General features: G+C 71.1%; 42 protein-coding genes and 15 tRNA genes (2 of these 57 running past the window's edge). 33 read left to right on the top strand and 24 right to left on the bottom strand.

What is annotated here, in order from left to right; all coding sequences use genetic code 11:
• The 6 genes from WMF14_RS31315 to WMF14_RS31290 form a co-directional block, all read right to left on the bottom strand.
• Positions 1–1,396, bottom strand: the 5' portion of a protein-coding gene (locus tag WMF14_RS31315) for an MBL fold metallo-hydrolase (protein ID WP_437792146.1). The gene continues 14 nt to the left of window position 1, outside the view; only the first 1,396 of its 1,410 coding nucleotides appear in the window; it begins with the start codon at positions 1,394–1,396; its stop codon lies beyond the left edge, outside the window.
• Positions 1,397–1,733: 337 nt separating this feature from the next.
• Positions 1,734–3,800, bottom strand: a complete 2,067-nt coding sequence (locus tag WMF14_RS31310) for a toxin-antitoxin system YwqK family antitoxin (RefSeq protein ID WP_437792143.1) — start codon at positions 3,798–3,800, stop codon at positions 1,734–1,736.
• 187 nt (positions 3,801–3,987) lie between these two features.
• Positions 3,988–6,357, bottom strand: a complete 2,370-nt coding sequence (locus WMF14_RS31305) for a hypothetical protein (protein WP_437792140.1) — start codon at positions 6,355–6,357, stop codon at positions 3,988–3,990.
• Between the two features lie 445 nt (positions 6,358–6,802).
• A complete protein-coding gene (locus tag WMF14_RS31300; RefSeq protein WP_437792138.1) occupies positions 6,803–6,979 on the bottom strand; it encodes a hypothetical protein in 177 nt (58 codons plus the stop codon).
• A gap of 40 nt (positions 6,980–7,019) precedes the next feature.
• Positions 7,020–7,286: a hypothetical protein gene (locus WMF14_RS31295; protein ID WP_272094565.1), complete on the bottom strand. Its 267-nt coding sequence runs from the start codon at positions 7,284–7,286 to the stop codon at positions 7,020–7,022.
• A complete protein-coding gene (locus WMF14_RS31290; protein ID WP_437792135.1) occupies positions 7,283–7,903 on the bottom strand; it encodes a hypothetical protein in 621 nt (206 codons plus the stop codon). Before WMF14_RS31290 ends, WMF14_RS31295 begins: the two co-directional genes overlap by 4 nt.
• 50 nt (positions 7,904–7,953) lie before the next feature.
• Between WMF14_RS31290 and WMF14_RS31285 the strand changes: the two genes are divergently transcribed.
• The 3 genes from WMF14_RS31285 (at position 7,954) to WMF14_RS31275 (ending at position 11,875) form a co-directional block, all read left to right on the top strand.
• Entirely contained in the window at positions 7,954–9,615 is a 1,662-nt protein-coding gene (locus WMF14_RS31285) for a Ppx/GppA phosphatase family protein (RefSeq protein ID WP_437792132.1), read from the top strand.
• A 214-nt stretch (positions 9,616–9,829) separates the two neighbouring features.
• On the top strand, positions 9,830–11,308 hold the full coding sequence (locus WMF14_RS31280; protein WP_437792130.1) for a hypothetical protein: 1,479 nt from the start codon (positions 9,830–9,832) through the stop codon (positions 11,306–11,308).
• A 153-nt stretch (positions 11,309–11,461) separates the two neighbouring features.
• Complete coding sequence (locus WMF14_RS31275) at positions 11,462–11,875, top strand: hypothetical protein (protein WP_272094562.1); 414 nt, start codon at positions 11,462–11,464, stop codon at positions 11,873–11,875.
• Between the two features lie 55 nt (positions 11,876–11,930).
• Here the strand turns inward: WMF14_RS31275 and WMF14_RS31270 are convergent, their stop codons facing one another.
• A complete protein-coding gene (locus tag WMF14_RS31270) occupies positions 11,931–13,649 on the bottom strand; it encodes an NAD-dependent malic enzyme (protein ID WP_437804335.1) in 1,719 nt (572 codons plus the stop codon).
• A gap of 205 nt (positions 13,650–13,854) precedes the next feature.
• Here WMF14_RS31270 and WMF14_RS31265 point away from each other — a divergent pair, with 205 nt between their 5' ends.
• From WMF14_RS31265 to WMF14_RS31165, 21 genes are all read left to right on the top strand, one after another.
• On the top strand, positions 13,855–14,922 hold the full coding sequence (locus WMF14_RS31265; RefSeq protein WP_437792126.1) for a protoporphyrinogen/coproporphyrinogen oxidase: 1,068 nt from the start codon (positions 13,855–13,857) through the stop codon (positions 14,920–14,922).
• A 92-nt stretch (positions 14,923–15,014) separates the two neighbouring features.
• The gene (locus tag WMF14_RS31260) at positions 15,015–16,253 is read left to right on the top strand and encodes a hypothetical protein (protein ID WP_437792124.1); all 1,239 of its coding nucleotides are present in this window, start codon (positions 15,015–15,017) and stop codon (positions 16,251–16,253) included.
• 313 nt (positions 16,254–16,566) lie between these two features.
• Positions 16,567–16,749 (top strand): hypothetical protein, encoded by a 183-nt coding sequence (locus WMF14_RS31255; protein WP_437792122.1) that lies wholly within the window; start codon positions 16,567–16,569, stop codon positions 16,747–16,749.
• 404 nt (positions 16,750–17,153) lie between these two features.
• A tRNA-Lys gene (locus WMF14_RS31250) sits at positions 17,154–17,227 on the top strand.
• 95 nt (positions 17,228–17,322) lie between these two features.
• Positions 17,323–17,394 (top strand) — tRNA-Asn (locus tag WMF14_RS31245).
• Between the two features lie 99 nt (positions 17,395–17,493).
• Positions 17,494–17,566, top strand: a tRNA-Pro gene (locus tag WMF14_RS31240).
• 12 nt (positions 17,567–17,578) lie between these two features.
• Positions 17,579–17,653: transfer RNA gene (locus WMF14_RS31235), tRNA-His, on the top strand.
• 99 nt (positions 17,654–17,752) lie between these two features.
• Positions 17,753–19,432, top strand: coding sequence for a TROVE domain-containing protein (locus tag WMF14_RS31230; RefSeq protein ID WP_437792119.1), 1,680 nt, complete (start codon positions 17,753–17,755; stop codon positions 19,430–19,432).
• Positions 19,433–19,615: 183 nt separating this feature from the next.
• Positions 19,616–19,687 (top strand) — tRNA-Arg (locus tag WMF14_RS31225).
• A gap of 75 nt (positions 19,688–19,762) precedes the next feature.
• Positions 19,763–19,887, top strand: a tRNA-OTHER gene (locus WMF14_RS31220).
• Positions 19,888–19,894: 7 nt separating this feature from the next.
• Positions 19,895–19,966: transfer RNA gene (locus WMF14_RS31215), tRNA-Asp, on the top strand.
• 4 nt (positions 19,967–19,970) lie between these two features.
• A tRNA-Trp gene (locus WMF14_RS31210) sits at positions 19,971–20,040 on the top strand.
• A gap of 133 nt (positions 20,041–20,173) precedes the next feature.
• Positions 20,174–20,245 (top strand) — tRNA-Ala (locus tag WMF14_RS31205).
• Between the two features lie 178 nt (positions 20,246–20,423).
• A tRNA-Gly gene (locus WMF14_RS31200) sits at positions 20,424–20,494 on the top strand.
• A gap of 98 nt (positions 20,495–20,592) precedes the next feature.
• A tRNA-Glu gene (locus WMF14_RS31195) sits at positions 20,593–20,666 on the top strand.
• Positions 20,667–20,752: 86 nt separating this feature from the next.
• A tRNA-Pro gene (locus WMF14_RS31190) sits at positions 20,753–20,826 on the top strand.
• Between the two features lie 45 nt (positions 20,827–20,871).
• A tRNA-Pro gene (locus WMF14_RS31185) sits at positions 20,872–20,945 on the top strand.
• 15 nt (positions 20,946–20,960) lie between these two features.
• Positions 20,961–21,042 (top strand) — tRNA-Leu (locus WMF14_RS31180).
• 4 nt (positions 21,043–21,046) lie between these two features.
• Positions 21,047–21,119 (top strand) — tRNA-Leu (locus WMF14_RS31175).
• Positions 21,120–21,179: 60 nt separating this feature from the next.
• Entirely contained in the window at positions 21,180–21,698 is a 519-nt protein-coding gene (locus WMF14_RS31170; protein WP_272094556.1) for an HNH endonuclease, read from the top strand.
• Positions 21,699–21,811: 113 nt separating this feature from the next.
• Positions 21,812–24,028: a protein kinase domain-containing protein gene (locus WMF14_RS31165; RefSeq protein ID WP_437792116.1), complete on the top strand. Its 2,217-nt coding sequence runs from the start codon at positions 21,812–21,814 to the stop codon at positions 24,026–24,028.
• 74 nt (positions 24,029–24,102) lie between these two features.
• On the opposite strand, the gene WMF14_RS31160 is transcribed toward WMF14_RS31165, so the two are convergent.
• The 4 genes from WMF14_RS31160 to WMF14_RS31145 all read right to left on the bottom strand — a co-directional run bounded on the left by WMF14_RS31160 (position 24,103) and on the right by WMF14_RS31145 (position 28,471).
• Positions 24,103–24,678, bottom strand: a complete 576-nt coding sequence (locus WMF14_RS31160) for an HPF/RaiA family ribosome-associated protein (protein ID WP_437792114.1) — start codon at positions 24,676–24,678, stop codon at positions 24,103–24,105.
• 34 nt (positions 24,679–24,712) lie between these two features.
• Positions 24,713–24,976 carry a hypothetical protein gene (locus WMF14_RS31155; RefSeq protein WP_437792112.1) on the bottom strand — a complete coding sequence of 88 codons (264 nt, stop codon included), beginning with the start codon at positions 24,974–24,976 and terminating at the stop codon, positions 24,713–24,715.
• A 774-nt stretch (positions 24,977–25,750) separates the two neighbouring features.
• The gene (locus WMF14_RS31150) at positions 25,751–26,806 is read right to left on the bottom strand and encodes a hypothetical protein (RefSeq protein WP_437792110.1); all 1,056 of its coding nucleotides are present in this window, start codon (positions 26,804–26,806) and stop codon (positions 25,751–25,753) included.
• Between the two features lie 54 nt (positions 26,807–26,860).
• A complete protein-coding gene (locus WMF14_RS31145) occupies positions 26,861–28,471 on the bottom strand; it encodes a DUF4215 domain-containing protein (protein ID WP_437792108.1) in 1,611 nt (536 codons plus the stop codon).
• A gap of 229 nt (positions 28,472–28,700) precedes the next feature.
• Here WMF14_RS31145 and WMF14_RS31140 point away from each other — a divergent pair, with 229 nt between their 5' ends.
• A complete protein-coding gene (locus WMF14_RS31140; protein ID WP_437804333.1) occupies positions 28,701–29,099 on the top strand; it encodes a hypothetical protein in 399 nt (132 codons plus the stop codon).
• A 9-nt stretch (positions 29,100–29,108) separates the two neighbouring features.
• Here the strand turns inward: WMF14_RS31140 and WMF14_RS31135 are convergent, their stop codons facing one another.
• From WMF14_RS31135 to WMF14_RS31115, 5 genes are all read right to left on the bottom strand, one after another.
• On the bottom strand, positions 29,109–30,329 hold the full coding sequence (locus tag WMF14_RS31135; RefSeq protein WP_437792106.1) for a formylglycine-generating enzyme family protein: 1,221 nt from the start codon (positions 30,327–30,329) through the stop codon (positions 29,109–29,111).
• Between the two features lie 382 nt (positions 30,330–30,711).
• Positions 30,712–31,776, bottom strand: coding sequence for a hypothetical protein (locus WMF14_RS31130; protein ID WP_437792103.1), 1,065 nt, complete (start codon positions 31,774–31,776; stop codon positions 30,712–30,714).
• Between the two features lie 272 nt (positions 31,777–32,048).
• Positions 32,049–33,644 (bottom strand): protein kinase domain-containing protein, encoded by a 1,596-nt coding sequence (locus WMF14_RS31125; RefSeq protein WP_437792100.1) that lies wholly within the window; start codon positions 33,642–33,644, stop codon positions 32,049–32,051.
• A gap of 322 nt (positions 33,645–33,966) precedes the next feature.
• On the bottom strand, positions 33,967–34,236 hold the full coding sequence (locus WMF14_RS31120; protein WP_437792097.1) for a hypothetical protein: 270 nt from the start codon (positions 34,234–34,236) through the stop codon (positions 33,967–33,969).
• A gap of 363 nt (positions 34,237–34,599) precedes the next feature.
• Complete coding sequence (locus tag WMF14_RS31115; RefSeq protein ID WP_437792094.1) at positions 34,600–35,910, bottom strand: formylglycine-generating enzyme family protein; 1,311 nt, start codon at positions 35,908–35,910, stop codon at positions 34,600–34,602.
• Between the two features lie 111 nt (positions 35,911–36,021).
• On the opposite strand from WMF14_RS31115, the gene WMF14_RS31110 reads away from it, so the two are divergent.
• Positions 36,022–36,189 (top strand): hypothetical protein, encoded by a 168-nt coding sequence (locus WMF14_RS31110; protein ID WP_272094546.1) that lies wholly within the window; start codon positions 36,022–36,024, stop codon positions 36,187–36,189.
• A gap of 458 nt (positions 36,190–36,647) precedes the next feature.
• Here WMF14_RS31110 and urtE read toward each other — a convergent pair whose 3' ends face one another.
• From urtE to urtA, 5 genes are all read right to left on the bottom strand, one after another.
• A complete protein-coding gene (gene urtE, locus WMF14_RS31105; RefSeq protein WP_437792090.1) occupies positions 36,648–37,349 on the bottom strand; it encodes an urea ABC transporter ATP-binding subunit UrtE in 702 nt (233 codons plus the stop codon).
• A 5-nt stretch (positions 37,350–37,354) separates the two neighbouring features.
• Positions 37,355–38,182, bottom strand: coding sequence for an urea ABC transporter ATP-binding protein UrtD (gene urtD / locus WMF14_RS31100; RefSeq protein ID WP_437804331.1), 828 nt, complete (start codon positions 38,180–38,182; stop codon positions 37,355–37,357).
• A 69-nt stretch (positions 38,183–38,251) separates the two neighbouring features.
• The gene (gene urtC / locus WMF14_RS31095) at positions 38,252–39,385 is read right to left on the bottom strand and encodes an urea ABC transporter permease subunit UrtC (RefSeq protein ID WP_437792087.1); all 1,134 of its coding nucleotides are present in this window, start codon (positions 39,383–39,385) and stop codon (positions 38,252–38,254) included.
• Positions 39,386–39,399: 14 nt separating this feature from the next.
• A complete protein-coding gene (gene urtB, locus WMF14_RS31090) occupies positions 39,400–40,296 on the bottom strand; it encodes an urea ABC transporter permease subunit UrtB (protein WP_272094542.1) in 897 nt (298 codons plus the stop codon).
• 134 nt (positions 40,297–40,430) lie between these two features.
• A complete protein-coding gene (gene urtA / locus WMF14_RS31085; protein ID WP_437792083.1) occupies positions 40,431–41,732 on the bottom strand; it encodes an urea ABC transporter substrate-binding protein in 1,302 nt (433 codons plus the stop codon).
• A 706-nt stretch (positions 41,733–42,438) separates the two neighbouring features.
• On the opposite strand from urtA, the gene WMF14_RS31080 reads away from it, so the two are divergent.
• Together WMF14_RS31080 and WMF14_RS31075 are read left to right on the top strand one after the other, a co-directional pair.
• On the top strand, positions 42,439–43,212 hold the full coding sequence (locus WMF14_RS31080; RefSeq protein ID WP_437792080.1) for a hypothetical protein: 774 nt from the start codon (positions 42,439–42,441) through the stop codon (positions 43,210–43,212).
• A gap of 491 nt (positions 43,213–43,703) precedes the next feature.
• Positions 43,704–44,237: a hypothetical protein gene (locus WMF14_RS31075; protein ID WP_437792079.1), complete on the top strand. Its 534-nt coding sequence runs from the start codon at positions 43,704–43,706 to the stop codon at positions 44,235–44,237.
• Positions 44,238–44,445: 208 nt separating this feature from the next.
• Here the strand turns inward: WMF14_RS31075 and WMF14_RS31070 are convergent, their stop codons facing one another.
• The 3 genes from WMF14_RS31070 to WMF14_RS31060 are packed head-to-tail and all read right to left on the bottom strand — an operon-like array spanning position 44,446 to position 49,035.
• Complete coding sequence (locus WMF14_RS31070; RefSeq protein ID WP_437792077.1) at positions 44,446–46,257, bottom strand: hypothetical protein; 1,812 nt, start codon at positions 46,255–46,257, stop codon at positions 44,446–44,448.
• A 1-nt stretch (position 46,258) separates the two neighbouring features.
• The gene (locus WMF14_RS31065; RefSeq protein ID WP_437792075.1) at positions 46,259–47,383 is read right to left on the bottom strand and encodes a tetratricopeptide repeat protein; all 1,125 of its coding nucleotides are present in this window, start codon (positions 47,381–47,383) and stop codon (positions 46,259–46,261) included.
• 5 nt (positions 47,384–47,388) lie between these two features.
• Positions 47,389–49,035: a protein kinase domain-containing protein gene (locus WMF14_RS31060; RefSeq protein WP_437792072.1), complete on the bottom strand. Its 1,647-nt coding sequence runs from the start codon at positions 49,033–49,035 to the stop codon at positions 47,389–47,391.
• 353 nt (positions 49,036–49,388) lie between these two features.
• Between WMF14_RS31060 and WMF14_RS31055 the strand changes: the two genes are divergently transcribed.
• The 5 genes from WMF14_RS31055 to WMF14_RS31035 all read left to right on the top strand — a co-directional run.
• Positions 49,389–50,324 (top strand): ABC transporter ATP-binding protein, encoded by a 936-nt coding sequence (locus tag WMF14_RS31055; RefSeq protein ID WP_272094536.1) that lies wholly within the window; start codon positions 49,389–49,391, stop codon positions 50,322–50,324.
• On the top strand, positions 50,324–51,382 hold the full coding sequence (locus WMF14_RS31050) for an ABC transporter permease (protein WP_272094535.1): 1,059 nt from the start codon (positions 50,324–50,326) through the stop codon (positions 51,380–51,382). Before WMF14_RS31055 ends, WMF14_RS31050 begins: the two co-directional genes overlap by 1 nt.
• Before the next feature lie 218 nt (positions 51,383–51,600).
• Positions 51,601–54,468 (top strand): ATP-binding protein, encoded by a 2,868-nt coding sequence (locus WMF14_RS31045; RefSeq protein WP_437792069.1) that lies wholly within the window; start codon positions 51,601–51,603, stop codon positions 54,466–54,468.
• Positions 54,469–54,556: 88 nt separating this feature from the next.
• Positions 54,557–56,128 carry a response regulator gene (locus tag WMF14_RS31040; protein ID WP_437792067.1) on the top strand — a complete coding sequence of 524 codons (1,572 nt, stop codon included), beginning with the start codon at positions 54,557–54,559 and terminating at the stop codon, positions 56,126–56,128.
• A gap of 237 nt (positions 56,129–56,365) precedes the next feature.
• Positions 56,366–57,671 carry the start of a beta-propeller fold lactonase family protein gene (locus WMF14_RS31035; RefSeq protein ID WP_437792066.1) on the top strand. The gene runs 1,448 nt beyond the window's last position, so only the first 1,306 of its 2,754 coding nucleotides appear in the window; it begins with the start codon at positions 56,366–56,368; the stop codon falls past the right edge of the window.

Raw genomic sequence — 57,671 nt, 5'->3', positions numbered from 1 at the left:
CTTCGATATCCACGGTGGTCACCGTGCGTTCGGGGCCCTGCCTCCTCGGCAACCCGAGCTTCTCCCACGCCGTCATCCCGCCGAGGACATTGGTGACCTCGGTGAAGCCGCGGCGCCGGAGGATGCTCGTCGCGAGGCCAGCGCGGTGCCCGACGCTGCAGACGAGCGCGATGCGGCCATGACGCGGCAGCGCGGGCTGGATCTTCTCGAAGTGCTCATCGAGATATCCCACGTACATGTGCCGCGCGCCTTCGATGTGCCCCTCCGACTCGAACTCCTGATCATCGCGGACGTCGAGCACGGTGAACGCGTCGCTCGCGTCGTGGAGCTCGCGCGGGGTCATCGTGCCCGTCCTCTCGATGGGCATGCCCGCGTCTCGCCATGCGTCGAACCCCCCGGCGAGCACGCCGGAGACGCGATCGACGCCGACGCGCGCGAGATGCAGGAACGCCGCCTCCACGTCCGTGGCGCGCGGGAGGACGAGGTAGACCCGCGTCGTCTCGTCCGCGATCCACCCGCCGAACACCGGGAGCCCAGCGAGCCAGAGGTTGAACGAGCCGGGCAGGTGCCCCGACGCGAACGCCTCGGGGTCGCGCGCGTCGAGCACCAGCCCCTGCTTCGAGTCTGACGCGAACTTCTTCGGCGGCAGGGAAGGGACGTCGCCGGGCTTCGCGGCGAGCGGCTTGCCCCCTTCGAGGTTCAGCTTCTCCATCAAGCTGAAATAGGGTGGGCGCGGGATGCGCTCCGCGACCTTGGCACGGACGAAGTCGTCGACCGACCTCACGAAGACGGGATTGTAGGCCCGCTCGAGGCCGAGCGTGGAGTCATCGCGCTCCGCGATGTTCCCCCCGCAGGCCGAGCCGGAGCCGTGGGCGGGCCAGAGGAGGGCCTGATCGCCGAGCGGGAGGAGCTTCTCGTGCACCGACGCGAAGAGGAGGCGCGCGTTGTCGCTGGTCTTCTCGCGGTCGGGCAGGTCGGTCCGGCCAGTCTCCCCGATGAACAGCGTATCGCCGGTGAAGACGCCAAAGGCGCGCCCAGGCGCGTCCGGGAGGAACACGGCGTAACAGGTGCTCTCCGGCGTGTGCCCCGGCGTATGAAGCGCTCGGACGCGCAGCCCGATCAGGTCGAGCTCCTCGCCGTCCCGCATCCGGATGTCGCTCTGTCCGAAGAGCGGATGATCTCCGCTCACGATCTTCGCGCCCGTCGCCTTCGCGAGGGCGCCAGACCCGATGACGAAGTCCTCGTGGCGGTGCGTCTCGAGGATGAACTTGATCACGAGGTCCTTCTCTCTCGCCGCCGCGAGGACCTCGTCGATGTCCCTCCGCGGGTCGACCACGATCGCCTCGCCCTTGTTGCCGAGCAGGTAGGCGATGTGAGCGAGACCTGGAGTCTTCATCCGGTGTAGATGCATGCGCGGGAGCGGATGCAAGCGAGGCGCCAGACCAACGGCTGCGGCCGATCGGCTGGACGCGCGAGCTCAAGGGGTCACCCGTCGCGCGCAGGACCGCCACACCTCGATCTGTCCCCTGTGGCGAGATGGTGCGCCACGAGGAGCTTGGTCGACTACCCGTCCCGTTTCCTCCTCCAGGGGCCCATGCTTCGTCGTGCAGAGGATCTGCTCGGAGCGGGCGTCGCCGTGATCATCGACTTTGGCTCGTGGTCCCGCGCGGAGCGCAAAGCCATCAGGCAGATCGCCTTGCGAGCCGGGGGCGTCGACCGCCCTGAGTCGGCGCTCACGCAGCGCGGATGTCGCTCTGGAACGGGGAGACGTTCTCCGGAAACATGAGCCACACGAAGAGACAGCGCATCTCGAAGTATTCGTCGGCGGCGATGGCCGCGAGCGTGGGGTCGAGCTCGCCGATGTCGTGCCCTTCCCAGGCGAAGCCCGGCACGCCGCGCGCCCGGCTGACGAGCCCGCCGCTCTGCAGCTGATCGCGCGCGCGGAACCAGCGGGTGAGCGACATGTTGACCGCCGCGGTGAAGTCGGGCCGTTGCGCGATGCGATCCGGCAATGCGACCTGGTCGAGGCCGGCCGACCAGCAAAGCCAGCAGAGGGCGGCCCACTCGGCTCGGGCCCTCCGCATCAGGAGAGAGACCGGCAGGGCTCCTGGGTCGAGCGTCTCGTCCACGGTGAGCTCGACGGTCTCGACGCCATTCTCGGTCTCCTCGGTCAAGGTCGCCTCCGTCCGCGCGAGCTCCACCGGCCCGTCCGGCAAGAGGTGCGACAGGTCGGGCGGGAGCCACGGACGGGGCTCCGTGCCCGGCAGGCTGCGCTGCACGGCCTCGCGCAGGCGCAGCAAGCGGGTGGCGTAGAGCTGGATCTTCTGCCGAACCTGCTCGATCGGCTGGTCGAGCTCGACAGTGACCGACGCGTCGCCGGGCACCGGATCGATGGCCTGGCGCGCCGGCCAGAAAGTAAACTCGGGGTACAGCAGCCGCACGAAGGTCCTGAGGTGCTCGGCCACCGCGGGGGCCTCGGCCTCGATGCGGTCGGCGTCCTCGAGCACCCCGCGCGTGTCGCCGAGCTCGAGCCGCAGGAGCGCGCGCGTGATGCAGGTCGAGCGGCGGTCGGGCACGAGCAGCAGCGCCGCCTCGACGAGCGAGAGCGCCACGCGGCGCGAGCCCCGGAAGACGGCGGCGAGCGTGCGGTAAGCCGCGCTCGGCTCGGCGCCGAGCAAGAGCTCGTCCAGGACGCCGAGCGCGGTCGCGTCGGACGCCTCGAGCAGCGCTCGCCCGCGTTGCTCCACGACCTCGGGTTTCGGCTGCAGCGTCGCGGCGCGCAGGAACTCGACGAGCCTCTCTCGCTCGCCCCCGCAGGCCGCCGCGCGGGCCGCGGCGCAGCAGGCTTCGCGCGCGCGGCCATCCTGCAAGAGCTCTCGCGCGAGGGCCCAGACGCGCTCGGCGTCCCACGCCGCGAGGTCTTCGGCGAGCGCGGGCGACGCGCCGAGGCTCGCCTCGTCGAGCGCCGCGCCGAGCTCGCGTCGCACCACCAGCGCCCCGTCCGCGTCGAGCGCGGTGAACGCACCGACCGGGTGACCGTGCGTGTACTGGCCGCGCTCCTCGCGCACGCGCCGGTCGAGGTAAGGGCTCGTGTCCGGATCGGGAAACCAGCGGACGGACGGGCCGTGGAAGCGTCCCTGCGGATCGAGGTGCCGCTCCTCGGAAGGGCGGCCCAGCGCGTCGTACCGGAGCTCGCGATAACGCGCGCCAGCGCGGATCTCGATCTCCTGAGAGGGCTTGCCCTCGCACGTGAAGTAACGGTCGATGAGCGACGCCGAGGCTTCGTCCTCCTCGCGGACCAGCCATCGTTGCGAGCCGTGGTCGTAGTCGGCCTCTCCGGCGACGCCGGCGGGTCTGTCGGGCCAGCGGGAGCCGTCCGCGGAGATCGGGTGCCCGTCGCGGTCGTGAAAGACCTGGCGTACGATGCTCCCTTGCCGGTAGCGCGTTCGCAGCTCCCAGGCGCCAGGCGGCACACAGCACGGTCGTAGCCTGAGCTCCGTTGGAGCGTCGCTGCCGTACACAACCACCTCGCCGTCGAGCTCGCCGCCCCGGTAGCGCCCGCGCTGCGCGGGTTGACCGTTCGGGTGGAACAAGGTGAACGGCCCCTCCTTCACTCCGCCCGCGTAGCAGCAGCGCGAGAGCAACGAGCCGTCGCTCGCGCGGTACACGTGGCACTCGCCCGAACGACGGCCGTCGGCGTCGGTCACCACGAGCTCGAACGTGCCGTGCTCGGGGTCGTACCTGGCTGAAGGCGGGACCGACGGAGGCCGCTCCGCGCCGTGGTGTGAGGTGGAGTCCACGCATCGCAGTCTATCGGCTTTCGCGCCGAGAAGGCGGCCCTTCACGCTGATTGCAAAGATCCACGAAGCGCAGGTTGGGGACGAGCGGCGCCTGCCCCTGCGCCGCTCCGAAGGACCGAAGCTCGACCACCTCAAATGCCGCGTCCAGCGCAGCGGAGCGGAGCGGAGCGCTAGAGCGTGCGCCGCGCTACTGGTTGGCGGTGTCGCCGGAGCAGATGACGAACTGCGTCGCGCCATCCAGGGCTTCGCCGTCGCCGGTGAACCGGATCTGGCGGCGCTCCGTGGACGGGCACTTGGCGACGACCTCTTCTTGGCCGAGGCCGAGCCGCGGGTCGACATAACACCACCCGTGCACCTTCTCGCCGCCGACCTCGACCGGCGCCGGAGGCACCGTGTTCTGGCAAGCCGCGAGCTCGTCCGGCGTTTCCAGCTGCTCGACCTCGCAGACGCAGTTCCAGCCGTTCACCGCCGCCACCGGATCCGCGAGCACCCTCTGCTTCGCGGCGAGGTTCTCGTGGAGCACCTCCCGCCGCGCCGTGAGCCCGTCGCAGCCGCACTTCCCCTCGGCCGTGCTCCGCGCCTCGAGGACGAGGCAGCTGACCTGTCCGCTCTCGTTCGGCTGGAGCGCGCGGGGCAGGCACTGCCCGCCGAGCTTCGTCTTCAGGCGATCGACGATCGCGCCGATCGCCGGCCGATAGCCGAAGTCGAGCCGGCCCTCTTCCGGGGACTCGAGCTGCGCCGGGCACACGGAGCCGACGATGCCCTGCTCCCCCAGGTTCCGGATGAGCTCGAGCTGCCGCAGGCCCGGATAGGCCTTCGCGCTGACCTGGAGGTTGCTGTCGGTGCCGTCGGGGTTGTCCTTGCACAGGGGGCTGTCTCGGTCTTCATTGCCCTTGCAGTCATCGCCCATCACGGGCTGGAGCAACGGGAACGTGCAAGCGTACTGGAGGTCGCCGAAACCCGGGTTGGGGTTCCATTCATGGCCGTTGATGGTGTTGGCGCCGTCCGGCGAGTCCGGGCTGGCGATGCGCGTCCCGGTGATCGGGTTCTCGCCCTCGCGGGGGATCGGCGACTCGATCATGTGGGGATCGCCGGGGCTCCGGCGCGACTTCGGATCTCCGAGGATGATGTCCCAGGTGCTCGCGAATCCCGCGTTCGGAGCGCTCAGCTCCTTGGCGCTCTTGAAGCCGCCGACGAGGTTGCCGTCCTGGTCCCTGCCTTCCCGGAGATCGGGCTGACCCGCGTCGTCCTGGCGCGCGATGTCCTGCCACGGGACGCCCACGAGGCCCGCGAAGAACACGTACTCCGGCGGACGGACCGCGCTGTTCTCGTCGTCCGGGTCGAGATCCGAGAAGATCGGGTTGTCGACGACGTTGCCCTGGTGATCCTGGATCCGCGCCTGCGTGAGCGCGTCCGTGTAGCGGTCGATCGGGTAGAGCAGATCGATGCCGAACCGGCGCTTCTGGTCGAAGCAGCGCAGGTTGTGCGGGTCCTCGTTCGGGAGGAGCGTCTTGGGCTGTCCATCCGGGCCGCAGGTCTCCTCGTCCAGCGGGCATTCGCCCCTGGGCGCCCCGCAGGACTTGCAGCACGGGTCATCCAGGCCCTTCTCCGCGCACTCCCTGCGCGGCGCGAACATCCGAAAAAGGTTGTCGTTTTCGTCCTTCTGCCTCGCGACCCAGAAGGCGTTCCCTCCCTCCTTGATGGAACAGTCGTTCTCGTCCGACAGCATGACGATCGCGAGGAGCGAGTCCGGCCGCAGGAACGCCTTGCGCTGATCCAGGAGCTTCTTGTCCAGGCCGCGCCGCTCCGCCTTGCCGTTCACCACCTCGAGGGTCTCGTAGGGCGCGGGGTCCACGAGGAAGCGGTACCAGCTCTCCAGCTGCGACTCGAAGCCGCAGCCGTTGTCGGCCACCCCTCGGACCATGTTCGTCAGCGTCGGTACGAGGCCGCGCCCCGCGCTGTCGTCGAGGATCGACTCGCCCGCGGGGCTGAGCTTCTGCTCTGGATCCCAGGCGAGGAATCCCATGTTCTGGTAGGTCGGCGGGTCGTTGTCTGCGTCATTGTGGTCGTCCCTGTCGCTCCGGGCGATGAGGTGTCCCTTGTCGTTGTTGAAGACCAGCGGCCCGTCGGGGCACGAGTCCGCGCCATGGCTGCCGAGGCTCGTGCTGAGGATGCCGATGTGAATGTCGACGACGGGCTCGAACTCGCGCTCCTTGCCGCTCGGGCAGCTGCCGTCCTCCCGCGGCGGGGACGAATCCAGGGGGTTCAGCGGATCGATGCACCGGGGGTCGACCAGGCGCCTCACGAGGTCGGGAACGGCCAGCGCGAGGATGTCCTGCTTGTCCTTCATCGACGACGAGTTGTCGATGGTCAGGAGGAGATCGATCTTGTCGACGCGCCGCGGGAGCCGCTCGACGACGGTGCCAGTCGTGCGCGTGTCCTGATGGGCTATCGGGCGGCTCAGGCACCCCGGGAGGAGCGATGTGCCGCCGACGACGAGGGAGCACAAAAGCGACGCTGCCGCGCGGGCAGCACGGGACGGAGGACGAGCGGGCATGGATCCTTCCTTGCGCGAGAGATGGAGTGGGCCCTTTCGCGCGCCATGCGCGCGGAGCCGGCGAGCCCGTCTCGCGCGGAGTGGATGACAGGCTGCCTGGCGATCGCGTATCAGACGCCGAGAGGGGGCGTTCTCTTGGCTACGTGGCGAGATGAGCGCGACACCATCACGAAAATCCACGAACCATGGAGAGAGCGCGGCGCTGCGGGGGCGTCACACAGTGGCGGCACAGCCGCCGTCGCGGCATGGGCGGCATACCGGCCATCGAGGGCGGAGGCGCCGCCGTCACGACACGGGCAGCGCAGCCTCCATCGCGGGCGGAGGCGCCGCCGCCTCGTCGGATGCGGAGGCGGCGTGCTCTGATGTGCGATGTTATCGCAAAATTACGTGTAGGAAGGAATCGTGAAGGCCGGGCGCCAGGGCGTCCTCGGCCGGCGGCGGGAGCTCAGCTCTCGGCGGAGGCGGTCGTCTCGGCGCCAGCGACGAGCGGCGCGTACTGGGTGAGGAACTTGCCCCAGCGCTTGTGCTTGCGGCCGGGCTTCCGGGAGCTCTGGGCGCTCCTCTCTTGCTTCTGGGTGACCTTGAGGGTGAGGTGCTGGTGCTGGCGCGTAGGGCGATGCATGGCGGCGGATGCTGCTCGAACGCGCCGCGCTCTGCAAGCCTCAACGCGACGGAGCCCGCGCCTGCTCGCTCTGCCCGTCCCGCTCCGTCCCCAGCCGGCCGAAGCTGTGGATCCCGTAGATGAGCACCACGAGCGCGAGCACCGTGAGCGCCATGCCCGCGTCCGACGGCCCGACGCCGACCAGCGCGAGCCCGGCCACGAGGAGCAACCCCCCGCCGCCGAGCGCGCGTCGCGCGCGCTCCTCGGCGTCTCGCTCTCTCCGGCGCCCCCGACTTCGCGCCGCCCCGCCCTCCTCGAGCTCGCTCACTGGAACTTCTGCGTCCGCGCGTAGGTGATGAAGTCCTGCACGTCGCGCGTCAGCTCGCGCTCGGCGGTGATCGTCGTGCGCTCGTGCGACTCGCCGACGAGGTCGTCGTAGAGGTAGTTCTGCTGATAGAGGAGCACGAGCCGGATGGCCCCGTCCGCCCCGCCGCGGACGATGCGCAGCTTCTCGTCCCGGCCGTTCGGCGGCGGGATCGCGGCGCCGAGCGCCTGGGCGTCCTCCTCGGTCACGTAGACGACGCCGTACGAGCGGCTCTGCACGCCGACATCGACGCGCACCTTCTGCCCGCTGGTCAGCTCGACCTCGCGCCCGCGCGCCGGCTGCGCGCCCTCGTGCGCCATCGCCCGGCGGATCACCTCGATCGCTCTGCGCTCGTCGAGGGCGCGCATCGGGTTCGGCGCGCGCGCCTCGCCGCCGCTGCACGCCCCCAGCGCGAGCGCCGCGGTCGCGATCCCCAGCGCGAGGCGCGCCGCCCCTCGCGCGCCGCCGAGGAGACGGCGCGCGTCCCGAGCCTGCCCGGGCGCGAGCTCGCGCGCTGAAGGCCGATGCTGAAGGGGGCCGAGATGGCGAGCCCCCGAGCCTTGATGAAGCTTCCTCGACATGAGCGGCATGAGAGTAGCCAACCGCCCGGAGCTTCGCTACTTCTCCCGACATGGCGCGGCTCGCTGCGATCGACATCGGATCCAACGCCATCCGACTTCGCATCGTCGACGTCGATCCTCCGGCGCTCGGGGCGTTCGGGGCCGGCTGGGATCCGGCGCTCGCCGGGTCCGCGACCGGCGCACCCGACGCGCCGCGCTTCCACCCGTTCCGCGATGTCCATGCGGATCGGGCGTCGGTGCGTCTCGGGCACGACGTGTTCACGAAGGGCCGGCTCGAGTCGGGGGTCATCGGCGCCGCCTGCGAGGCGCTCCGGCGCTTCCGCACGGCGATGGATGCGGCCAAGGTCGACCGCTACCGCGCGGTGGCGACGAGCGCCGCGCGCGAGGCCCAGAACGGCGACCTCTTCGTCGAGCGCGCCGCGCGCGAGGCCGGCGTCCATATCGAGGTCATCGAGGGGGTCGAGGAGGCGCGCCTGGTCCAGCTCGCCGTCCGTGAGCGCGTCGCGCTCGGCGAGCGGACCGCGCTCCTCGTCGACATCGGCGGCGGCTCCACCGAGCTCACGCTGCTCCGCGGCCGCGGAGCCGTCTTCTCGCGCTCGCTCCCCGTGGGGACGGTGCGGATGGTCGAGGCCTTCCTCGAGGATCGCCGCCCGGTCGACGCGGGGCACCGGCGGCTCGTCGAGGAGTACGTCGATCGCGTCATGGTCGAGGCCACGCGCGAGATCGTGGAGCTGCTCGGCGAGGGGTCGGGCTCGGGGATCGATCTGCTCGTCGGCACGGGCGGCAACATCGAGACGCTCGCGGATCTCTGCCCCGCGCCGGGCGCGCCCCCGGAGGGGCGGGCGATCGACGTGCCCGCGATGTCCCGCCTGCTCGACGAGATGGCATCCAAGACGCCCGAGGAACGCGCGCAGATCTACGGCCTGCGCCCGGACCGCGCCGACACCATCGTCCCCGCGGCGACGATCCTGGGCCGAATCGCCCGGGCGTTCGCGCAGCGGGTCATCGTCGCTCCCGGGGTCGGGCTCAAGGAGGGCGTGCTCGTCGATCTCGCCCACGCCCATTTCCACGGGCCCGACTTCCGCGGCGAGGCCGCCGCGGTCAGCGACGCCTGCGTCCGGCTCGGCCGCCGCTACCATTTCGACGAGAAGCACGGCGCGCTCGTGGCCCGCTTCGCCGAGCGGCTGTTCGACGACCTAGCGCCGCGCCACCGCCTCGGCCAGCGCGACCGGATCCTCCTGCGCGCGGCGGCCCTGCTCCACGACATCGGCGACTTCGTCCGCTACGAGGGGCACCACAAGCACAGCTATTACGTCATCGTCCACAGCGACCTCATGGGCCTGACCCCGGAGGAGCGCGCGATCGTCGCGAACATCGCGCGCTACCACAGGAAGTCGCCGCCCAGCATGGATCACGACAACTTCCGCGCGCTCTCGCGGGACGCGCGCGCCAAGGTGAAGTCGATGGCGTCGATCCTCCGCATCGCCGACGCGCTCGATCGCGAGCACCGGGCCAAGGTCGCGGAGGTGACCGGCCGCATCGAGGGCGACACGCTGGTGATCGAGGTGCAGGGCGCGGAGGACCGGGCGCTCGAGGAGTGGACGGTCGTCGCGAAGGCGGGGATGCTGCGCGACGCGCTCGGCCTGGAGGTCCGGATGGTCGACGCCACGCCGAGATCGCGCCCGCCTTCGGCCGCGAACGCGGGAGGCTGATGCGAGGCACCGCCGCGCTCGCGACGGCTGACGCGAGGCGCCGCTGCGAGCGCGGGCGGGGTCGACGCCCCAAAAAGTCGCCGTGGCCTTTGCGTGGAGCCCGGCGGGCCACCATGAACCTCGGCACGGGGGAGGTTCTGCCCCCGTGGACGAGCGCGGCGATGCCGTACCGACGGGCGCGGCTGCGCCGCCGTAGAACAAGGGCGAGCGACCGTTGACGCTGAAATCTCCGAAGCTGATGGAGGCCCGCCGCGCCGCCGGCATCCTGAGGTCCGCCCTGCGCGGGCACACGGGCGATCTGACGCTCGCCGACGCGTCGGCGAAGAGCGGCCTGCCGCTGCGCGACGCGGAGAGCGGCCTGCACCTGCTCGTCAGCGAGCACCGCGGGCACCTCAAGGCGACGTCCGAAGGGGAGCTGCTCTTCCGCTTCCCGTACGGCTTCACCAAGCCGTGGGAGACCCGCACGCGCCTCACGCGCGCGCTCCAGGCCGTCCTCCGGGCCGCCGCCGGCGTGGCCCGCTTCGTCGTGCGGGCGTGGATCGCGATCGTGCTGATCGCGTACGTCGCGATCTTCGTCGGGATCCTGATCGCCCGGCTGTTCGCCCGCTCGAACAGCGACTCGCGCGACCACGACGACTTCTCCGGATCGTTCGCGGGCTACTTCCTCTTTCGTCTGGTCCTCGACGCGATCTTCTGGACGTTTCACCCGTTCTCGCCGTTCGTGTGGACGGCCGAGCCGGCGTGGTCCTCGTCGTATGGACGCCGCGGGGCGTTCGGGCAGCGGCGCGACGAGACGCCCTTCTACGAGAAGGTGAACCGGTTCTTCTTCGGCCCGACGCCGGCGCCGCGCGATCCGCTCGAGGCCGAGAAGCTCATCCTGGCCGAGATCCGCGCGCAGCGGGGCCGGATCGGGCTCGCCGACGTGATGCGCGTGACGGGGCTCTCGCGCGACGAGGCGGATCCGCTGATGGCGCGGCTGATGCTCGACTACGACGGCGCGGTCGATGTGTCGGAGGAGGGGGGCATCGTCTACCGGTTCGAGGCGATCCGGCGGACGGCGGCGGAGGCGCCCGTGAGGGCGCCCGCGCCGGTCTGGGCGAAGCGCGAGGAGCTGCCTCCGCTGACCGGGAACGGGCCGGGGATGAACGCGCTCATCGTGGCGCTCAACGGGTTCAACCTGCTGATGAGCCTCTACGCGCTCGGGGCCCACCTTACTTTGGACAACCTCGGGCTCCTGGCGCGGGGCGTCCCGATGGCGGAGCTGCCCGCCACGGGGACGGCGGTCGCGCTCGGGGTGGTGCCGCTCGTCTTCTCGCTCGCGCTCTTCGCGCTGCCGCTCGGCCGGGCGCTCCTGCGCCCGCTGAAGCAGCGGAGGCTCGCCCGGCGGAACGGCCGGCGGGCCCTGTTACGTGCGATCCTTACCCGCGTCGGCGCGCAGCACGGCCGGGAGCCGATCACGGAGGCGGTGCTCCAGCGGGCGTGGCAGGAGGCGGCGGGGGAGCCACCGCGGTCAGAGGAGATCACCCGCGAGGTGGTCGCCCTCGGGGGCGACGTCGACCTCGAGGCAGGCGAAGGGATCCGGTACCGCTTTCCCGATCTGGAGACCGAGGCCAAGGCCCTCGAAGCCGAGCGGGAGGCGGCCTCCGAGGAAGAGGCGCGCGCCGGGAAGGTGATCTTCTCGTCCGACGCATGAGCGCCGTCGCAGACGGTTTTTTCTGTGGTGCTTGATGAGGGCGCTGACAAAAACCGTCGATGGCGTGTGCGCGCGTACGGCGCCGTGCCGCGCGGAATCGCCGTTCATTGACGCGCTCTGGTCTGGACGTCTACGGTAGGGTGAATTTCGCGCATGTACTCCGTTGACAACAGGGCCGGTCGTCTCATCGAGGTGAGGCTCGCATCACCGCTCCCGACTGGCGAGGTCGACGCGTGCATCGCCCGGATCCAGGGCATCGTGACCCAGAACCGGCACGGCGCTGTCGTCTGCATCGAGCTGCTCCAGGTCGACGTGCTCGCGCCCGAGAGCGCGGAGAAGTTCCTGGAGATGATGCGCGTCCAGAACGCCACGGTGCACCGGACGGCCTACCTGCTGCCGGTGTCGAACGCGATCCTGGGGCTCCAGGTCGAGCGGCTCATCCGGGACGCGCACAACTCGAGCCGAAAGGCGTTTCGCGACACGACCTCGCTCGAGGCCTGGCTCGTCCCAGTGATGACGATGGTGGAGGCGCAGCAGCTCCGGAAGTTCCTGTCGCAGCTCGGCTGAAGCGGAGCGCAGCGCCCGCGCCGCGCGGGGGCGCGGGCGCGCTCCGGGGCAGGCCCTAGCCGCGGACGAACGGCAGGTACTTCGGCTGCCAGAACCGCGCCTTCACATAGGCCTCGACGTTCCCGGGGTCGACCTTCTTGCTCCTCGCGACGCCGTCCTCGAACGCCGCCCGGATGACCGCGACGGCGACGCGCGTGGAGACCTCCTGGAGCTCCTCCACGGGTGGGTAGATGAGCCCCATATCGAGGTGCTTCTCCGCCGTGTAGTCGACGAGCGCGTAGGCCGCCGCGAGCACCATGCCGTCCGTGATCTCGCGCGCGTCGGACAGGATGGATCCGAACCCGAGCCCCGGGAAGATGAAGGCGTTGTTGCCCTGGCCGATGGGGATGGTCTTGCCGTCGAGCTCCACGGGCGGGAACGGGCTGCCGGTCGCGACGAGCGCGCGGCCCTCGGTCAGGGCGAGGATCTCCTCGGGGAGCGCCTCGCAGGCGCTCGTCGGGTTGGAGAGGGCGAAGATGACCGGCCGCGGGGTGTTGGCGGCCATCGCCTTGATCACGGGCTCGCTGAATGAGCGCGGCTGCCCGGACAGCCCGAGGAGCACGGTCGCGCGCGTGTTCTCGAGGGTCTCGAGCAGCGTCGGCACGGCCCCGGCCTTCTTCCACGCCGCGATCTTCCCCGGATCCTGCGCGAACTTGCGCTTGTACTCCTCCATCGGGCGGTCCTTCGCGAGGAGGCCCTTGGAGTCGAGGACGAAGATGCGGGCGAGCGCCTCGTCCTCGGTGAGCCCCTCGCGGAGCATCCCCTGGCAGATGGCCCAGGCGACGCCGACGCCGCCAGCGCCCGCGCCGTGGATCACCACCGATTGATCCCTGAGCCGCTCGCCGCGAAGCCTGCACGCGGCGACCACGCCCGCGAGCGTGACCGCCCCTGTCCCCTGGATATCGTCGTTGAAGGAGGGGATCACCTTCCGGTACCGATCCAGCACGGAGAAGGCGGCCTCCTTGGAGAGGTCCTCCCACTGGATGACGGCGCGGGGGCAGCTGCTCTTCACGGCGTCGACGAACCTGTCGAAGAAGTCGAAGTACGCGTCGCCGCGCAGGCGGCGCTGGCGAACACCGAGGTAGAACGGGTCCTCAATGAGATCGGCCCGGTCGGTCCCCACGTCGAGGACCACGGGCATCGTGTGGAACGGGCTCACGCCGCCGCCCGCGGTGTAGAGCGCGAGCTTGCCGATCGGGATGGCGAGCCCGCCATAACCCTGGTCGCCGATGCCGAGGATCGCGGAGGAGTCGGTCGCCACGATCATGCGCACGTCCTCCCACGGGAAGCTCGCGAGCACGCGCTGGGCGCGATCGATGTTCGCGGGAGAGAACGAGACGCCGCGCGCGCTCTGATAGAGGAAGTTGAACTGCTGCACGGCCTCGCCCACGGTCGGCGTGTAGACGATGGGCAGCATCTCGCCGAGGTGGCGATTGAGCAGCGCATAGTAGAGGATCTCGTTGCGCTCCTGGAGCGCTCGCAGATACTGATACTTGGCGATCGGCGTCGGCTCGCGGCGAAACCCGCCATAGACGCGGGCGAGCTGCTGATCCATGGTGTTGACCTGCGGCGGGAGCAGCCCGTCGAGCCCGAGGTTCACGCGCTCTTCCGGCGTGAAGGCCGTCCCCTTGTTGGTCATGACGAGCCTGAGGAGGGCGATTCCATCGAAGTATACCTCCATGTACTCGCGGCCATAGGCGTCTTTCTTGACGTCGAAATACTTTGAGATCCTCACCATGGGAGGCATCCTAGACCGATGGGCGCGCGCCGGCGAGCCTTCCTTGAGCGCTCGAGCGCGCAAGCGGGCGAACTCGGGTGGTTCCCGCTCGGTGAATGGAGTGTTTCTGACAGTGTTATCGCCGGCGGGCGAGCCCGGGCGGATCCTGCTCGCCGGATGCAGTATTTCTCACATTGCTATCGCCTCGTGGTATAGAGGCGCGATGCGACGCATTGCCGTCATTGGAGGCGGTCTGGCCGGGTGTATCGTTGCGTTCCGGCGAGCTATGGCAGGCGACCAGGTGACGCTCGTCGAGGCGGCTCCGCGGATCGGCGGGCAGCTCTGGACGGAGCGGGCCTCTGGCTTCGTCATCGAGCTCGGCGCCGAGGGGTTCATCGCGCGGAGCGAGGCCGTCCCTGGGCTGGCGAGCGCGCTCGGCATCGCCGGCGATCTCGTCGGCCAGGAGACGCACCGGTCGTTCGGCTTCGACGGCGCCGCGCTGCGGGAGCTCGCGCCGGGCGAGGCGGCGGAGTTCCTCGGCTTCCAGGTGCCGCGCGACGAGCTCGGCAAGGGGATCCGGACCTTCCGCCTCGGGATGGCGCAGGTGACCGAGACGCTCGCGCTCGCGATCGCCGGGCGCGTCGACGTGCGCACCTCCGCGGCGGTCGCCTCGCTCGCGCCGGTGGCCGGCGGCTTCCGCGTCGCGCTCGCCGGAGGGGCCGAGATCGACGCCGACGCGGTCGTCCTCGCCACCCACGCCGCCGGCGCGGCCGCGCTGCTCGGCGAGGCGGGGCGGGCGCTCCGCGACGCAGAGACGCTCTCCAGCGTGACCGTATCGCTGGCGTACCCGCGCGCCGCGATCGATCACCCGCTCGACGGCACCGGCTTCGTCGTCGCCGCGGGGCACCAGGCGCACGGCTTCCGCGCGTGCACGTTCACGACCTCGAAGTTCGCCGAGCGCGCCCCCGCCGGCCACGTCACGCTTCGCCTCTTCTTCCGCCCCGATCCGGCGGACCTCGAGCAAATGAGCGACGAGGCCTGGACGGCGCGCGCCGAGGCCTCGCTCGCGCGCGTGCTGCGCGTGCGCGGGCCCTCGGAGCGCGCGTGGGTCTCGCGCTGGTCGCGCGCCCTCCCGGTCTCCACTCCCGCGCACGCGGCGCGGGTCCGGGAGGCCGAGCAGGCGCTCGCGGGCAGCGGCGTGCTCCTCGCCGGTTCGGCGTTCCACGGCTCCGGGATCGACGCCGCCGTGCGCTCCGCCGAGGCGGCCGCGGAGCGCGTCGGGGCCCTGTAGCGCGCCGTCGCGCTCTGGCGCTGCGAGCAGCGCGGCCTGCCGGCATCGATCTGCGGTGACAGGCTCGACCCGGACGGGCGAGGATGCGCACCATGACCACGGAAATCACCAGCCATCGCTGCGCGCTCGACGTCGGGGGGCGCTTTGCGCTCGGCTTCATCGTGGCGTGCGTCGCCGGGGGCTGCCGTGACCAGCCGCCGCGGCCGACCGCCGAGAGCGCGCCGCCCGTCGCGGCGAGCTCACCTGCCGCCGTCGCGTCGACGAGCAGCGCTGCGCCGCCGGCGCCGTCGGCGTTGCCCGCGTCACCGGCCCCGCCCACGCCGAGCGCGCGCGCGCTCACCGAAAAGGAGAAGCAGGCCCTCGCCACGTACAAGGCCGCGCTGGCGAGAGGCCGGCTCGCGACCAAGAAGCAGGACTTCAAGGCGGCCATCCAGGCGTTCTCCGAGGCGATCGCCGCGGACCCGAGCGACGCGCGGGCGCTTGCGGAGCGAGGCTTCGCGCACCTGACCGCGGGCGACAGCGACGCGGCGGATGACGATTTCGACGCGGCGCTCGCGGGGGCGGGCGATCCCGAGCTGCGCTCCCAGATCTGGTTCAACCTCGGGCTCCTGCGCGACAGGGCGGGCGACGCCGAGGCGGCCCGGGTCGCTTATGCCAACGCGCACCTGCTCAAGCCCTCGGCGGCGACGCGCGGCAAGCTCGCCGGCAGATCGACGTGCACCGTGGAGGTCCGCAAGGCCGACCTCGAGGGCGCCGAGCCCGTGAAGGCGTGGACCGATCTCCTCGCGCGGATCGGCACCGCCGAGGAGGCGCCCGGCGAGGCGACGAGCGAGGCCGCGGCGCGAGAGCGCCTGTGCAGGCCCGACTCGAGGTGGGCGGACAGCCCGTGCGCCGGCGATCCGCCGTGGGTCTTCCCTCGCGACTACATGATGTACGTGCACCACAGCAACCATGTGGTCTTTCCCCGCAAGCCGGACGGGTTCCTGGTCGTGAACGGCGGTCATTCGGGGGGCTGGCCCGCGCACTGCCATGGGATCCGCAGCGTGAGCGGCTCGGTCGAGGGGGGGCTGCTCGTGGTCGAGAGCACCTTTCACGGCGCGGGCGCGGTCTACGACGGAGAGGTCGATGGCGAGATGCGCTGTCGGGACGGCGCGAGCTACCGCGAGCGGACGTTCTATGACGCGCGCACCGGCCGGGCGATCGTGGCGCTGCGCTGGCCGGCTGGGAGCGAGGCCGACGTGAAGGTGCAGGGCGGTGAGCTGGTCGTCTCTGGCGGCGGCTGCGACGAGCGAGTTCGGCTCGGCGCCAACACCAACGCCAGCACGAAATAGGCCACGAGGTGCGCTGCGCGCGGTCGCCTGTTGCTGGCGCTCCCGGCTCAGGGGGCCTGAGCGCCGTCGTGGGTCGTGCGTGACGCCCTCGGCATACCCAGGTCCAGGGCGGGCGCCTGGAAACAGACAATGGCGTGGCACTTCGATTGCACCCATTGCACCGACTGCAGCGACGCGCTCGGACCGGCGATCGCCGAGGGAGCGCCAGTATTGAAGGCGTTGAAGGCGACGAAAAAAAAGAATCGACTCGAGGAACTTTTCTGTTGCGCAGCCCGTCCAAGGGGAGTACTTAATCCGAACACGAGGATTCGCCATGTTTAGCCGCCACGACAACCTGCAGCTCGTCACCATCCTGTCCAAATCGGGAACGCCCGATGCGGCCATGGCATGGGATCGCCTGCTGGGCGGTGGCGATGAACATTTGGCGCATAATCCAGGTTACCCTTGCAGCCTCCGTTCGTCGCGGAAGCTCGGTAACCCGGAGAATAGCGCCTAGAGGCAGCTAAGCACGCGTCGAACGACGACGTTCGCGAAGGCCGCCTCGGGAAACCCAGGCGGCCTTCGGCGTTCTGGGGGCTTGTAGGCTGTCGGCTCGTTGCGGCTATCGGCCCGCTTGTGGGCTGGAGATCTGCTGTGGGCTGTCGGCCTGCTGTGGATCGCCGGCTGCTGGCGAGTCGAGGAGATGCGTTGTCTTGCGCGCAGCGCGCGACGTCGTCGCGTGCCGTGGTGGGGGAGTTGCGCCCGGAGAAAGGAGGCGCGGCAGAGAGTGCGTTGGGAGCATTCGATTCGAGAATGAGCGCCGCGGCGCCCGTTCACGGCGCCGGGTAATGCGTTCGCGGAATGGTCGACGTGTATTGGCTTGCTGACACAGCAGGCCATGCGGAGGTGTGCCCTCCGCGCGGACCCGTAGCTCAGCTGGATAGAGCAGCCGCCTCTTAAGCGGACGGTTGGAGGTTCGATTCCTCTCGGGTCCACCTGTCCTCGCCGGCGCAGCCGCGCCGGCGGTGGGGGACACCTGATCTGTGACAATCCAGGATGATGTAGATGGAGGCGCGCTGCGCCTCCATGTTCCGGTGTAGCTCAATGGTAGAGCGCCCGCCTGTTAAGCGGGTAGTTGGAGGTTCGATTCCTCCCGCCGGAGCCGCGCCCCCATCGCGGGAGGCAGGCCCGTTTCGCTCACGCGAGGCGCCGGCTCGCCGCCGGCCGGGGGCGCGTCGGCGCCTCGTTCGAGCAGGCGCTGCGGGATGTAGCCTAGTGGAAAGGCGCCTCATCTGGGGTGAGGAGATCCGCCGGTTCGATTCCGGCCATCCCGACGATGATTTGCGTGGGTGTTTCTCTTCTGGTGAAGAGGGCAGGTTGTGACCCTGCGGAGGCGGGTTCGATCCCCGTACGCCCACCCAGGACGGGTCGAACGTGCTCGGTTATCTTTGGGAGATCAACCCGAGCGTGCTCTTTTATCCGTCCTCTTTTGCCCGGAGGCCCGGGCCGGAGGTGGTGTGATGGCCGATTATCTGAAGCACTTCGCCGCGCTGGTCACCCCGCAGCGGCAGAAGGCCCGCGCCGATCAGGCGAAGAACAGCGCCGGCGGCTTCGCCTTCGCCCTCGACGAGTGGGCGAGGCTCGACCGCTGGCTGATCCTCGGCGCCGAGGGGGGAACCTACTACGCGACCGAGCGGAAGCTCACGGTAGAGAACGCCCGCGCCGTCGAGGCGTGCCTCGCCGCGGACGGGCCCCGCGCCGTGCAGCGCATCGTCGACATCAGCGGCTCGGGGCGAGCGCCGAAGAACGCGCCCGCGATCTTCGCGCTCGCGATCGCCGCCGCCGACGCGAAGCTCGAGACCCGGCAGGCCGCCCTCGCGGCCTTGCCCGAGGTGTGCCGCACGGGGACGGATCTCTTCCACTTCGCCCGCGATGTGCAGGGGTTCCGCAAGTGGGGGCGCGGGCTCCGGTCCGCCGTCGCCGCCTGGTACAATGGCAAGCCCGTCGACAGGCTCGCGTACCAGGCGATGAAGTACCAGCAGCGCGACGGCTTCAGCCACCGCGATCTCCTGCGGCTGGCGCACCCGGTGGCGCCGACCCCGCAGCACGACGCCCTTTACCGCTGGATCGTCGGCGGCATCGAGGCGCTCGGCAAGGAGTCGGCGCGCGGCAAGGCGCTGCCCATGACCGATCTTCCGGACGCGGTGCGCGCGTTCGAGTCGCTCCGCGCGGCGACGAACCGCAAGCAGGTCACCGCGCTGATCAGGCAGCATCGCTTCACGCACGAGATGCTCCTGACCGAGTGGAAGAACGACCCCGCGGTCTGGGAGGCGCTGCTCGAGCACATGCCTCAGACAGCGCTGCTCCGGAACCTGGGGAAGATGACCGCGATAGGCCTGCTCTCGCCGATGAGCGACGCGTCCCGCAGGGTGGCGCAACAGCTCACCGACGCCGGGCGGCTGCGCGCGGCCCGGGTCCACCCCATCGCCGTGCTCTCGGCCCTCAAGGTCTATGAGCAGGGCCACGGTGAGCGCGCTCGCCGGCGCGCCAACGCGCTCTCATGGACCCCGGTCCGCGAGGTCGTCGACGCGCTGAACGAGGCGTTCTACCTCGCGTTCCGGGCGGTCGAGCCGACGGGGAAGAAGCACCTCCTGGCGCTCGATATCTCCGGGTCCATGACCAGCGGATCCATCGCCGGCGTCCCTGGGTTGACGCCGCGCGTGGCGAGCGCGGCCATGGCCATGGCGACGGCGAGGATCGAGCGTGAGTACGGCGTGCTCGGCTTCTCGGCGGCGTCGGGCGGGTACGGCGGCAAGTGGGGCGGGGGCGTCTCCGGCCTCATGCCGCTGTCGATATCGCCGGAGCAGCGCCTTGACGACGTGCTGCGCGCGGTGAATGGCCTGCCCTTCGGCGGCACCGACTGCGCGTTGCCGATGGTCTGGGCGAAGCGGAACCGGGTAGAGGTCGACTCGTTCGTCATCTACACGGACAACGAGACCTGGGCGGGCGGCGTTCACCCGTTCCAGGCGCTCAGGGAATACCGGCAGGCAATGGGCCGACCGGCCCGGCTGATCGTCGTCGGAATGACGTCGACCGGCTTCTCCATCGCCGATCCGACGGACCCCGGCATGCTCGATGTCGTGGGGTTCGACGGGGCGGCCCCCCAGGTGATGGCGGATTTCACCCGGGGTGTCTCGTGACAGACAGCGTGACGGACGGGCTCCGCCGGCCCGTCCGTCCGACGAGGGCGCTCACAAGCACCCTCTTTTTGCGGGACGCCGCCATGATGGATGGCACCTGTCCTTCACCCTTTGCCTTGGATTTCCCGGGCCGCGGAGGGACAGTTCTCGTGGTTCGACTCCAGCGTCCCGCTCTCAGCAAAAGCCCCCGAGCCCGAATGGATAGGGGCCGGCCTACGAAGCCGGTCGATGCGGGTTCGAGTCCCGCCGGGGGCGCCGGGATCCCCTCTCCGTCGCCCGCTCTCTCGCCCGATCCGGGCCGAAGGACGACGGTTCTCGGATCCCGACCTTGCCGCCGTAGCTCAGCCTGGTAGAGCACCTGACATTCCGCTCTCCACCCGTTTGCCCGATCCGGGCCGAAGGAGGACGGTTATCCGTTAATCTGGATGACGCGGGTTCGAATCCCGTCGGCGGCGCTGGTTTGCCCTCGTATGCATCTGGTGAGGCAGCCTGATTGTCGATCAGGTGAGGGGAGTTCGATCCTCCTCGGGGGCGCCTCGGGGTGTGCGTCATGGAGACGGCGGAGCCTCCAAAACTCCTGCGAGAAGGTTCGATTCCTTCACACCCCGCCGCAAAAAAAGGAGCGTGATGGACCCAATGGGAACGATGGATGATCGTCCAACGGACAAGGAGGTAAAGGATGTGGGGAGACAAGGAGATGAATGTTCGATGATGAAGATCTGACGCCAGGACCGCTGGCTCGGGGTGATAGTTCAACCGGGAGAACACTGCCTTCGCACGGCAGGGATCGAGGTTCGACCCCTCGTCGCTCCACCGGACGGGCCAATGCTCGTGGGTTACCATGCCGCTTGGCAGTTCCCCCTTGGGGCCTCCCCACGGCGCCCTTTGCCCGTTCGTTCGTCTCGTTGCCGAGGCGGGCCGCCGTCCGGCGGCCGCACACGATGTGCGGCGCGCGGCGCCCGGCGGCCCGCCTCTTTTTTTCGATGAACCCGCGGTGGTAGCTCAACGGTAGAGTGCGAGCGTGCCAGGCTCGCGACGGGAGTTCGATTCTCCTCCACCGCTCCCTTCAGGGGCCGCGCCTCGCGGCGCTCTGCGCCAGCGACGTCGCGGCGCCGGGCCGCAGGTCGGCTCTCCTGATCATGTGCTTATCATGTGTCCTTGTCCCCATCTCGCTAGAGGCTCAGGCGGCCGGGTTTTCGCTCCGGAGGCGCGGGTTCGAATCCCGCTGGGGACACTGGGCCGCTCCGCTCGCCAGCGTGCACCTTTGGGCGCCCGCGCCCGAGCGGGCGAGCCTGCCAATTCCATCTTGAGGATAGATTTCTGGGTGTGGCTCAACCTGGTAGAGCACCGGCTTCGGGAGCCGGGGACTGGGGGTTCGAATCCCCCCACCCAGACCGCGGAGGAGCGACAGCTCCGCCGCGACGCGCGACGAAGACCCTCTGGGTGTGGCTCAACCTGGTAGAGCACCGGCTCGGGGAGCCGGGGGCTGGAGGTTCGAATCCTCCCACTCAGACCGCGTCGCGCAGACGTCACCGTGACGGAACGGCATACGTGGCAGGCTGAGATCCTGCGCCCTTCGGGGTATGTGGGTTCGAGTCCCACCGGTGACACCCTGCCCGGGTGGCGAAGCGGCAAACGCTGCTGGCTTAGACCCAGCCATCTGGGGGTTCGACTCCCTCCCCGGGCACCGATTGCGTCTAACCTGGAGTGACGTCATGAAGAGAAAGAGACGATAGAGAGGTGGGCCATGATCGCGCAGACGCTGCTTTTGACGCCATGGATGGTGCCCCATAAGGTCATCCCCTGGCAGACCGCCGTCACGATGAGCTTCCTGGGCAAGGTGGAGGTCATCGAGGTGTACGACGACGTCATCCGGTCGCCGTCGCTCTCCATCAAGGCGCCTGCGGTGGTGCGGCTGAAGCGGCCGACGCTGGGGATGAAGCGCGGCGTGAAGTTCTCGAGGCTCAACGTCCTCCTGCGCGACGGCTTCCGCTGCCAGTACTGCGGCGAAAAGAAGGTGGCCCGTGAGCTCAACTACGATCACGTCATCCCGCGTGTGCAGGGTGGCAAGACCGTCTGGGACAACATCGTCGCTTCCTGCTACGCGTGCAACTCGGCGAAGCGGGGGCGTACGCCGGAGCAGGCCGGCATGAAGCTGCTCCGCGCCCCGGTGAAGCCGAAGTGGCTGCCGCCTGCGCCCGTCATGGGCCTGAGCGAGCGGCGCATCCCGGAGGTGTGGGCAGGCTACTGCGCGAGCTCGGGGTGAGCTGGGCCCCTCGCGCCGGCGCGCCCGCGGCCCGTCATGCAGACGGCGGGTCGGGCGCGCCGGCGCGCGTCGGGGCTTCCGCCGGCGGCCGCGCGGGTGCAGGATGGGCAGGCATGGAGACGCGTCAGGCCGAAGGCCGCGCGGAGGACGAGGACGCGCCGTTCCCCGCGATCCTGCGGGGCTGGCTCATCGAGGGGGAGCTCGGCCGCGGCGGGATGGGGCGCGTCTTCCGGGCGCGGCACCCGAAGACGCGGGCGCGGGCGGCGATCAAGGTGCTGCTCGGCGACTACGCCCGCCGGCCGGACGTCGTGGCTCGCTTCCGGCAGGAGGCGATCGCCGTCAACATCATCAACCACCCCGGCATCGTCCGTGTCTTCGACTCCGGCGAGCTCGAGGACGGCTCGCCCTACATCGTGATGGAGTACCTGGACGGGCGGGGGCTGCGTGACTGGGTGCAGGCCGTGCCGGCCGCGGATCGGCCGCGGCAGGTCGTGCGGCTCGGCTACCAGATCGCGTCGGCCATGGCCGCGGCCCACGCGTCCAAGGTGGTCCACCGCGATCTGAAGCCGGAGAACATCATGGTGATCGACGACGAGCTCGCCCCCGGGGGCAGCCGCGTCAAGATCCTCGATTTCGGCATCGCGAAGGTCCTCTGGGGCGGCCTCCCCGAGGTGCTGGAGCTGGACGCGAGGGGCTCCCTCGCGCCTGCGTCCGGGCCCACGCTCCGCACCGAGCTCTCGGCGCCGACGGCGCCGACGGTGGGGATGGCGCCCGACCCCGAGAGCGCCGTCGGCTGGGCGAGGATCGCGAGCGGTCCCGCGCGCGACGCGCGCTCGACAGCGGAGAGCGAAGGGGGCTCGCCAGAGGAGAGCGACCCGCGCGAGGACGACGCGCTCCGGAGCCTTCCTCGCGTGAGCCTCGAGAGGCCTGCGATCCAGGTCCTCCCCGCGCCGGTCGAGATCCCGCCCGGGGTCATCTCCTCTGCAGCAGGGCGCGTGTCCGTCGAGCCTGCCGGGCCCGCGTCGAGCGGCGGGGGCGCGGGACAGCCCACGATGCCGTTCACGCAGGAAGGCGCGTGGGGCCTCGGGACGAGGAGCTACATGGCGCCGGAGCAGGAGCGCCACTCCGGGAGCGTCGACGTCAAGGCGGACGTCTACTCCCTCGGCGTCATCCTCTACGAGCTGCTCGAGGGGCAGACGCCCGACGCGCCGCGCGGAGCGTGGCCGCCCCCGATGAGCGCCGCCACGCCGCCCGATCTCGTCGCCCTCGTCCACCGGGTGCTGTCGTTCGACCCCGATGCGCGGCCGCGCATGGCGGAGGTGGCGACGGCGCTGCACCGGCTCGGCCGGGCGAAGAAGGAGCTCGACGAGGCGCTCTCGAGGTGGGTCGCGAGCGGCAGGGCCCCGAGGCTCCTGCCGCGCGGCAAGGTGCTGCACGAGCTGTCCGCGTGGGCCCGGGACATCGACGACCTCTCGGGCCTGGAGCGCGGCTTCCTCGACGCGGCCCTGGGCGCGGAGGCGCGACGCGAGCGGCTCACGAGGGTGCTCCTTGCGCTCGGCGTGGTCTTCCTGATGGGCATGGTCGCGACGACCTCGGTGTTCTGGGTGCATGCGACGCGGGCGCGGGCGACGGCCGAGGCCGCCGAGCGCGCCGCGCGGGAGCACAGCCGCCTCGAGGCGGCCGCGAACGCCTCCGCGCAGGAGGCCCTCGCGAAGATGACCGAGGCGCAGCGCGCCACCGAGGAGGCGCTCGCGCTCGCGATGAAGGCGAGCGACGACGCGAAGAGCGCCAACTCCGCCAGGGAGTCGATGACCGAGGCGAAGCGCCTGGCCGAGAGCGCCGAGCTCCGCGCGAGGCGCGCGGCTCAGGCCGCGGCCGCCGCGAAGGCGGAGGCCGACGAGCGCTACGAGCAGTCGAGGAGCGCCATGGAGCGCGAGATCGCCGGGCTCGAGGGCGACCGCGAGCGCCTGTCGGCGCGGCTCGGACAGGCCGAGGACGAGCGCGAGAGGGGGAGGGCCGCCCTCCGATCGAGAGAGCAAGAGCTCAGGGCGGTCCTGTCGGAGCTGAGGCGCGAGTCCACGCGCGTGGGCTTGCTCGAGCGCAGGCTCGACGAGGCCTCCGCGCAGATCGACGCGCTGGAGAGGCAGAACGAGGAGTGCGCCCTGCGGCAGCCCAGGGCGCAGCCGCAGCCAGAGCCTCCTCCGGACGGGGACATGGCCCCTTCGAAGGAAGAGAGAGAGGAGATCGCGACGCCGCCGGCCGAGCCCCCGATGGACGCGAGGCCTCGGCCGGCGCCCCGGTGGCGGTGGCGACGCGATACGACGATATAGCCGCAACCTCGGCGGACAGCGGGGAAGCGGGGCTCACGCCGCGCGTCCGAGCCCCGCGAGCCTGCGCATTCCAGTTAGCTGAGCGTAGGTATCTCCTCGCGGCCACGGTTGCCGCCGCGCGCGTCCACGACGCGCACGCTGCTCGCCTGGGGCCCCTCGTCGCCGTCCTCCTCGGTGTAGGCGACGCCCATGCCGACCCTCAGATCGGAGAATGGAGCCGACACGATGCTTCGCTCGTGGAAATAGATCTCCCGACCATCGATCGTCGTGATGAACCCGTAGTCGTTGAACAGCTTCGCGATGACGCCGGCCGTGTCCTGCGCCGGGTGTGCCTTCACCTCGCTTCGCTGCTCGTCCGAGAGCTTCTTGAGCTGGCGACCGGCGCGCTGGAACACGTCGCGCACCGCCGCCGGCAGCAGGTTCCTCGCGGCCCGCTCCTCGCTCACGACCTCGTGCTTTCCGGCCACGTGGAGGTCGACGCGCACGCGGTATTCTCCGCCCGTGCCCATGCTCGCGTGGTCGCGCTCGACCACCACCGCGCAGCTGTTGATGTGGTCGTTGAAGCGCTCGATCTTGTTCGCTTGCTCCCGGATCAGCTCCTCGAGCGAGGGGCTTTTGCCGATGTGTCGGAAGGTGAGCTCCACTTGCATGCTCTCTCCTCTCATCCTGCGTCGCTGGGACGCGTCACTTCAGTCGCTGTGGGTCGCTGATCCGCATCAGCCGATTCCAGCACATGGTTTGGAGTTCCGGTCCAGGCGCCGGGCGCCGCCCCCGCCTCGTGGCTCTCTGCGCCGTCGTTCGGAACGCGCGCCGCTCCAGGGCTGCCAGATCGATGGCGTGGTGCGGCAGCCGGGCCTCCTCAGGCAAGACCGGGATCTCCCGGAGATCGGCCGAAGCGAAGCGCTGCAGCCGGCGCGTCGGCTCCTCGATGTCCGGCGCGCGCTTCACGCCGGGATCCGGGGGGGAGGGCCCGCCCCCGATGTCCTGCCCGCCCACGTGGCTCGGCTTCAAATCACGCTGTAGCATCGTCGGCATGCGTCTGCTTCGCCGGAGGCGCAGGCTCCGAGGGATTGGCCCTGGGACCGTGAACACTTCGCGTGTGCTCAGCGTGATCAGGTAGCAAGTTCGCTGCCACGGCCGCTCAGCCGCGCAACGGCCGTGCAGCGCGCTCCTTCACGGTCGAGCGCGCCAGGCGCGTGCGCGGAGGCGCAGGCTCTGCGCGGAGGGAGCCACTTCTTGCGTCCCTCGTGGATCTCCAGGCTGGCGCGGTGGTGTGGCACGAAGCGACGGGGCGTCCTTTCCTGGGGCAATTTGCGACGTAAGGCGCGCGTCACGTCGTTCCATCGTGTCTCGTCGGCGCTCCACGCGTGTCGGGTCCGGGAGCGATGCCGCCCGCTCCTGACGAGCTCTGCCATCAGGGGTCGCCGCGAGGGGCCGCGGCCACGACGGCCCCTCCCGCAGCGCGGAGCGACGTGAAGGCCCGCCCGCCGTGCCGATCGGGAGCACGTGCGCGCGGTGCGTCGTTGTGTCGTCGTGCGGCACAGGAGCAGCGACAGGACGGCGAGCACGAGGGCGAGCGCTCGCGCCGCGAACGTCGCCGCGCCGCCGGCGCGCGCTCCTCCGCTCGGCTCGCCCTGCGCCGTGCGCCGTGCGCCCGAGCTCGCCCTCGTGCTCGCCGTGGCCTTGTCTCGAGCTCGCTCCTCGGCGCCTCGGGGCGCCGCTTCAGCGGATCTCGAAGACGTAATCCGTGTCGTAGGTGCGGACGAAGAGCTTGCCGTCCTTCTCGACAAGGAACTCGGGGCCGCTCTTCAGCGGCAGCTTCGAGACCACCTTGCCGGTGGCGCGCTCGAGGACATAGAGGAAATCCGGCTCGGCCGTGAAGCCGTATCCGCAGAGGAGGTGATCTCCATGCAAGGCGAAGTTCTCGGCGTTGCAGACCAGCGGCGCGCTCTGCCAGAGGAGCTGTCCCGAGGCGAGCTCGATGGCCGACAGGTAGGCGTTTTTGCCCTTCGACGAGGCTGCATACGTCCTGTGCCCCGACGAGATGTAGAGGACGCCGTCCTCGACCATGGCCCAGCCGATGCTGCCCTTCACGAAGCCGGCTTCCTTGGGATCGAACTCAGGTGGCATGAGGAAGCTCTCGAGGTCGAAGAAGGCGACGATCGTGTGCGCCGCGTCGAGGATCGCGACGAAGCGCGCCTCGGCGAAGTTCGGGCCGTAGAACAGCGCGAGGTGGTCCCCGTGGCCGATCGCCTTGACGAGCACGTGATCGCGGTAGCGCTCGGGAGCGAAGGAGGGGAAGGTGTCGCTCGTCCCGCCGGCGTCCGCGTTCGGCGCCGGCGTGATCATGGGCAGCGCGAGGCCGTTCGTGGTGAACCATGCCGCCTCGTCCGTGATCTGGTTCTTCTTCTCGGCGACCTTCACGAGGCGCGGCGCAGCGGAGCTTCCGGCAGGCGCGCGCCGGAAGAGCGCCGCGGCGAACGGCGGCGGCGGGAGCCTCACCGGAGACCGGCTATCGAGCGCCGCGCCGTCGTCCGCGGCCACCAGCGCCGGCTTCCCGTTGCCGCCGCGGCGGGGCGGCGCGGGCTGCGGCGGCGGGGCGCCGTCGTGAAGCGCCGGCGTCGCGGCGCCGGCAGCGCCAGGAGGCGGCGCGGCGGCGTCCTGGGAGGCGCGGGCCGGCGGCGCCGAGGGCGGCTGACACGCGCATACGGCGAGCAACGCGGCGGCGAGCCAGCGCGCGGGGCGAGGTGGCAGAGGCGGAGGCGGGGCGGCGAGCACGCGCGCAGCGTACCGCATCCGCCCCGGTGAGAGGGCGCTCCGAGGCGCGGGAGCTCAGCGGGCGGGCGTGAAGGAGAGGTTGAGCGTGTAGGGGCCGGCGTCCCGCGAGCGGTACGGCTCGACGAAGATGAACAGCGGCACGCCGCCGTCGACAGCGATATCGGTCCTCTCGTCGTGGCCTTCGATCTGCTCCTCGATGCACGTCAGCTGGCGGCCCGTGCAGCCGGTCCGCACGTAGAAGCCCTGGTCGGTCGCGGAGGACAGCACCAGCCTGAGCCCGCCGGCGCTCGGCGGCGTGAACGCGTGGATCCGCTCCCGCATCCCGGTCCTGGTGCAGGTGCCCTCGAACACCATCGTCCCGCTCGCCGTGTCGCCCCGGTTCTCGCCGAGGATGGCCACGGGCGCGTCCGCGCAGATGTCGTCGAGCTCCAGGATACACTCGGCGGAGCAGCCGTCGCCGTTGACGGTGTTACCGTCGTCGCACTCCTCGGGCGGGCTGACGATGCCGTCCCCGCACATGGCCGGCGAGAACAAGAGATCCAGCGTGTACGGCCCCGCGCCAGCGGACGTGACGGCGTCGACGAAGATCGGCACCTCCTGGTCCTTGCGCACGACGATCTCGATCACCTCTTCGTCAGGCCCTGCACCCGAGGGGGCGGTCTTGTCCTGGCAAGCGAGCTCGGTGGACCCGTCCGCGCATGCCGTGCGGGCGTAGAGGACGTGATCCCTCCCCGACTGGAGCACGACGCGGAGCGTGCCCGACTGCCCAGCGGGAGGCGTGAACAGGTGGACCTCCTCGGGCCCCACGCCCCCGCAGGTGCCTTCGAACACACGCGTGCCCAGCGACGTATCGCCCTCGATCGTCGTCGTCGTCGCCGGCGGCGCGTCCGCGCAGGCGGCGTCGACGAGCGGGCGGCAGGTCGCGGCGCAGTCGCTGTCCGCGCAGTCGACGCGCTCGTCGCCCTCGTCGTCCTTGCCGTCGGAGCAGTCCGTCTCGCCGAGCTTGCAGAGGCCGTCGAGCGTGTCGCACACGCCGAGCGCCGCGCACTGCGAGTTCTCGGTACACCCAGGGATGCACGCGGTGCGCTCGCCGCTGATCTCGCCGCATCGGTAGCCGTCCCGGCAATCGTCCGGCCCGCTGCACCGAAGGAGGCACAACCCCAGGCCCTCGCCGAAATCTTCACAGAGGCCGCCGTTGGGACAGTCCCCCACGGCGGGATCGCATTGGCCCGCACAGGCTCCCGACGGCCATCCCCACTCGCGCTCGGTGATGCAGTAGTCCTCGGGGCAGGCCGCATCGCGAGTGCACGCCGCTCCATAGGGCGCGGGGCTCCCTCCGCCGGAGCCGCCGGTGCCCGTGGGCTCGGCGCCGCCGGAGCCGCCGGTGCCCGTGGGCTCGGAGCCACCCGCGCCGCCGGTGCCCGTGGGCTCGGCGCCGCCGGTGCCTGTGGGCTGGGCGCCACCGCTGCCGCCGGTGCCCGTAGGCTCGGCGCCCCCGCTGCCGCCCGTGCCGGTCGCGTCGGACGCACCGGCGCCGCTGCCCGTGGGCTCGGCGCCGCCGGAGCCGCCGGCGCCGCCTTCGCCACGTTCGCCGTCATCGCCGCCGCACCCAGCGGTCGTCGAGAGCGCGAGCACAAAGAGACCTGCAACGAGTCGTACGTTCATCCACCCGCTCCACCAGACGAGAGATTGTCGAGACGCGAGGTGCACTTCACCCCACGGCGCAGCGCCGGACCATCTTCAGTGCAACGGCTTCGCCTGCCAACCCCCGGTTCACGGCATCCGTGTTCGTTGGCGCGCCGCGTTTGCCGCGCGCCGCGCTCGTCATGCGCGATCCGCGCAGGACAGCGGGCCGTTTCGCGGAAAGAGAGCGCACGGAGGCGGCGTGCGTAGCATGCGAGCCCACTGGCCCACGCCCGCCAGCGCGCCGGTCGTGCAGAGCGCGTGGGTCCGTCCGGGGGCGCACATCAACGCGATGGGCGCCGACGCGCCCGGCAAGCAGGAGCTCGATCCCGGCATCCTCCGGGACGCGCGCGTGATCATCGACGACTGGCACCAGGCGACGGAGAGCGGTGAGGTCAACGTGCCGCTGCACGCGGGCGCCCTGCGTCGCGAGCACATCCAGGGGACGCTCGGCGACGTCGTCGCGGGCAAGTCGAGCGGGCGCGGTGAAGCGGTCATCACCGTGTTCGACTCGACAGGGCTCGCGATCCAGGACGTCGCGCTCGCGCGCGTCATCTACGCCGCCGCGCGCGAACAGGGCGCCGGGACGGCGTTCGACTTCTTCGGCTGAGCGCGGCCGCTACGGCGTCCTCGCGCACCGCACGCCGAGGCTGTAATAGGGCGCCGACGGCGCGACGCTGACCCGCTCGGACGTCAGCAGATAACTCGCTGTGCCGAAGCTGCTCCCGCCGCGGACCACCCGGTTCGAGGTGTCCGTCAGGTTGGCGCAGTCGACGCATTCCGCCGGATAGGTCCCGTACCCATCCAGCATCCACTCCCGCATGCTCCCGCCGAGATCCGCCTGCGTCCACCGCCCGTCGCCCTTCGGCGAGCGGGACCCGACGTGCACGATGTCGCTGAAGTCGCTCTGGAATGTGCAGCCGGGCGCCGTGCTCTCCCTGCAATCGTAGGAGGCGTAGCTCGCGTCGATGGTCGTCGACTCCGGCGGATTCGACCACGGATACCGCCGCTGCTCGTCCCCGCCGGCCGCCGCGTAGTTCCACTCCGCTTCTGTCGGGAACCGGCCCCCGTCCCACGCGCAGAACGCGAAGGCGACATACCAGCTCACGCAGTTCATCGGCAGGTGCTCATGGGCGCCCGCCTCCTCCGTCCACGTCCGCATGTCCGCGTTGTCCGGATTGCACATCACCGCTGCTCTCAGCGCCGCCGCGTCCGGGGGCAGCTCGCTGTTCCAGGCCGGGTTCCACCCGCTCCCCTGGATGCCCGGGTGCGCTCCCGCGTCGGCCGCGGGCTGGCTGCCGGGGTACGCCTCCAAGAACTTCCGGAACCTCCCCACCGTCACCTCGAAGCGATCCAGCCGGAAGTCGCTCACCGTCGCTGGATATGCGGCATCGTTGCCGCGGTCGAAGGGCCCCCCGGGCACCACCGCGCTCACACAGCAGCTCTCTCTTTCGCCCGGCCCGCACGTCGATGGCAGCCCTTCGCAGCTCGGAGGCGTCGTGCACGCCCCTCCGCTGCACACGGGCGCCTCCGCAGGACACGGCTCCGGGGCGTCCCACTGATCGCGGTCGTTGCACCGCTCCAGCCGGTTGTCCGAGCACCGCGCGTCGCCGCGCGTGCACTCGCCGGCGCCGGCGCCGCCGCCGCTGCCGTTGCCGGCGCCGCTGCCATTGCCGGCGCCGCCGCGGCCCGAGCTTGCGTCGCCTCCGCCGGAGACGGCGTCGCCGCCTGCGCCTTCGAACGGGTGATAGTCCTTGTCCAGCCCCAGTATCGCCGTGCAACCGCTCGCCATGAAGGCCGATGCCGCCCACCACCACCGACGCGTGCGCTTGCTCTTCATATCTCCTCTTGGGCCGCTCTCCCCGCGCTGTCCACCGCGGCGCGCGCCCGCGATCTTATCCGGCGATGCGCGCGGCTGCGCCGCCTCCAGCGGTATGGCTGCGCTCGACGCGCTTCACTCTTCGGGAACGGAGGAGCGACGGCTGGCTCGTGAGGGCACTCCGGGATGGGCGGGAGAGCGACGGTTGGCTTGCGGGGGCATCGTGAGATGGGCGGAGGAGCGACGGCTGGCTCGCGGGGGCATCGCGGGATCGCTCGCTGGACGCCGCGTGGGGCCGCGGTAGACGGCGCCATTCCACCGCGTGCGCCCGTCCGGCTGGCCTGTGGACGACGAGGCCGTCCCGTCCCCAGGAGCTGCTCTTACGCAGGCGCTATCGCCGGCGTCAGAAGCGCCCTCGCGCGCCGAACACGGCCCCCTCTGGCCCTGCCTCCAGCACGCCCGCGCTGATCCACCTCGGGCTCGCGCTGGCCGCCCGCGCCGCGGTCTTCGGCTCGGTGAGATAAAGGACGAGCGCCGTCCCGGCCCCGGCCAGGCCCACCGCGAACCCGATGGTGCTCACCGTGGCCAGCGTGTTCGCGCTGTCCCCGGCGTCGCGCCCTGTCGTGTCGCAGGCCTTCGGGTCCGTGGCCTGGATGCCGCTGCCGCAGTGCTCGTCGATGGTGCCTTTCTTGTCGAGCACGAGCCCGCCGGTGATGCCGCCCAGCACGAAGCCCGCCGCGCCGAGCCCGCCGGCCAGGTAGAGGGCCGTTCGACGGCCTGCGGGCGCCTCCGGCGCATCCGGCGGGGCCGGTGCAGGCGCCGGCACGATCGCGGGCGTCGGGGACGCCGGATGCGGCGCGGGGGCTCGGGCGGCCGGCGCGTCCTTCAGCGCCAGCGTGAGCTCTTTCGTCTCGCCCGCCGCGATCGTGACGTGTTGTTCCCGCACGGGCTCTCCCGGCGCCTGGATCGACACCCGGTGATCTCCCGGGTCGACCGGCAGCGCGACGCCCAGCGCGGCCTCGCCCAGCACGGAGCCGTCGCGCTGGACCACGGTGCCCGCCGGCGCCCCCGGCGGCAAGGAGAGCGCGAGCCTCGGGATCCGGGGCGAGAGCCGATCGCGCTCCTTCATCGCGAGCTTCGGCCGCTCGCCCTGGCGGGCCTGCTCGGCCGGCGTCATCCGATCGAAACGCGCCAGGTAGTCCTTGAAGCGCGCGACCGCCGTGGCGATGCGGCCCCACTGGGCCTCGCAGGACGCCAGCGTGAAGAGCGTGCCGGGCTGAGGGTCGATGCGCTCGCTCTCGGCGAGGGCCTTGCAGCCCGTCTCGTAACGGCCTGCCTGCATGTCGGCGAGCCCCCGTTCGAAGAGCGCCTCGGCGGCAGCGATGTCCTGCGCCGCCGCAGGAGCCGAGAGGGAGAGCACGCCGAGGGCGGCGAGGAGAGGGGCGGAGCGGCGGAGACAAGGGGGCATGCGCTGGCACTCGGCAGGTGAGGAGAGAGCGGGAGACGCGGGCACTGGCGCGGTGGGCGGGCGGATTGGAGCACGAAGGCGGCGAGGTGGGAAGGCGGGGAAGGGGAGGAAGGAGAGGGGAACGGGGCGCCGTGCCGTGCTCTTCACGACGGCGCTCGAACCGCTCGGGGGCAAGAGGAGGTGGAGCTGGGCGCCCAAGGCGCGCACGGTGTTGCCGTGGACGCGGAGCTCGGCGCGCAGGACGCGAGCCGGCGCTGCCGCGGAGGTGCAGCTCAATACCGGCCGTACGGGGAGGTCGATGTCGTTGGCTGCAGCGCGGGCGGCTTCTTGTCGCTCGAGGGCGGCCTGGGGCCCGATAGCGATGGCTTGGCGGCGGGGGCCCGCGACGGCGCACCCGGGCGGAGCGTTGTCGACGTGGGTGCCGCGGAGACTCGCACTGCCGCTATGGACGGCGCGCGTGGCGCCGTCGTCGAGGCGGGAGGAGGCGGCGCTGTGGCGGACGGTTCCGCTGCCGCGGGAGCCGACGCGGGCGCCGGCACGAGGGTTGGTTCGGGCGTCGACGCGGGCGCCGGTGCGAGGGTCGGCTCGGGCGCTGCCGCCGTCGACTCCGGCGTCGCTGCCGCCGTCGTGACGTCAGCCGCCGCCGGCTCACCGCCGCGGCTGGCGCGCAGCGCGAGCCAGCCGCCGCCCAGCAGCACGAGGAGCCCGAGCGCCGAAAGCCCCGCGGCGAGCGGGGCGCGGCTCGGTCTCGACGGGCTGGACAGCATGCCGGACACCGCGACGCCGGTCGAGCTCCCCACGAGCGCCGGACCGGACGAGCGCGCGTCGCGCTCCGCGCCCGCGCTCATCGCCGCCGCCGGGGCCGGCTCGGTCGTGACGAGGGCGGGGGACAACGCCGCCGCGGCGGGGGCCACCTCCGCCGCGGTGGGGGCCGTTCCGGGCCAGGACGGCGGGCTCGGGAACGTCGCCTGGCCGCTGGCGACGGGGACGCCGAGCACCTCGCCGAGGGCCCGCACCGCGTCCGTGGCCCGCTGGAACCGCGCCGCGGGATCGACCGCCGTGGCCCGGGCGAACCACGCGTCGAAGGCCGGCGGCAGCGTCACGCCCATCGAGCGCGCCCGCTGCACCGGCGGCTCCTGCGGGCCGCCGACGGCGATCATCGCGAACGCGAACACGCCGTCGACGGTGCTCGCCTCGGGATCCCAGTACGAGGCGCCCACGAGCAGCGTATAGGCCATCATGCCGAGCGCGAAGATGTCCGCGGCGCCGGTGAGCCTCGTGCGGCCGTGGAACTGCTCGGGGGGCATGTAGATCGGCGTGCCGAGGCTGCTCGTGGCGCCCGCGGCGGTGGAGCCCTCGGCGACGAGCTTGGCGATGCCGAAGTCGAGGATCTTCACGCGGACCGAGCCGTCCTCGCGCTGCGACAGGAAGATGTTCGCGGGCTTGAGGTCGCGGTGCACGATGCTCGCCGCGTGGGTCCGGTCGAGGGCCAGCGCGGTCTGGTAGAGGTAGGTGACGGCCTCGGCGGGCGGCAGGCGGCCGGCGCGCTCGACCCGCTCGCCGAGCTCCTCGCCGCGCAGGAGCTCCATGACCAGGAACGGCATTCCGGTCGCCTCGTCGACGCCCGCGTCGAAGACGTCGACGATGTGCTCGCTCTCGACCCTGGCCCCGATGCGCGCCTCTCGCTTGAAGCGCTCGCGCATCTCCTCGCTCTGGAAGAGGTGAGCGTGCATGACCTTGAGCGCGCGGCGGCGCTCGGTCTCGAGGTGAATCACCTCGTGCACGGCCCCCATCGCGCCGGCGGCGACGAGGCGCACGACGCGGTAGCGGCGCGCGAAGACCGTCCCCTCCGCAAGGATGACCGACACGAGCCGAGGCTCACGCGCCGGGTGGGCGGCGTCAAGGGGACGGAGGGCCGCTGTCCGCCGGTGACGAACCCGGGAGGCAGCGCGCCGCGTGGGGCGCGGGGGGAGGCGGTGCGGTTGCGCCTGCACCCGCGCCGGCTCGGCCCGGGGGAGCCCGCGGCGGGCGCCGCGGGCGCTCTTCGCGCCCCGAGGGGCGCGGCGCCGCGAGGGTGGACTGTGGAGCACCACGCGTGGAGCACCACGCCCGGCGCGACCGTGATCGCACCGGCTCCGGGTGTCCTCGCGAGGGGGGAAGGTCATCGTCTTCGCGCACCGGGCCCCGACGTCATTGTCGCGGTCCGACGGGTCGTCGTTTGTTGCGCGTGGAGGAGAGCAGGGAAGACGCATCGTTGTTGAAGCTCCCGCCGCGGATCACCCGGTCCGAGGCGTCCCTCGCGACGCCGTCCGGCCCGTACGGGCGCCGGACGGGGGGAGCTTCGCGCGGGTGGGCCGTGCAGAGCCAGCCGCCGAGCCTCCTGCCGACCTCGTCGCTCTCCTGGGCGAAGTGGAGGCGCTGGGCCTCGGAGACGCAGCGGAGGGTGTGGGCGAGCCGCATGAGCACGCGGGCGCGGACCAGGCCGCGCGAGGCGGCGGTGAGGTCGGCGCGCTTGTCGCGGCGTTAGGAGGCCTCGACGAGGTGCTCGGTGACGTCGAGGCAGGCATGGAGAAGGCGGTCGCCGACGGTGAAGCGATGTCGCGAGGGAACTTGGCGACCCGCTCGGCCACCCAGGCGAGCAGCGATTCCATCCGGACGGCGATCACCGGCGCTGCAGCCGGGCCGCGGGCTCCGCCCCCGGACCCCCGGCTTCCCGCGTTCCGACTGCCATCGCCCGACATCGGCGGGGATCCTTGCTTGATCAAGGGTTCAAGGATCAAGTTTCAAGGGAAGTGACATGATGAGCACTATTCGTGTCATGAACTACGGTGTCCTCGCGCACCGGGCCCCGACGTCGATTTTGCGGGCCGACGGGTCGTCGTAGTTGCGTCCGGAAGAGAGCAGGGTCGACGCAACGTCGTTCCAGCCCCCGCCCCGGATCACCCGATACGAGGCCATGGCCATATTGGCGCAATCTTTGCAGTCGCCTGATGGGTACGGCTCCGCGTACCAGTCCAGAACCCACTCCCGCAGGTTCCCGGCCAGGTCCGCCTGTCCCCACCTCCCATCTCCCGGCGACCTCGACCCGACGGCCTGCATGTCGCCGGGGGGGGCGCACGAGGCGTCAGGCCCGCAGCCATACACCGCGTGATCGGCATCGATCGCCGTCGAGTCTGCCGGTTTCGACCATGGATACACGCGCTGCCCGTCCGCGCCTCCTCCTCCCGCCGCCGCGTAGTTCCACTCCGCCTCCGTCGCCAGACGGCCCCCATCCCACGCGCAGAACGCGAACGCCACGTACCAGCTCAGGCAGCTCATCGGCAGGTGCTCGTGATCACCCGCTGCATCCGTCCACGTCTGGAATTCTGACTCGCAATTCACCGCCGCCTTCAGCGCCGCTGCATCCACAGGCAGCTTGCTCGCCCAATCCGCATTCCACCCGCTACCCGCGATCTTCGGGTGCGCACCCGCTCCCGCCGCCGGCTTGCTCCCGGGATACGCCTCCACGAACTTCCGGAATCGACCCACCGTCACCTCGAACCTATCCAGCAAGAACCCGCTCACCGTCGCTGGATACGCTGCGTCGTTGCCCCGGTTGAACGTGCCCCCGGACACCGCCTCCCCCGTCGCGCAGCAGCTCTCGTTGCTGTCAGGGCCGCACGTCTCGGCCAGTCCGACACAGCTCCGTGGCACGCACTTCCCTGCGTCGCATGCGGGCGTCGCCGCACCGCACGGTTCCGCGTCCTCCCACGACCCGCGCTCTCCGCACCGCTGCGGGCGATTGTCCTCCGAGCAGCGCACGTCCTCCGGACCGCACTCCCCGGTGCACTGCCCATCGACGCACGTCTGACCGACGCACCGCTGTCCGGCCAGCGTGCACTCGTCCTCGCCGCCAGCTCCCCCGGCGCCTTCCATACCGCTGCCAGCTCCCCCGGCGCCTTCCATACCGCTGCCAGCTCCCCCGGCGCCTCCCCTCCCGCTGCCAGCTCCCCCGGCGCCGGCTTCGGCTCCGGTTCCGCCACTGCCTTCTTTCTGCACGTAATAACCGTCCTCCAGCCCCGCCGCCAGCGCACATCCGCCTGCCGTCACCGCCCACGCCGCCCACAGCCATCTAGCGCCCTTCCGCTTCTCCATGCCCTGTCCTACTGCCGCTCGGCGCCCGCTGTCCACCGACGCGCGTCCTCCCACGCGTTCCCTGCTGCGCCGCACGCTCGACATGCGCCCGCCCGTGCCGAGCAGCAGGCGGTGCCGAGCGCGACAGACACGGTCGAGGCGGCCCGTCGCCCCGAGCGCGCCATCCTCTCCGCCCTCACGCATGGCGCTGGCGAGCTGGGCGGGAACCTCGCCGCCGTCGTCGTGCCCAACCTCCGCGACCTCGAGGAGACGGCCAGGTCCACGGCGATCTCGGGTTAAACCGATGGTTGGGGTCCCCCAGGGCAGCACCTGCGTTCGCTTCCAGGACACCGATGACGTTGATCGAGCGAGAAGTGAGCCGCCAAGGAGCCAAGGACGCCAAGAACAAAACACAACAACCGTAGGCCCCGGGAGAGGGAGTTCGTGGCGTGGCGGTGCGCGGGGGAGGGCCGATGTCTGAGCCGATCAACCGTAGGCCCCGGGAGAGGGAGTTCGTGGCGTGGCGGTGCGCGGGGGAGGGCCGATGTCTGAGCCGATCAACCGTAGGCCCCGGGAGAGGGAGTTCGTGGCGTGGCGGTGCGCGGGGGAGGGCCGATGTCCGAGCCCATTTGACGTCCTCTGTCCGGCGTGCGCAGCGCGCCGGGCAGAGGACGTCCCAGGCGAGTTCGGCGGGGCCCCCGCGCACCGCCACGCCACGAACTCCCTCTCCCGGGGCCGGGCCGCCCTCGAGGGGCTCCTCACACCGCCAAAAACTCCCTGGCGATCTCGTCGTCGAACTCCGCCACGCTCCCCCGCCGCACGATCCCCCCGTTGTCCATGATGAAGTACTCGCTCGCCGTCGAGAGCGCGAAATCCAAAAACTGCTCCACGAGCAGGATCGCCATATCCCCCTTCTTCCCGAGCCCCTTTATCACTTCGCCTATCTCCTGCATGATCGACGGCTGGATCCCCTCCGTCGGCTCGTCGAGCAAGAGCAGCTTCGGCTTCCTCAGCAGCACCCGCGCGAGCGAGAGCTGCTGTTGCTGCCCGCCGCTCAGCGTCCCGGCCGCCCGCGCGTGAAACTTCTTGAGGATGGGGAACATCTCCATCATCTCCTCCAGCGCGGCGGGGCTAGGCGTCGGATCGCTCTTCGCCTCGAAGCCCATGAGCAGGTTCTCTCGCACCGTCAGGTAGGGGAAGATCCCTCGCCCCTGCGGCACATAGCCTATCCCCGCGCGCGCCCTGTCGCTCGGCGACCTCGCCGTGAGGTCCGCCCCGTCGAGCGTCACCTTGCCGCGCCGCGGCTTCAGCACGCCCATGATCGCCTTGAGCAACGTCGTCTTGCCGACCCCGTTGCGGCCCAGCAGGCACGACACCCGCCCTGGCGCGACGTCCAGGCTGACCTGCGACAGGATGCAGCTCTCCTCGTAATAGACCGCGAGATCCTCGACAACCAGCATGCTCGCTACCGCTCCTCCGCCTGAGCCTCGGCCGGCGCCTTGGCCCCGCCGCGCGCGTGCCCCGCGTCGTGCGCCCGCCCGAGATAGACCTCGATCACCTTCGAATCGCGCTGGACCTCCTCGACCGGCCCCTCGCACAGCCGCCTGCCTGCGTGCAGCACCGTCACCGTGCTCGCGTAGCGCCGCACGAACTCCATGTCGTGCTCCACCACCAGCACCGACCGCTGCTTCGCGATCTCCTGGACGAGCTCCCCTGTGCGGTCGCGCTCGCGCCGGGTCATCCCCGCCACCGGCTCGTCGAGCAGGAGCAGCTTCGGCTGCTGCACGAGGAGCATGCCTATCTCCAGCCACTGCCGCTCCCCGTGCGCGAGCACCGCGGCCCGCACGTCCGCGCGCCGCCTGAGCCCGACGCGATCGAGCGTCTCGGAGATCTCCCTCTCTTGCGGCGCTGACAGCGCGCGGAGCAGCCCCGGCGCGCTCTCCCGGAAGCCCATGGCCGCCTCCAGGTTCTCGAGCACCGTGAGGCTCCCGAACACCGCCGGCGTCTGGAACTTCCGCCCGATCCCGAGCCGCACCAGGGCGTGCTCCGGCAGGCGATTCACCTCCATGGCCTCCTGTCCGGACTCCCCACCTCCGTGGAACACCACACGTCCGCTCGACGGCTTCGTCTTGCCGGTCAGGATGTCGAGCAGCGTCGTCTTCCCCGCGCCGTTCGGCCCGATCAGGAACCGGAGCTCCCCGCGCTGGATGGAAAAGTCGAGCTCGTCCAGCACCTTGAAGCCGTCGAAGCTCACCGTTACCCGCTGGACCTCGACGATGTTGCCGCGGCTCATCGCGCTGCTCCTCTCCTCGTCTCCGCGCTCGTTTCCGTGCTCGCTTCCGCTCATCTCCGCGCCTCCCCCTCAGCGCCCCGTCGTCGCCGGCGCCTCTGGGCCCGCCGCCGGGTCGACCTCGTCCCCGCCCGCCGGCCCCGCCGCGACGTCCGTGCCGCGGCGCGAGAGCTTCGCGACGTGCCGCTGCAGGAAGCCCGAGACGCCCTTCGGGAGCAGCATGACCGACGCCGCGAAGAGCGCGCCGAAGCCGAGCTGCCACACCTCGGGGTACGACTCGCTGAGCGCGCTCTTGCCCAGGCTGACCAGGATCGCCCCGACGACGGCGCCGATCAGCGTGCCGCGCCCGCCGACAGCCACCCAGGTCACCATCTCGACGGACGGGATCACGCCCATCGAGGAGGGCGAGATGAGGCCGACCTGGCAGACGAACAGCGCGCCCGCGACGCCCGCCATGCCCGCCGACAGCGCGAACACCAGCGTCTTCAGCGTGACCGGGTTGTAGCCGAGGAAGCGCACCCGGTTCTCGTCGTCCCGCATCGCCACGAGCAGGCGCCCGAAGCGCGACTGGGTGAGCTTCCGGCACAGGAGATAGAGCGCCCCGAGGCAGAAGAGCGTCACGAAATAGAGCACCGTCTGCGTCCCGGCTGCCCCCCGCGTGAAGCCGAAGATCGTCTTCAGGTTCGTGATCCCGTTCGTGCCGCCCGTCACCGCCTGCTGGCCGATGAAGAGGATCGACGCGATCAGCGTGAGCCCCTGGGTGATCAGCGAGAAATACACCCCCTGGACGCGGCTCCGGAAGACGAGATAACCCACCGCGGACGCGATCGCCATCGGCAGGAGGACGACGGCGCAGAGGGCCACGACCGGCGAGCGGAACGGCTCCCAGAAGATCGGCAGCGCCTCGAGGCCGCTCCAGCTCATGAAATCGGGCAGCCGCGAGCCGGAGGTCTCCAGCTTCAGGTACATCGCCATCGCGTAGCCGCCGAGGCCGAAGAAGAGCCCCTGCCCGAGGCTCAGCATCCCGCCATAGCCCCAGATGAGATCGAGCCCCAGGGCGACGATGGCGTACGTGAGGAACTTGCCGAGCAGGTTCAGGCGGAAGTCGGAGAGCACGAGCGGCGCGACGAGGAGCGGCAACGCGACGGCGAGCGGCGCTCCCCAGGTCCAGACGAAGGTGCGAAGGGCAGAGTCTCGAGGGGCCATGTCCGTGTCCTCTCCTATCGTGTGCGCAGGGCGAGCAGGCCTGTCGGACGCCACTGCAAGAAGGCGATCACCAGCGCGAACACGAGCGCCTTGCCGAGCGACGCCGTCGTCGAGAGCTCGAGCAGCGTGTTCGCGACGCCGATCACGAGCGCGGCCACCACCGTGCCAGGCAGCCGCCCGAGGCCCCCGAGGATGACCACCATGAAGGCGTCGACGATGTAGTTCGTCCCGAGCGACGGGCCGATCGAGCCGAGCTGCGTCAGCGCGCACCCGGCGATCCCGGCGAGCCCGGCGCCGAGCGCGAACGTCGCGGCGTCGACCCGGCGCGCGCGGACGCCGAGGCACGAGGCCATCTCGCGGTTCTGCATGACGGCCCGCAGCCGCCTGCCCCCCGCGGAGCGGTGCAGGTACGTGTAGACGGCGACGATGCACGCGATCACGAGCGCGATGAGGAAGACCCGCTTGTAAGGCAGCTGCACGCCGCCCGAGAGCGCCACGCCGCCGCTCAGCCACGACGGGCTCGAGACCTGCACGTTGGACGCGCCGAACAGGCTCCGCGCGGCCTGCTGCAGCACGAGGCCGACGCCCCACGTGGCGAGCAGCGTGTCGAGCGGCCTGCCGTAGAGGAAGCGAATCATCGAGAGCTCGAGCAGGAGCCCGAGCACGCCGGCCACGAGGAACGAGGCCGGCAGCGCGAGCAGGAACCAGAGCCCGGCCTCGGTCCCCCCGACGAGCGGCGCGACGTGCTGCCCGACGACGTACGTCGTGTACGCCCCCGCCATGATGAACTCGCCGTGGGCCATGTTGATCACGTTCATGAGCCCGAAGGAGAACGCGAGGCCCATCGAGATGAGCAGGAGGATCGAGCCCAGGCTCAGGCCGTTGAAGGCGTGGAGGAGAACTTCGTTCATTCTAGAGCACCCAACCGATCGAGACGCCGCGCACAGAGAGGTTCGAGCTGCGGAGGCGCGGAGGGCGTCATGACGAGGCCCTGCGCCCTCCGCGGCTCCGTGGTCCGGCCTTCAGGCTCCGCGCCCGCGCCCCGCTACTTCGCGGCCAGCTCCTTCGCCCAGGGATACGCGCTCAGGTACGGATCCGGCTGGACCGGCTTGCCCGAGCTCCACACCTCGTCGATGAGGCCGTCCTTCCGGACCGCGCCGATACGGACCGTCTTCCAGGTGTGCTGGTTCTTCCCGTCGAGCCGGACCAGGCCCTCGGGCGCGGCGTACTCGATGCCTCCGGCCTTCACCGCCTCCTTCACCTTGGCGACCTCGGTCGACTTGGCCTTCTCGACGGCCATCTTCCACAGATAGACACCGAAGTAGCCCGCCTCGATGGGATCGTCCGTGACGCGCGTGGCGCCGTATTTGGCCTTGTACGCGTCGACGAACTTCTTGTTCTCGGGGGTGTCCGTCGTCTGGTAGTAGTTCCACGAGACGAGGTGTCCGGCGATGTTGTCGGCGCCGATGCCGCGCACCTCCTCCTCGGCGACGCTCACCGAGAGGACCGGCAGCTTGTCGGCGGTGTAACCGGCGTCCTTGAACTGCTTGAAGAACGCCACGTTGCTGTCGCCGTTCAGCGTGTTGAAGATCGCGTCCGGCTTGGCCGCGCTGATCTTGCTGATGATCGTGCTGACCTCGGTCCCGCCGAGCGGCAGGTACTCCTCGCCGGCGAGCTCGCCGCCCTTCGACGCGAGCTGAGCCTTGATGATCTTGTTGGCCGTGCGCGGAAAGACGTAGTCGGAGCCGAGCAGGTAAATGCGCTTCTTGCCCTTCTCGAGCAGGTAGTCGACCGCGGGGACGATCTGCTGGCTCGGCTCGGCGCCGGTGTAGAAGATGTTGGGCGACTGCTCCAGGCCCTCGTACTGGACCGGGTAGAAGAGCAGGCCGTTCAGCTCCTCGAACGAGGGCAGCATCGCCTTGCGGCTGGCGCTGGTCCAGCCGCCGAACACGACCGCCACCGCGTCCTGCTGCACGAGCTTCCTGGCCTTCTCGTTGAACGTGGGCCAGTCGCTGGCGCCGTCCTCGACCACGGGCACGAGCTGCTTGCCGAGCACGCCGCCCGCCTTGTTGATCTCCTCGATGGCGAGCAGCGTCGCGTCCTTCACGGCCACCTCGCTGATCGACATGGTGCCGCTCAGCGAGTGGAGAACGCCGACCTTGATGGAGGCGCTGTCCGAGGCGGGCGCCGCGGGCGTCGTCCCGGGCGCAGGAGCCTCCTCGTTCGCCTTGCCGCACGCAGAGAGCAGGGCCGCGCCGGCGAGCGCCGCCATCGCGACGCAGAGCGCCCGCCGCCGAGAGGTGCCCGCCGCCGGCCGATCCTCAACGTCCAACCCAGACGTGTACATATTCAACGCATCCTCCTTGAGTGCCGGGGGCGCGTCCAATGCCCTGCATCGACGCGGCGCGGCGATTCGACTGCACAAGAGCCGTTGGGAGTTCGGGAGCCGGCCAGTGGAGACTCCCGGCTGGACACACCGGAGGGCCGCCCTGCGCAGCAGAGCGCCGTCCCCGGACAAGGGCCAGCCACACGACGTCGTGGTGAAAGGCCTTATGCCGAGTGGCATGTTTCGTCGAGGTTTCGTCGACGTGAAATGTCGCCCGGCCGGGAGGCGCGGTGCGTTTTCCGCGGGCCATTTGGATTTCCGACCACAAAGCGCGTCGCGCGATCCATCGTTGTTCCCGTTCCGCTCGAGAATCGTTCCGGCTCCGACTCCGGTGTGATGCACCGCACGCGGGGCGCGGGGCGCGGGGCGCGGGGCGCGGGGCGCGGGGCGCGGGGCGCGGGGCCAGTGGACGCGCACGCGCGACCTTCGCCCCGGGTCGTCACGCCCGATGTCGCTTGAGCCGACACGGTGTGGGGCGCTCTGGCCGCTACGCGCACGAGCGCCGAGCGCTCCGGCGCTGTTGCGAGCGGTTGCGAGCGGTTACGACGAGGTGTGCTCTCCAGTGCAATAAAAAACTTGTATCAAGAGCGGTAAATGGCGAGTACACTGGTAGATGCTGTCTGCGCCCTGTGCTCGGTCGACACGGAGGGCAGGCGGGGTGGAGCGTATGAGAAGCACCAATCACTTGCCCGGCGAGACGGATGGCCGATCCACGAGCGGCGGAGCGGCGCCGGATGGCGTTGCGGCCGGGCCGCGGGACGAGAACTCGGTGGTGATCTCCCTGAGCGCGTTGCTCGCGGTGGAGAAGGCAGCCACCACGACGAACGGCGCGCGGGCCGAGCACGGCGCGAGGAACTCCGGGACGGCGGAACTCCACGGGTCCGCCACAGGCGACGGAGAGCGCAGCAGCTACCTGGAGATCTTTCCGTTCGGCGTGCCTTCCGAGCTGCCGGCGTTCAGGCCACCCGATCTCACGCCCGTGCCCTCCGAGGTCCCGATCGACCTGCGCCCGCCGCGCGCGCGACGGGCGGCGGGCGTGCGCTACGGAATCGTGGGCGTCCTCGGAGCGGCGGTCGTCGCCGGCGCGGTGTGGTTCGGCGCCCCGCGCGAGACGCTCCAGGCCGCTGCGCAGCCCGGCGTGCGGCACGCGGCGAGCGCGGCGCTGACGCAGCTGCCGAAGGTGGAGGCGAAGGCCGCGGCCGCGCCCGCCGAGGCGCCTCCGGCCAAGAAGAAGAAGGGCGACAAGGCGCGCGAGGGCGGGGCGAAGGCCGCAGCCACCGCCCCCGCAGCCGGGGGCAAGGTGTCGGCGAGGCGCGCCGCGGAGAGCAGTGGACCGCCGGCCGCCGCGCCGCCGGCGAGCCCAGGCGGCGCGCGTACAACGGGCGACCCCTGCAAAGGCGACCTCGACTGCGCCATGCGGCGCGCCGCGGGCGGCTCGTAACGCCGCGCGCGGAAGCAAAAGGACCGAGAGCTCCCCGCTGTTCCATCGAGATCTCGATCGTTCGGAGCGCGACAGGCCACCAGCGAGCTCTGGTTGGCGCTTTCTGCCTCACCTTTGCTGTCGAGGTCGCCCGCGTGCCCAGCGCGTTCCCCTGGAGCAGGTTATCCACGCAGAGCCGCTTGATCTCCCGCACCTGCCCTGTGCTAGGGTCTGCTCCTGTTGCATAAAACGGCTGACAACCGATCTGTCCCGGTGGATTGTGCGCACATTGTGCAGAGACATGCGTGCTCCTGGCGCGGCCGCTTGCGGCGCGGAGGCGCAGCTGTAGGCACGAAGCAGATACCATCACGTAAAATTCTGGTGTAGGAACAGCGCCCGGCGCCGACGGTGGCGTTGAAGTGCACAGGGAGCGTGGCCCGGCGACGTCGCTCGACGTGTGGTGCCGAGTTACGAGCCGAGCGGCGCTGCCCTACTCGTCTGGAGGTGGATTCATGAAAGCTTTCGGTTTCGCAGCGATCCTGATCAGCGTGGGTATGATGGCGGCCTGTACGGTAACGAGCGGTGACGGCGACACGAGCGGCGACGGCGGCTCGGGCGCCTCGGGCTCGACCACGACGTCGGCCACCACGGGCGAGGGCGGATCAGGCGGGACGGGCGGAGGCGACGGTGGCGCCGGGGGCACGGGCGGGGGCGAGGTGTGCGCCGACGCCGGGACCGCGGACGACTGCTCGGACTGCTGTGATGAGACGTACGCTGAAGGGCTGGAGGCCCTCGGGATTCACGGGTTCCAGCAGTGCGGTTGCGCGGCTGACTCCGCGTGCGCCAGCGCGTGCGATACCACCGATGCCACGAGCGACGTCTGCAACGATGACGGCACCATCAACCTGGACGCGAACAACCCGGACTGCGTGGAGTGCCTGAATCGCCTCTCCGATGACGATGCTTGCATCGAGGCCGCCGCGGCCGCCTGCCAGGACGACGCGGCGTGCAGCCCGTACCTCGAGTGCCTGGGCACCTGCCAGTGATGGCCCTCAGGCGCCGCGCCGGCGTCGTGCGTCATCGATCCTGAGGTGATCCGAGCCGGCCGGACAGGACAGGCGATCTCGTCGAGATCGCCTGTCCTGTTTTGTCGCGTACCGTCCTGCCGGCGATCACCGAGGGTCGAGCGCGCCGAGGAGCCCGCTGCGATGAGCCGTCCTGGCGGATGGGACCCTGCCGGCGATCGTCGGCGCCCTACGGCGAGAGCCGCGCCACCAGGATGTCGGACCAGGTCGACTCCGCCGTGACGCCGTCGAGGTCCACGCTGCCCTCGACGGTTCCTGCCAGCAGGATGTGGCCGCGGTCCGCGAACGACGCGACCCCCGCCGCGGACCGGCTCCCTCCGCGGGTCCCGGCGGCCGCGCCGAGCCGCTTGCTCCACACGTGGCGCCCCCCGGCGTCGAGCCGCGCCACGACGATGTCGCCGCCGCCTCCGGCGCCGTCGAGCGGCCCCCCTCCGAGGTTGGTCGGGCCATCGACGTCGCCCGCCAGGACGAGCCCGCCGTCCGCCTCGAGCGCGAGGCGCGGCGGCCGCTCCGCGGGGTAAGCCCGGCTGAAGCGGTGCTCTCGCGCAGGCCCGAGCTCGGCCACGAACGCCGACATCCCCTCCGAGAACAGCGCGCTGCCGCCCAGATCGAGCAGGCCCTCGAACGTCCCGCTCAGCGCGATCTCGCCGCCCGGCCCGATCTCGATGTCGCCCCCGTGCTGCCGGCGGCCGTCGCCGAAGGCCAGCGACGCGACGTGCTCGCCGCGCTCGTCGAGCTTGGCCAGGAACACGTCGCTCATCCCCGCGGACGAGAGCCGGGGCGCCTCCTCGCCGAGCTGGAGCTCGCCTTCGAAGGTCCCTGTCATGACCACATCGCCGCGCGGGTCCATCGCCACACCGGTCGGCTCCTGGTTCCCCGCGCCGCCGAACTGGTGCGTCCAGAGCTGCAGGCCCGCGGCGCTGAGCTTGGTCACCGCCACGTCGGTCCCGCTGGGCTCCATCAGCGTCGACACGACGACGACCTCGCCTGCCGCCGAGACCGCGACGTCCTGCGGCCTTCCAGGGAGCCTCGCCCCCCAGCGCAGCCCGCCCCCGGCGTCCAGCTTGATCACGAAGCCCTGCGGCGCGTCGGCGGTGAGCCCCACGGCGCTCATCACCCCCACGAGCTCGCCCGTGATCGCGACCTCTCCCTCGAGATCCACCGCGAGCGCCTGCAGCGAGCCTCGCCCCTCGTCGACGAGCCGGCGCGTCCACGCCACGGCGCCGTCCGGATCGAGCCGCGCCACGAAGACGTCCTGCTCCGCGCCGGTCGCGACCTGCCCTGCGCCGAGATCGAGGGAGCCCTCGAACTCGCCGCCCAGGATCGCGAAGCCCCCGGGGCCCGCCGCGAGCGCGCGCGCCCTCTCCTGGCCTGCGCCGCCGAGGAGCGCGCCGAGCGGTCCGCCGGGGAGCACCGCGCCGCAGTCCCATCCGCCGTTGCAGTCCTCGTCGGCCGGCGTCGTGCAGTCCTCGACCCGCGGCGTGACCTCGCCGGCGCAGGCGCCCCACCGGCCGTCGAGGCCGCATGCCCGCTGGCCGGCGCTGCACGCGCCGACGCCCACGGTGCCCGGCGGTCCTCCGTACGGGCACGGCTCGACGGTCCCGGGGGCGCAGGCGCAGACGGCGCTGCCGCCGTCGGCCGCGGGATCCTCGGGGCGGCCGCCGTCGCCGTCCGCCTCGTCGATCGCGCCGTCGCAGTCGTCGTCGGCCGCGTTGCCGCAGCGCTCCGGCGCAGGCGTCACCTCGCCCTCGCAGGGGCCGTAGCCGTCGCCGGCGGCGTTGCACCGCATGAGGCCGGTCTGGCAGGCGCCGACCCCCTCGGTCGCCGGCGGCCCGCTGTAGCAGGCGATGGTCGAGAGCGGCGCGCAGCCGTCCTCCACGAGGATGCCGTCCTCGAGCCCGAGCAGCGCGTTGCAGCCGGCGCAGCCGAGCGCCACGAGGGTGAACCGCAGGCCGAGCCCGGTCGTGCCGCGCGCGCCCACGTCAATAACTCCCACCCACGATGAGGGAGAACGCGCCGGGGCCGGCGGCGGCCGTCGCCGTGGCGCGGCGCGAGGGCAGGCCGGCGGCGCTGGGCGGGGCGGTCCAGAGGAGCAGGCCGGCCGCGAGCAGCGCGGCGGTGCCGGTCGAGAACGCGATCGTCGAGGCGGTGCCGGCCTTCTGCGCGTCCTCGCGCAGCGCGACCCCGACGGCGTCGCAGCGGCTCCGCGCGTCGCAGTGGCCCCGGTTCGAGGCATCCCTGCGGGCGATCGCCTCCGCGCCGAAGACGGCGCCAAGGCCGAGCCCGACCAGGCCGGCGCCGCCGGTCGCGAGCGCGATCACGCGCTGCACGCGCCCTGCGCCGGCGTCGCCTCCGCGGTCGTCGATCGGCAGGACGGGAGGCGCATGCGTCCTGGGGCCTCTCGGCGCGTCGGCGAGCGGGCGAGGAGGCGGCTCCTGCGCCAGGAGGGGCAGCTCGATGACGATGCCCGCGCCGTCGGGCGGGACGAGGCGCACGACCGACCAGCGCTTCCTGCCGGGCGCCTGCGCCTCGATCGTGTGTGTCCCCGGGTCGACCGGGAGGGCCTGTCCCCACTGGGAGGGCAGGAGCAGCACGCCGTTGCGGCGGATCTCCAGCCCCGGCGCGGCGCTCCCGGGGGGCACGGCGATCGCCATCCGCGAGAGCCGCGGCTCGAGCGCCGCCGCGAGCGCGGCCGCGCGCGCGGCGCGGGGATCTCCCGCGCTCTTCGCGATGGCCGCGGTCTCGCTGAAGACGTTCCAGGCGCCCGCGGTCCTGCCTGCGCGCGCGAGGCACTCGCCGAGCCGCAGGAGGAGGTTGAGGGCGGTTGGATCGAGCGTCCGGCCCTGCTCGAGCATGGCACACGCCTCGGCGATGCGGCCCGCCTCGAGAAGGCGCGTCGCGGCCTGATAGAGCGCGAGCACCTGCTCCTTGTGCCCGCCTGGCTGTCCCGGGTCGGGTTTTGGCTGCTCCAGGCCGGACTGCGCCGGACCGGGCCCGCCAGCGTGGCCGCTCGCCGGCGCGATCGACAGCGACAGGGCTGCGAGGGCGGAAGCGAGCCCGCGCGGGCGCGAGCAACAGGGGACCTTCGGCAGGGCTCCTCGGCGCATGGCGATCACCACGGGCTGTCCGGCGCGCCCGCCGGCGCCGCGGCTTCAGCGCCGCTACCGGGCGTTGCCACCAGGGACGGCGCGCCTGCAGCCGCGCCCCGGGCGGGCGCCGGCGCATCCGCCGCCGTCCGCACCGCGGCGCCAGCTGCGGGCGCCGGCGAGGTCTCAGACGCGCGCCCCCCGCGCGCTGGCGCGCGCTGCGTACTCCCCGCAGCCGCCCGTGCGGGCGGCGCGGTCCTCGTGGACAGGACGGCGCCGGCTCCGCTGCGCGCGGTGGGGCGCGCGCCTCTGGCGTCGGCCTGGGGAGCGTCGCACGCGCTGGCAGCGCCGTCGTGCGGTGCACCTTCGGCCATGTCATCGGGCTCCTGGAACGACCTGGCTGCCACCGCGTTCCCCTTCGGCACCGCGGCGAGCCCCTGCGGCACCGCCGCGAGGTGCTGCGCGCCGGTGCCGTCGGCCCAGGTCAATCCCGCTGCCCGTGGCCACCCGGGCGACAGGAGGATCGCGGCGAGCGTGGCGCTCGCGGAGACGGCGCCGGCCGTGGCCGCCAGCCAGGTTCGCCTGGGGCGGCGGCCTTCGCGCCTCGTCTCGGCCGGCCCGGAGGACGTCGTGGGCGGCCTCGCGGAGATCGCGGCCGGCCGAGCGGACGTCATGGCCGGCCGAGCGGAGGTCATGGGCGGCCGCGCGGCGGTCGTGGGCGGCCCATCGTCCAGCCACGTGAACGTCGGCTGACTCCGGTGCACCCCCGTGGGCAGCGTCGCGTCGGGCGCTCCGCGCAGCGCGAACGGCGCGAGCGCGGCGGCGAGCTCGCGGGCCGAGGCCGGGCGGCGCGTCCGGTCCTTCTCGAGGCAGCGCATCACGATCTCCTCGAACCCCTGGGGCAGATCGGCGCACGCGTTCCCGAGCGGCCGGGGCGCCTTCTCCGACACGACCAGCACGAACTGCTCCAGCGTCTCCGCGCCGAACGGCAGCGTGCCGCTCACGAGCTGGTAGAGCACGACCCCGAGCGCCCACAGATCCGCGCGCAGATCGATGTCCTTGGGCGTCAGCATCTGCTCCGGCGCCATGTAGCGGCGGGAGCCCATGACCGACCGCGCCGTCGTCATCTCGAGCCCGTCGTGCTCCGGCTTCGCGCTCGTGAACTTCGCGACGCCGAAGTCGAGCACCTTGAGGAGCGGCGTGCCGTCGGTCCGGTACGTCAGGAACAGGTTCGCGGGCTTGAGGTCCCGGTGGACCATCCCGAGCGCGTGCGCCTCCGTCAGGGCAACGCAGGCCTGACGGACGTACTCCGCCGCCTCGTCGACCGGCAGCCGCCCGCGGCGCTCCAGGATCGAGCGGAGATCGTTGCCCGAGAGGTGCTCCATCACGATGTACGGCACCGGCAGCGCGATCCCCGGCCTCGGGGCGAGCGCGCCCAGGTCGTAGATCCGCGGCACGTGCTCCGTCTTCATCCGGAACATCCCGCGCGCCTCGCGCTGGAACCGCCTCAGCAGCGCCGCGTTGCCGCAGTGCTCCGGCCGCATGAATTTGACGGCCACGAGCTCGCCCAGCGACAGGTGCCGCGCCGCGACGACGGCCCCCATCCCGCCGATGCCGAGCGGTCGCTCGACCCGGTAGCGGTCTGCGATGACCTCGCCGCAGTGCACGGGCACCACTCCTTCTTCATCGCTCACCACGCGCCCCCCACTCCGTCGCTCTGAGCTTGCAGACCGGCCAGCCGCGATCTCGGACCGGATGGTTCCTTGCAGGGCCGCGCTCGACGCGCTCGCCGCAGGTGTCTGGTGAGATTCGATTCTCCGGAGAGGCGATACGTCGCGTCGTCTGTCGAATTTTCCGGCGCTCCTGTGGGCGCGTGGAGGTGCGCTTCGTCTGCTGAGGGCGATCCGAGGGCGCCTCCGCCCTGCACGCGTCGTCGCGCCGGAGGCCGTGATGGGCCGCGCCGAAGGCCGGGATGGATTGAAGTGTCCCGGTTCCTTTCTGCCGTCCTCTGCGATACAGACGTGCCGTGTCTGCCTCTCCCGCCCTGGTCTGCCGCGGCCTGGTCAAGCGTTATGGGGACGTCGTGGCCGTGAACGGGCTCGACCTCGAGGTGCAGCGCGGCGAGTGTTTTGGCCTGCTCGGCCCGAACGGCGCGGGCAAGACGACCACGGTGGAGATCCTCGAGGGGCTGAGCCGCCCCGACGCCGGCGAGGTCGAGGTGCTGGGCGAGCGCTGGGTGGGGGACGGCATCGCGCTGCGCGCCCGGCTCGGCATCCAGCTCCAGGAGACGCGCTTTCCGGACAAGCTCCGGGTCGGCGAGGTGATCGCGCTGTTCCGCAGCTTCTACCCGCGCGGCATCGAGCCGGAGCAGGCGCTGCGCTCCGTGGCCTTGCAGGAGAAATCGAGCGCGTTCGTGCGCACGCTTTCGGGCGGACAGAAGCAGCGGCTGTCGCTCGCCTGCGCGCTCGCGGGCGATCCGGAGGTGCTGTTCCTCGACGAGCCGAGCACCGGCCTCGACCCCGCGTCGCGCCGTCAGATATGGGCCATCGTCGAGGATCTGAAGGCCCGCGGCCGCACGATCCTCCTGACCACGCACTACATGGAGGAGGCCGCGCGCCTCTGCGACCGCGTGGGGATCGTCGATCGCGGGCGGCTGCTCGCGCTCGGCACGCCGGCGGCGCTAGTCGCCTCGCTCGGCGCCGAGCACGTCGTGGAGGTCGAGGTGGACGCGGAGATCGCCGAGGAGGAGCTCATGGGGCTGCCGGGCGTGGAGGCCGTGCGCTCCGCGCAGGGGGCGCTCCGGCTGACGGTGCGCGACGTCGCGCGCGTGATCCCGCCGCTGCTCGCGCTCTGCGCGGCGCGCGGGGCCACGCCGAAGCGGCTCGCGACGCACCACGCGAGCCTGGAGGACGTGTTCATGGCGCTCGCCGGGCGGACGCTCGCGGACGACGGGGCGGCGTGATGGCGCGGTGGCTCCGCTCCCTGCGCGCCTCGTCGCTCGCGCTGCTCATCCGGGCGCGGGTCGCGGAGTTCCTGCGCGAGCCCGAGGCGATCTTCTGGATGTTCGTGTTCCCGATCCTGCTCTCGTCGGCGCTGGCCGTCGCGTTCAGGGACCAGCCCGCGGAGCCCGTGCGGGTGAGCGTCGAGGAGGGCGCCGGGGCCGAGCCGCGGCGCGCGGCGCTCGAGGCGTCGGGGCAGGTCGTCCCGCGGGTGGTCCCGCGGGCGCAGGCGCAGCAGGAGCTCCGGACGGGCAAGGCCGCGCTGGTCGTGCTCGCCACCGATCCGCCCACGTACTGGTTCGATCCGGCGCGGCCGGAGAGCCGCCTCGCCCGGCTCGAGGTGGACCAGGCGCTCCAGCGCGCGGCGGGCCGCGCCGACGCCTTCCGCCCCGCCGCGCTCGAGGTGACGGAGGCCGAGAGGGGCTCTCGCTACGTCGATTTCCTGGTGCCCGGGCTGCTCGGCATGAACGTGATGCTGACCGGGATCTGGGGGATCGGGGTCGCGATCGTGCAGCAGCGCATCGGCAAGCTCCTGAAGCTGTTCGTCGCGTCGCCCATGCCGCGGTGGCAGCTCCTCGCGTCGCACCTCGGGGCGCGGCTCGTGTTCCTGGCGCTCGAGGTCGTGGCCCTGCTCCTGTTCGCGGTCCTCGTGCTCGGCGTGCCGATCGCCGGCTCGCTCGCGGCGCTCGCGCTGGTCGCCGTGGTCGGCGCGCTGTCGTTCGCGGGGGTCGGCCTGCTCATCGCGGCGCGGCCGCGGACCCTCGAGGGCATCTCGGGCCTGGGCAACCTCGTCACGTTCCCGATGTGGATCTGCTCCGGCGTCTTCTTCTCGGCCGATCGCTTCCCCGACGCGATCCAGCCTTTCGTCCAGGCCTTGCCCCTCACCGCGCTGAACGACGCGCTCCGCGGCGTGATGCTCGAGGGCGCGCCGCTCGCCGCGATCGCGCCCGAGCTCGCGCTCCTCGTCGTCTGGGGCGCCGCGACCTTCGCGCTCGCCCTCAAGCTCTTCCGCTGGGAGTAGCCCCCGCGGCCAGCGCCACCGGGCCACGGTGCGCGAGCTCACCGGCGCACGCTGTGCGCCAATCGATCTCTCGCTGAGCCAGCATGTCAGTCAACCTGCGTCGAGGTAGCGGCGTAGTCCTCTTGAGGCTCGCATGATCCTACCGTGTGTCCATATTTTCTGTTCGGGACATTGACCTTCCAAAGTGGCACGGTCCTGTATTCGTGTACGATGACCGCATGAATGAACGGGGGGAGCGGAGCAGCCAACGCCCTCGCACCGCACCGAGTCTGTCCTTCTGGGTCGCGGGGCCGCTGGCCGTCGCGCTGCTCGTGTTCGTGGGGCCGGGGCTGTGGATCGCGGCGTGGGCCATCGAGGGCGCGATCCTGAAGAACGAGCTGGGCGTTCTCGCGCGGACGCATGACGAGTGGACCCGCCGCATGAACGACCGCCTCATCCTGGCAGAGGCGAGCGTCGTCCGGTACGGCCGCCTGCTCACCTCGGCATTGCATGAGGTCGAGGGAGAATCCCCGCAGAAGTTCGACGCCCTCGTCGGGTCGTCGCGCGACGGCGGCATGGTGTCGCGCAACGCGGGCTTCGAGCCCAAGCGAGACGCCATCATCTGGCTGCCCGCGGGGTACCCGCTCGACGACCAGGAGAAGGTCTTTCTCCTGCAGTTGAAGCGCATGACCGAGCTGTACTCGGCGGGAGCGCCGGGGGAGCCCATCAACACATGGCTCATCCCCAGGCGGAACGGGCTCGTGATGTACTGGCCCAGCTACACGAGCTACATCGACCAGGTCGACACGACCGTCGATTTCGTCAACTCGGAGTGGACGACGCTCGTGCTGCCGGCGAACAACCCTGAAGGAAAGCCGCGCTGGACGCCGACGAGCTACGACCCAGGGGCGCGCGAGTGGATGGTGAGCGTCGTGGTGCCGTTCTTCCACCACGGGGTGTTTGCGGGCAGCGCCGGGCACGATGTCACGGTCAACGCGGTGATGGACAGCTTCCGGGAGCTCTCGCTGTATCCGGGGACGGAGCACGCCCTCGTGAGGGGCGACGGGACGGTGCTCGTCTCGAGCGTGCACCAGGACAAGATCCACGGGAGCAAAGGGACGCTGACGGTCGACTCCATCGGCGACGACGATCTCAAGCGCGCGTTCGAGGCGGCGAAGCGCGACAACGCCATGGCGGCGCACGTGGTCGGCCGCACGGATGAGCGCGTGATCGTGGCGGCGCGCATCGCCGCGCCGGACTGGTACCTGCTCACCGACGTACCTCGCGCGGCGCTGCTCTCGTCGGTGAAGGGGCTGTACTGGGACTACTGGCTGATCGCGGCGTTCTCGATCCTGGCGCTCGTCGCGCTGCCCGTGCTGGTGATCATGCGCGTGACCTTGCCGTCCGTGCGGCAGCTCGTCACAGCGGCCGAGCGGATCCGGGGCGGTGACCTCGATCAGCGCTTCGAGGCGTCAGGCACCCGGGAGTTCGTGCACATCGGCGACGCGCTGAACGGCATGGCCCAGCAGCTCCGTGAGACGTTCGCCGCCCTGGCGAAGACGAACGAGGAGCTCGAGCAGCGCGTCGAGCAGCGCACCGCCGAGCTCAAGGAGGCGACGGTCGCCGCGGACGCGGCCAACAGGGCGAAGAGCGACTTCCTCGCCAACATGAGCCACGAGCTGCGGACACCGCTCAACGGCATCCTCGGGTATGCCCAGATCCTGCGGCGCTCCAAGAGCCTGGGCCAGCAGGATCTGCGCGGCGTCGAGGTCATCGCCGAGTCCGGCTCTCATCTGCTGACCCTCATCAACGACGTCCTCGATCTGGCGAAGATCGAGTCGCGGACGATGGAGATTCACCCCAACGATTTCCATTTCCCGTCGTTCTTGCACGCGACGGCCGAGATCTGCCGGATCCGCGCGGAGCAGAAGGGGATCGCGTTCGTGTTCAAGCCCGGCCCCACGCTGCCCGCGGGGGTGCGCGTCGACCAGCGGCGCCTGCGCCAGATCTTGCTCAATTTGCTCGGCAACGCCATCAAGTTCACCGAGAACGGCAGCGTCACCTTCACGGTCGTGGAGGTGCCAGGCGGGCCCCAAGGCGCGCGCAAGGATCTCCCGGAGGGCGGCGCGAGCCCCGAGTCGCGAACCCAGATGCGCAGGATACGCTTCGAGATCGAGGACACGGGGACCGGCATCAGCGCCGAACACCTGGGCGAGATATTCCTGCCCTTCAAGCAGGTCGGAGACAAGAGTCGTCACCGCGAGGGCACCGGGCTCGGGCTGGCGATCAGCCAGCGCATCGTCACGCTGATGGGCAGCTCCATCCAGGTCAGGAGCGAGCTCGGGAAAGGCAGCGTCTTCTGGGTGGACCTGACGCTCGCCGAGGCGCCCAACTGGACGGACACCGTGAGGCGCACGGAGCAGGGGCAGATCGTGGGCTACAGGGGCCCGCGACGGAGGCTCCTCGTGGTGGACGACAAGCCGGAGAACCGCGCCGTGGTCATCAGCATGCTCGCGACCCTCGGGTTCGAGCTGGCGGAGGCGAACGACGGCCAGGAGGGCCTGGCCAGGACGGCGAGCGAGAGGTTCGATCTGATCATCACCGATCTCGCGATGCCCGTGCTCGACGGCTGGGAAATGATGCGCCGCATGCGCAAGGTGCCAGAGCTCGGAGGGACGGTCATCATCGCGTCCTCCGCCAGCGCGTTCATCACCGACCAGGACAAGAGCCTGGAAGCAGGCGCGGACGATTTCCTGGCCAAGCCGCTGCAGATGGATGAGCTGCTCGAGAAGCTGCAGCGGCACCTCAAGCTGGAGTGGATCTACGAGCGGCAGGACGGCGTCAGCGAGGAGACGGAGCCGAGCCCGAGCTCGGGTGTGGCCAGCCCCCCCGATGTCGCCCTGCCCCCGGACGAGGACCTCAAGGCCTTGCGCGAGCTCGCGCGCAAGGGGCTCGTCAACCACATCCAGAAATACGCGGACAAGCTCGAGCTGGGCGACCCGCGGCTCGGGCCTTTCGCCAAGCACCTGCGCGAGCTCTCCGAGGACTTCCGGCTGGAGTCGATAGAAGAGTTCGTCGGCGGGCGCATCGACGGTAGCGCCCGATGAGCGCCGGTATGGGGTTCGTTGTGAGTGTAGTCATCCTCATACAGCGTCGCTGACGCGAAGAGTGAGGTTAGCCGCTGGAGAGGGCAGTGTGACGAATGTGAGTGATACGGGCACGGTCCTGATCGTCGACGATGAGCCACGCAACCTGAGGCTGCTCCGCGACAACCTCTCGGGCTGGGGGTTCGAGATCGCGGCCGCGACGAACGGCCTGCGGGCCATCCAGCTCGCGAAGGAAGTGGCGCCGGATCTCATCTTGCTGGACGTGAAGATGGAAGGGATCGACGGCTTCGAGACGTGCCAGCGGCTCAAGACGGATCCGGCCACGAGCGACATCCCTGTCATCTTCATGACGGCGAGCACGGAGATGAGCGCGGACAAGGTGAAGGGGCTGAACCTCGGCGCCGTGGACTTCCTCCTCAAGCCGTTCCAGAGCGAGGAGCTGCTCGCGCGCGTCCGGGTGCAAACGAAGCTCAGGCAGCTGATGAAGAGCCTCGCGGCGCAGGTCGAGGAGCGCGTCGCCGCCGAGGCGGCGCTGCAGAAGCTCACGCACGAGCTGGAGCGGCGCGTGGCGGCGCGGACGGCGGAGCTCGAGCGGGCCCTGGAGGAGCTCACGCAGGCTCAGGCCCAGATGGCGACGGTCATCGGGGCAGCGCAGACGGTCGCCGGCGAGGTCGTCCTCGACAGGGTGCTCGATCGGCTGCTGCGGATCACGCTCGAGCACGCCGGCGCCGAGCGGTGCGTCCTCGTCCTCGCGCGCGAGGGCGGGCTCTTCGTGGAGGCTTCGATCACGAGGGATCGCCCGGACGCGGTCCGGCTGGGGCTCGCGACGCCCGTCGAGGCGGACGCGCAGCTCGCCGTGACGGTCGTCCAGGGAGTGGCCAGGACCAAGGAGTCCGTCTTCATCCAGGATACGCGCGGCGAGCCTGGCCTCGCCGGGGACCGCTACCTCGGCGCGAGCGGACCGAGGTCGATCCTGTGCATGGCGATGATGCATCAGGGCGAGCTGACGGGCGTCCTGTACGTCGAGCGCGAGGCGGTCCCTCACCCCTACACTCCGACGCAGCTGGAGACGCTGAGGCTCCTCGCCTCCCAGGCGGCCGTGGCCGTGAAGGTCGCTCTCCTCTACGCCGCCCTCCGCAGGTCGAACGAGCAGCTGGAGACGGAGGTCGCGCGCCAGACCGAGGAGCTCCGCAGGACGAACGAGCGGCTGACGCTGGAGCTCACCGAGCGCGAGCGCGCGGAGCTGGCGCGCGCGGCGCTGCAGGAGGAGATCATCCGGGTGCAGAAAGAGCGGCTGGCGGAGCTCTCCACGCCGCTCATCCCGATCACCGAGCGGATCATGGTCATGCCGCTGATCGGGACGATCGACGCCAGCCGGGCGCAGCAGGCGCTCGAAGCGGCGCTGAACGCCGTGCACGGGAACCGGACGGACGTCGTGATCATCGACGTCACGGGCGTGACGATCATCGACACCGCTGTCGCGACCACGCTGATGGCCACGGCGGCGGCGCTCCGGCTGCTCGGCGCGACGACGGTGATCACCGGCCTGCGCCCCGAGCTGGCGCAAACGCTCGTCTCGCTCGAGATCGATCTCAGCACCGTGGTCACCCGGGGGACGCTCCGGAGCGGCATCGACTACGCGCTGCGACAGGTCCGCTGACGTCGTCTTGCCGGCACGCCTGCGGGATCGCGGTGAGGCGGCACACGGTAACTCGATATCATGACAGTCACGCTGTGCGACCACGTAGCCAGCTCACCGCCAACGAGATGGCCATGACGGCGCGACCGCTCGAACGCTTTTTTTGTTGTTAATTGTATTTATTTTTCCTAGCTTGAAAGAATGCTGCCATCACGCTGTCTGCGCCGTTCCCTGGCTGTGAGCGCAGGTGCTACGGCCATGCTCCTCGCCGCCGCTCTCCCCGCGGCGGCCGCCACGCCGTTCACGACGTTCGAATCGGGCCAGGTTCGCCCCCTGGCCCTGTCGGCGAACGGCAAGCTGCTCTTCGCGGTGAACACGCCCGACAACCGGCTGGAGATCTTCCGCGTCGAAGCCAATCGTCTGCAGCTCAAGGCGTCTGTGCCCGTGGGGCTCGAGCCGGTCGCCGTGGCTGCCCGGGGCGACGATGAAGTCTGGGTGGTGAACCACCTGTCCGACAGCGTGAGCGTGGTCGACGTTCGAGACCTCGAAAGGGCGCGCGTCGTCCGCACGCTGCTCGTGGGCGATGAGCCGCGCGACATCGTGTTCGCCGGTCCGCAGCGCTCGCGGGCCTTCATCACCACGGCCCACCGCGGGCAGAACGCCCCCTTCGATCCGCAGCTCTTGACGCCCGGCATAGGGCGCGCGGACGTCTGGGTGTTCGACGCGAGGCGGCTCGGGACGTCGCTCGGCGGCACGCCGCTCTCCATCGTGACGCTCTTCAGCGATACGCCGCGCGCGCTCGCTGTGACGCCGGACGGCAGCCGGGTCTACGCCGCCGCCTTCCACTCGGGGAACCGCACGACCGTCATCGACGAGAGCCTCGTGCCGGACGGCGGGGAGGCCGCGGGCGGGCTGCCCGGGCCCGACACCAACTTCGAGGGAGTCCCCCGGCCGGAGGTCGGGCTCATCCTTAAATTCAATGGAGCCCACTGGGTCGACGAGCTGGGCCGCCCCTTCGACGACGCGGTGCGCCTCTCGCTGCCCGACAAGGACGTCTTCGTCATCGACGCGCTCGCCAATCCGCCGCGCCAGGTGGACGGGCCAGGCGGCTTCTTCACGGGCGTGGGGACCATCCTGTTCAACATGGTCGTGAACCCTGTGAACGGGAAGGTCTATGTGTCCAACACCGACGCCCGGAACGAGGAGCGCTTCGAGGGGCCCGGGATCTTCGCTGGCCACAGCGTGCGCGGCCACCTGCACGAGAGCAGGATCACCGTCCTCGGTCCGGGCGGCGTCGCCCCGAGGCACCTCAACAAACACATCGATTACAGCAGCTGCTGCGCGCCGGTACCGAACGACGAGAGCAAGAAGAGCCTGGCGCAACCGACGCAGATGGCGGTGACGCGCAACGGCGCGACCCTGTATGTCGCGGCGCTCGGCTCGGACAAGATCGGCGTCTTCGACACAGCGAAGCTCGAGAACGATACGTTCGTGCCCAGCGTCGCGAACCAGATCCGCGTCCCTGGCGGCGGGCCGACCGGCCTCGTCCTCGATGAAGACAGGC

Source organism: Sorangium sp. So ce693, assembly GCF_051521375.1.
In the GTDB taxonomy this organism is placed as follows: domain Bacteria; phylum Myxococcota_A; class Polyangia; order Polyangiales; family Polyangiaceae; genus Sorangium; species Sorangium atrum.
The sequence above is the reverse complement of the archived record's forward strand: the minus strand, read 5'-3'. Positions and strand labels throughout refer to the sequence as shown.

What these genes read in the sequence shown, in the direction of transcription:
- WMF14_RS31305 (WP_437792140.1), bottom strand. Translation starts at nt 6,357, where the DNA reads ATGCCCGCTCGTCCTCCGTCCCGTGCTGCCCGCGCGGCAGCGTCGCTT.
- WMF14_RS31300 (WP_437792138.1), bottom strand. Translation starts at nt 6,979, where the DNA reads ATGCATCGCCCTACGCGCCAGCACCAGCACCTCACCCTCAAGGTCACC.
- WMF14_RS31290 (WP_437792135.1), bottom strand. Translation starts at nt 7,903, where the DNA reads ATGTCGAGGAAGCTTCATCAAGGCTCGGGGGCTCGCCATCTCGGCCCC.
- WMF14_RS31285 (WP_437792132.1), top strand. Translation starts at nt 7,954, where the DNA reads ATGGCGCGGCTCGCTGCGATCGACATCGGATCCAACGCCATCCGACTT.
- WMF14_RS31275 (WP_272094562.1), top strand. Translation starts at nt 11,462, where the DNA reads ATGTACTCCGTTGACAACAGGGCCGGTCGTCTCATCGAGGTGAGGCTC.
- WMF14_RS31265 (WP_437792126.1), top strand. Translation starts at nt 13,855, where the DNA reads ATGCGACGCATTGCCGTCATTGGAGGCGGTCTGGCCGGGTGTATCGTT.
- WMF14_RS31260 (WP_437792124.1), top strand. Translation starts at nt 15,015, where the DNA reads ATGACCACGGAAATCACCAGCCATCGCTGCGCGCTCGACGTCGGGGGG.
- WMF14_RS31255 (WP_437792122.1), top strand. Translation starts at nt 16,567, where the DNA reads ATGTTTAGCCGCCACGACAACCTGCAGCTCGTCACCATCCTGTCCAAA.
- WMF14_RS31230 (WP_437792119.1), top strand. Translation starts at nt 17,753, where the DNA reads ATGGCCGATTATCTGAAGCACTTCGCCGCGCTGGTCACCCCGCAGCGG.
- WMF14_RS31170 (WP_272094556.1), top strand. Translation starts at nt 21,180, where the DNA reads ATGATCGCGCAGACGCTGCTTTTGACGCCATGGATGGTGCCCCATAAG.
- WMF14_RS31165 (WP_437792116.1), top strand. Translation starts at nt 21,812, where the DNA reads ATGGAGACGCGTCAGGCCGAAGGCCGCGCGGAGGACGAGGACGCGCCG.
- WMF14_RS31160 (WP_437792114.1), bottom strand. Translation starts at nt 24,678, where the DNA reads ATGCAAGTGGAGCTCACCTTCCGACACATCGGCAAAAGCCCCTCGCTC.
- WMF14_RS31145 (WP_437792108.1), bottom strand. Translation starts at nt 28,471, where the DNA reads ATGAACGTACGACTCGTTGCAGGTCTCTTTGTGCTCGCGCTCTCGACG.
- WMF14_RS31140 (WP_437804333.1), top strand. Translation starts at nt 28,701, where the DNA reads ATGCGAGCCCACTGGCCCACGCCCGCCAGCGCGCCGGTCGTGCAGAGC.
- WMF14_RS31135 (WP_437792106.1), bottom strand. Translation starts at nt 30,329, where the DNA reads ATGAAGAGCAAGCGCACGCGTCGGTGGTGGTGGGCGGCATCGGCCTTC.
- WMF14_RS31130 (WP_437792103.1), bottom strand. Translation starts at nt 31,776, where the DNA reads ATGCCCCCTTGTCTCCGCCGCTCCGCCCCTCTCCTCGCCGCCCTCGGC.
- WMF14_RS31120 (WP_437792097.1), bottom strand. Translation starts at nt 34,236, where the DNA reads ATGCGGCTCGCCCACACCCTCCGCTGCGTCTCCGAGGCCCAGCGCCTC.
- WMF14_RS31115 (WP_437792094.1), bottom strand. Translation starts at nt 35,910, where the DNA reads ATGGAGAAGCGGAAGGGCGCTAGATGGCTGTGGGCGGCGTGGGCGGTG.
- urtE (WP_437792090.1), bottom strand. Translation starts at nt 37,349, where the DNA reads ATGCTGGTTGTCGAGGATCTCGCGGTCTATTACGAGGAGAGCTGCATC.
- urtD (WP_437804331.1), bottom strand. Translation starts at nt 38,182, where the DNA reads ATGAGCCGCGGCAACATCGTCGAGGTCCAGCGGGTAACGGTGAGCTTC.
- urtC (WP_437792087.1), bottom strand. Translation starts at nt 39,385, where the DNA reads ATGGCCCCTCGAGACTCTGCCCTTCGCACCTTCGTCTGGACCTGGGGA.
- urtB (WP_272094542.1), bottom strand. Translation starts at nt 40,296, where the DNA reads ATGAACGAAGTTCTCCTCCACGCCTTCAACGGCCTGAGCCTGGGCTCG.
- urtA (WP_437792083.1), bottom strand. Translation starts at nt 41,732, where the DNA reads ATGTACACGTCTGGGTTGGACGTTGAGGATCGGCCGGCGGCGGGCACC.
- WMF14_RS31080 (WP_437792080.1), top strand. Translation starts at nt 42,439, where the DNA reads ATGAGAAGCACCAATCACTTGCCCGGCGAGACGGATGGCCGATCCACG.
- WMF14_RS31075 (WP_437792079.1), top strand. Translation starts at nt 43,704, where the DNA reads ATGAAAGCTTTCGGTTTCGCAGCGATCCTGATCAGCGTGGGTATGATG.
- WMF14_RS31065 (WP_437792075.1), bottom strand. Translation starts at nt 47,383, where the DNA reads ATGCGCCGAGGAGCCCTGCCGAAGGTCCCCTGTTGCTCGCGCCCGCGC.
- WMF14_RS31050 (WP_272094535.1), top strand. Translation starts at nt 50,324, where the DNA reads ATGGCGCGGTGGCTCCGCTCCCTGCGCGCCTCGTCGCTCGCGCTGCTC.
- WMF14_RS31045 (WP_437792069.1), top strand. Translation starts at nt 51,601, where the DNA reads ATGAATGAACGGGGGGAGCGGAGCAGCCAACGCCCTCGCACCGCACCG.